The organism is Actinomadura sp. NBRC 104412, from assembly GCF_030269515.1.
Classification (GTDB): Bacteria; Actinomycetota; Actinomycetes; order Streptosporangiales; family Streptosporangiaceae; genus Spirillospora.
The window spans coordinates 56,739-100,003 of sequence record NZ_BSTM01000003.1; the positions used below are offsets into that span (position 1 = coordinate 56,739).

Consider the following 43,265-nt stretch of genomic DNA (forward strand, 5'->3'; position numbering starts at 1 on the left):
GGGCGCGGCACCGGCGGTGTGCGACCTGGAGGCCGCGACGGCCGAGGAGGTCGCCGGGCACCTCGCCGGCGCGGACGCGGTGGTGTTCGCCGCCGGGGCCGGGCCCGGCAGCGGAGCGGCGCGCAAGGACACCGTGGACCGTGCCGCCTCGGTGCTCCTGGCCGACGCCGCCGAGAGCGCCGGCGTCCGCACGTTCCTCCAGATCTCGTCGATGGGCGTGGACGAGCCGCCGAGGCCGGAGCGCGGCGAGGTCTGGGCCGCCTACATCAGGGCGAAGAAGGAGGCGGAGGACGACCTGCGCCTACGGGACGGCCTGGACTGGCTCATCCTGCGCCCCGGGCGCCTCACCGACGACCCCGGCACCGGCAGGGTGCGGCTGGCCGCGCCGTACGTCGGGCACAGCGAGGTGACCCGCGACGACGTGGCCGCGGTGCTGGTCGCGCTCCTGGACGAGCCGAGGGTGCGCCGCAGAGTGCTGGAGCTGGTCAACGGCGACACCCCGGTGGACGCGGCGGTCGCCGCCATCGCGGCGGGACCCGCCGCCGGCTCGACCCGCTAGGAGCGGGCCGCTCCTAGGCGTAGAGCCGTTCGATCTCTTCGGCGAAGTCCTTCATCACCGCGTGCCGGCGCACCTTGAGGCTCGGGGTCATGTGCCCGGCCTCCTCGGTGAAGTCCACGGCCAGGATCGCGTACTTCTTGATCGACTCGGCCCTGCTGACGCTCGTGTTGGCCTCGGCCACGGCCGCGTCGATCTCGGCGACCAGGTCGGCGTCGGTGCGCAGCTCGTCCACCGTCATCCCGGCGGGCTTGCCGTTGCGCTCCTTCCAGGGGCCCAGCGCCTCCTCGTCCAGCGTGATCAGCGCGCCGATGAACTTGCGGCCGTCGCCGACCACCATGCACTGGCTGATCAGCGGGTGGGAGCGCAGCCTGTCCTCCAGCGGGGCCGGGGCGACGTTCTTGCCGCCCGCGGTGACCAGGATCTCCTTCTTGCGGCCCGTGATCGACAGGAAGCCGTCCTCGTCCAGCGCGCCCAGGTCGCCGGTGTGGAACCAGCCGTCCTCCAGCGACTCCTTGGTGGCGGCCTCGTTGTTCCAGTAGCCGGTGAGGACGTTCACGCCGCGCACCATGACCTCGCCGTCCTCGGCGATCTTCACGGTGACCCCGGGGATGGGCCGGCCCACCGTGCCGATCCTCAGGGCGGAGGGCCGGTTGACGGAGGCGGGCGCGGTGGTCTCGGTCAGCCCGTAGCCCTCGAGGATGGTGATGCCCACGCCGCGGAAGAAGTGGCCGAGCCGCTCGCCCAGCGCCGCGCCGCCGGACACCGCGTACTCCACCTTGCCGCCGACCGCGGCGCGCAGCTTCCCGTAGACCAGCACGTCGAACAGCTTGTGCCGGAGCCTGAGGCCCAGGCCGGGCCGGCCGCCGTCCAGCGCCCGGCTGTAGGCGATCGCGGTGTCGGCCGCCGCCCGGAAGATCCTGCCCTTGCCGTCGGCCTCGGCCTTCTGCTCGGCGCCGTTGTAGACCTTCTCGAACACGCGCGGGACGGCCAGCAGGAAGGTGGGCCGGAACGTGGCCAGGTCGGGCAGCAGGCTGGGGACGTCGCTGTGCCCCAGCACGATCCCCGACTCGATCGTGGCGACCTGGATCAGCCGGGCGAACACGTGCGCCAGCGGCAGGAACAGCAGCGTCGAGCTGCCGTCCACGGTGACCTCCCGGATCGCGCCCTCGATGGCGTTGCGGGAGGTCTCGACGAAGTTGCCGTGGGTGAGCTCGCAGCCCTTCGGGCGCCCGGTGGTGCCGGAGGTGTAGATGATCGTGGCCAGGTCGGCGGACGAGCGGGAGCGGCGGCGTTCCTCGAAGGTCTCGTCGGAGATGTCCCCACCCGACGACGCCAGCGTGTCCAGGCCGCCGGACTCGATGCCCCAGACGTTCGCCAGCGCCGGCAGCGCCTCGCGGACCTCCTCGATCGCGGCGAGATGGTCGGCGGTCTCGGCGAACACGGCCTTGGCGCCCGAGTCGCCGACGATCCATTCGATCTGCTGCGGGGCCGACGTCTCGTAGACGGGCACCGTCACCGCGCCCGCGGCCCAGATCGCGTAGTCCAGGACGGTCCACTCGTAGCGGGTGCGCGACATCAGCGCCACCCGGTCGCCCGGCTCGACACCCGCGGCGATCAGGCCCTTGGCCAGGCCGGTCACCTCGGCGGCGAACTCGGCGGCGGTCACGTCACGCCAGGTCTCACCGCTCTTGCGGCGCAGCACCACCCTGCCGGGCTCCTCTGCGGCTCGGGTGAAGGGCGCGTCGGTCAGATTGGCGGAGGCCGGGACCTCCACCATCGCGGGGACGCTGAACTCGCGCACGGCCCACTCCTCGGTTCACGGGGAATCTGCGGGGACGACGGTACAGCGTTCCCGCCATCCAATGATACCCGTGAGTAGGAATTCGCTTACCTCATTGCCATTTCCCGGCTCCCTTTGGCACCGGGTATCACCGTGGCCGCCGGTTAACGGTGACGCAAAGTCGCTCCCGGCCGCCCTTGGCCGCGCCGCCGCCGTCGCTAGGCTCGGCCACGGAGCCGTGGGAAAGGGGGCCACGGCGCGGCGGGACGTCCGGGACACGTGGGGCGCCGTGCCCTCCGGGGCGTGGGCCGCCTCACCCGACACCTTGGGGGGCTCGTGTCATTGCTCGAGGTCATCGCACTGAACGCGGACGACGCGCGGGCCGCGCAGGAGGGCGGCGCCGACCGGATCGAGGCGGTCGCCGACATGGCCGCCGACGGGCTGACGCCCGATCCCGACCTCGTCGCCGAGCTGCGCGCCGCCACGTCCCTGCCGATCCGGGTGATGCTGCGGGCCAACGCCGGCTTCCGCACGTCCATCCCCGAGCTGGACCGGCTGCACCGCGCCGCCGACCTGCACCGCCAGGCGGGCGCGGACGGGTTCGTGCTGGGCTTCCTCGACCCGCTCGGCGCGGTCGACACCGGCGCGGTCGGCAAGCTCGCCGCGGTCGTGGCGCCCCTGCCGTGGACGTTCCACCGGGCGCTCGACCACGCCACCGCGCCCGAGCCGGCCTGGCGCACCGTGCGCGACCTGGGCGGCGGCCTGGACACCGTGCTCACCGCGGGCTCGCCGCGCGGCGTGGACGCCGGGGTGGACGTGCTGGTCAGGCGGGCGGCCGAGGGGCCGCGCTCGGCCGGGCTGATCATGGCGGGCGGCGGGCTGCGGCGCAAGCACGTCGCGGTGCTGGCCGCCGCCGGTGTGACCGCCTTCCACGTCGGCACGGCCGTACGTCCCGACGGGTCCTGGGACGCGCCGGTGGACGCGCGCCTCGTACGGGAATGGCGCGCCCTGGTCTCCGCCGCGGCGGGCAGGTAGACCCCGCGGCCTCCCCGCCGGCACCGAGGGGACAGGCCGGACGAACCGGGCGGCGCGGATTAGAGTTCCATCATGCGGATCCATGTGGTCAGCGACGTCCATGGCCGCGCCGAGGCCCTGAAGACCGCCGGTGACGGGGCGGACGCGCTCTTCTGCCTGGGCGACCTGATCCTGTTCCTCGACTACTCCGACCACGGCCAAGGCATTTTCGCCGAGCTGTTCGGCCAGGAGAACGCCGACCATCTCATCGACCTGCGCACGCGCAAGCGCTTCGAGGAGGCACGCGCCTTCACCCGGCGGATGTGGGACTCCCTGGATGGCGGTGCGTGGCCGCACATCGAGAGGGCCGTGCGCCGCCAGTACGCCGAGCTGTTCGCGGCCATGCCGACCCCCGCGTACCTCACCTACGGCAACGTCGACCTGCCGCAGATGTGGGGCGACTACGTGCGCGAAGGCCATCACGTCCTGGACGGCGAGGTGGTCGAGCTGGGCGGGATCACGTTCGGGTTCGTCGGCGGCGGGCTGCGCACCGAGTACCGCACGCCCTACGAGCTCGACGACGACGTGTACGCCGCCAAGGTCGCCGCGGTCGGCGCCGTGGACGTGCTGTGCTGCCACATCCCGCCCTCCGTCCCCGACCTGCTGTACGACACCGTGGCGCGCCGGTTCGAACGGGGCAGCGACGCCGTGCTGGAGGCGATCCACGAAACCCAGCCCCGGTACGTGCTGTTCGGCCACGTCCACCAGCCGCTGGCGCGTCGCGTGCGCATCGGCCGCACCGAATGTGTCAACGTGGGGCACTTCCGTGGCAGCGGAGTTCCTTACGTTCTGTCGCTGTGACGGATACTTTCCATGGGACAGCACCCGGGCCAGAAGGGCGGAGCATCGATGGCGGACCGCACCAGTTCTTCCATCACCATCGGATCCGGCAAGGCCGAGATCATGGCGGTGATCGCCGATCTCGAGGCGTATCCGAAATGGGCCAGCGGCATCCGCGACTTCACCGTCCTGGAGACCGGTCCCGACGGCCGCGCCGTCCGGGCCCGGCTGACCTTCGACGGCGGCCCGTTCAGCGACACCGTCGGCCTCGGCTACACCTGGGACGGCGACGACGGCGTGCGCTGGGAACTGACCGAGAAGGGCAACGTGGTGACCGGCCTGCACGGCACCTACACCCTCCGGGAGACCGGTGAGGGCACCACGGAGGTCACCTACGAGCTGGCCGTGGACGTCCGGGTGCCCATGATCGGGATGGTCAAGCGCAAGGGCGAGAAGCGGATCATCGACTCGGCCCTCAAGGGCCTCAAACGGCACGTCGAGGGCTGAACCGGCCGCGCGGGCGCTATCCTTCCCCGGGCCCCATGCCGGAGCGGGTTTCGTTCCGGCGACAGATGGACAATGGTGTGATGAACGAGCAGCCAGGCGACCTGCTGGATGAGGCGGTCAAGCTCATCGGGACGCTGCGCAGGCGGTGGAACGACACGGTCGGCGGCGCGGCCGCCGATCACGCCGCCGGCGACGACCGGGCCGCCGGCGGGGACGTCTGGAGCCGCGCGGTGGCCGAGGCCGGCGCCGCCGAGCGGAGCCGGGAGCGGGAGGCGCCGCCGCGGATCGCGACCGGCGCCGCCGAATGCCGCGACTGCCCGATCTGCCGGGCGATCGCGGTGTCGCGGGAGTCGGGCGCCGACGTCCAGGCGCATCTGCGAGAGGCCATGCGGTCGCTGCTGGCGGCCGCGAAAGAGGTGGCCGCGGCGTACGAACGCACCCGCGGCCCTTGGGGCCCACGGGCCGCCGGCCGGCGCGACGCCGGTGGAGGCGCGGACGGCGGGCCCGACGACGACGGGTGACATCGGGTTAGTGCAGCAGGCTCGGCTGGCGCAGCAGACTCCGCCAGGCGCCGCGAGGAGGAGGAACCGTACATGGCCCTGACCATCGGCGTTGACGTGGGGGGAACCAAGGTCGCCGCGGGTGTGGTCGACGACAGGGGCACGATCCTGGAGAAGGTCCGCCGGCCCACGCCCTCCACCAATCCCAAGGAGACCGCCGCGGTCATCGCCGAGGTCGTCGACCTGCTCAAGGGGAAGTTCGAGGACGTGTCCGCGGTGGGCCTCGGCACCGCCGGGTTCGTCGACGAGACCCGCTCCACCGTGCTGTTCGCGCCCAACCTGGCCTGGCGCGAGGAACCGATCAAGGCCAAGGTGGAGAGGCTCACCGGGCTGCCGGTGGTGGTCGAGAACGACGGCAACGCCACCGCCTGGGGCGAGGCCCGCTTCGGCGCCGGGCGCGAGCACGACTTCATCGTGCTGATCACGCTGGGCACCGGGATCGGCGGCGGCATCATCATCAACGGGGAGCTGTACCGGGGCCGGTTCGGGATCGGCGCCGAGGTCGGCCACTTCCGGGTCGTCCCCGACGGCCGGCGCTGCGGCTGCGGCAACCGCGGCTGCTGGGAGCAGTACGCCAGCGGCAACGCCCTCGTCCACGAGGCCCGCGACCTGGCCAGGGTGGCGCCGGCCATGGCCGGGCGGCTGCTGGAGCTGGGCGAGGGACGTCCCGAAGGGATCAGGGGCCCGGAGGTCACGCAGGCCGCCCGGGAGGGCGACAAGGCCGCGCTGGAATGCTTCCGCACGGTCGGGCACTGGGCCGGGCAGGGACTGGCCGACCTCACCGCCATCCTCGACCCCGGCGCGTTCATCATCGGCGGCGGGCTGTCCGACGCCGGCGACCTGCTGCTCGACCCCATCCGTGAATCGTTCCAGAACGCGCTCACCGGGCGCGGGCACCGGCCGCTGCCGGAGATCCGGATCGCCGAGCTGGGCTCCGACGCCGGCATCGTCGGAGCCGCCGACCTGGCCAGGACCTGACGGCCGCGCCGTCTCGGGGGAGGAGGGGCCGGTGACGGACGTCCGGCTGCTGACCTACAACGTCCGCGCGCTGAAGGACGATCCGCTCGCGGTGATCCGCGTGATCCGCGGCCTGAACCCGGACGTGGCGTGCCTCCAGGAGGTGCCGCGCTTCCTGCTGTGGCGGCTCAAACGGCTGCGCCTCGCCAAGGCCGTCGGGATGTCCGTCGCCGCCGGACGCCGCCCCGCCGGACTCGCCGTCCTCGTGAGCCCCCGCGCCCGCGTGGTCCACCGCGAGTTCCACCTGCTGCGCTATTACCCATTGCTGCACCGCAGGGCCCTCGCGATCGCCGTCCTGGAATTCGGAGAAGGCGCGTCACGCCTCATCACGGCCTGCACCCACCTGGACCTGCAAAGCACGGCACGCCGCGCCCACACCCGCGAAGTGCTGGACCACCTCGACCGGGCCCGGGAGACCTACCAGGCCCCGGTCGTGGTGGCCGGCGACATCAACGAACAACCCGGCGGCCCCTCCTGGGCACTCCTCGCGGCACGCCTCCAAGACGCCAACGCCGTCGCCCCCACCGGAGAACCCCTCACCTTCACCTCACGCCACCCCCGCCGCCGCATCGACGCAATCTTCGCCGACCCCGACATCGACATACTCGGCTGCGGCGTCCCCACCGACCCCGCCATCGCCGCCGACTACCCCAAAGCCACCGACCACCGCCCCGTCCTAGCACACATGCGTTGCTGAGTTCATTGCAGGCGCGAGCTGCGCTCCTCGCCTGGCGGCTCGTCGCTTGTCGCGCCTGCGGCGATCGCTGCATCGCTTCGACTCGCCCAGGGGCTCGCTTCGCGATCAGGGTCTCGCTGGCGCTCGCCCCTGCCTCCGGACGCGATCGCAACGCATGGGCGACCGTTCGGGCCTGGGGTTGGGGGCTGGTGTGGGTGCGCTGTGTTTATTGGCAAGCACGAGCTGCGCTCGTCGCTGGCGCTCCTCGCTTGTCGTGCTTGCGGCGATCGCTGCATCGCTCCGACTCGCCCAGGGGCTCGCTTCGCGATCAGGGTCTCGCTGGCGCTCGCCCCTGCCTTCGGTCGCGATCGCAGCGCTGGGGCGACCGTTCGGGGCTGGGGTTGGGGGCTGGGGTAGGTGCGAGAGGTGTCTATTGCATGCGCGGGCTGCGCTCCTCGCCTGCGGCTCGTCGCGCTGTGTTTATTGGCGGTGCCTGCGGCGTCGGGCGCTGGGCGCGCTCTTTTCTTATGGCAGGTGCGAGCTGCGCTCCTCGCCTGGCGGCTCGTCGCTTGTCGCGCCTGCGGCGATCGCTGCATCGCTCCGACTCGCCCAGGGGCTCGCTTCGCGATCAGGTTCCTCGCAAGCTCGGAACCTGCCTTCGGTCGCGATCGCAACGCTTGAGCGACCGTCCGGGGCTGGGGTGACGGGCTGAGGTCGTTGTGATGTGTTTATTGCTTCAGCGAGGTGCGCTCCTCGCCTTGGGGGCTCGCTTCGCGATCAGGGTCTCGCTGGCGCCCGCCCCTGCCTTCGGTCGCGATCGCGGTGCTTGGGCGTCGTTCGGGGTTGGGGTTGGGGGCTGGGGTGGTTGCGGCGGGGTTCAGACGACGGCGCCGTCGTCGGGGCCGCGGGGTTCGTCGCCCATTCGGAGGACGAGGGTCACGAAGCCGCCGATGAACGCGGCCACGGCCAGGAACGCGGCGTAGCCCGGCACCTCCCAGTCGAGCACCACCGTGACCAGCAGGTAGAGGGGGCCGCCCACCAGGGCGATCCACGCGCCCTTGGTGAGCGGGTCGGCGCTGGGGAGCGGGGGAGGGGGCGGCGGGACGAAGTGGCCCTCGTCATCGTCCTCCTCCTCGGCGGCGTCGTCCCCGGTGGCCGGGTGCGCCACGTCCGCCGCCTTGATCACGCGGGCGCGGGGGAGGCGGCCGGTGCGGTCGTCGCCCTCGGCGGGCGGCTCGGGCTCGTCGAGGTTCTCCTGGTCCGGCCAGGGCACCCGATCGCCCTCGTGGACGGTGTCGAACCCGGCCACGATCTCCGCCCAGACCTCGTCCTCGTCGCGCGGTGCGGGCTTGTCCAGGTCGACGCCGGGCCCCTCGGTGCCGGAGTCCTCGACCAGGTCGGAGTCCAGGAGGTCGAGGTCCCGCAGCTCCAGGTCGCGGCGCTCGGAGTCGCGCAGCCGGGTCAGGTGGATGCGCAGGACGCTCTCGGCCGTGGGTTTCATCTCGACGTCCACGTACAGGCGGTCCAGGACGTCCTCGACGCCTTCGGACGCGGGCTGCGGGACCGCGTGCGCGGCGGTCTCCTCGGCGAGCCCGGCCAGTTCCTCGGGGGTGGCGGCGTAGGCCGCCACACCCGCCTCGCGCAGCGCCGCGAGCATGACGTCGGCCAGGTGCGGGGCGAGGTCGACCAGCGGGGCGTAGCTGTCCGCTGACAGTCCATTGCCACGGCGATTCACGGGGCAGGCTCCTCGGTCATGTCGCTCCGCTCCCCATTGACGTGAGTCCCACGGTATTCGCTGCGCGGCCCGGGACAAGCCCTGGGGCACACCCGATCCCGTTTCCCACTCGAGAGCCTACGTTCATATCGCCCCCATCGGTGCCCGGCAAGAGCACATGGAGGGGAAAGGCGGACCCGGTGGTGTGGGCACGACGGCCGAGGAGTGCGAAGATGTCGCATCATCCCCGTAGGCCGGAGTGCCGGCCGGAGTGTTCGGAACGCGCCTCAGGCAGAGGGCAGAGGAAGGTTGTCGGCATGCTGTGGTTCTGGATCCTCCTCAGGATCGTTCTGTCGCCGATCCTGTACGTGGTGTGGCGTCCCCGGAACTCGGGCATGCGGAACGTCCCCAAACGCGGCCCGGCGATCCTGGTGAGCAACCACCTGTCGTTCGCGGACCATTTCTTCGGGCCGCTGCCGCTGATGCGCCCCATCTTCTTCCTCGGCAAGGCCGAGTACTTCACCGGGAAGGGGATCAAGGGGCTGATCAGCAAGGCGTTCATGACCGGTGTGGGGGTCGTGCCCGTGGACCGCACGGGCGGCAGCGCGGCGGAGGCGGCGCTGGAGACCGGGCTGCGGATCCTCAAGGAGGGCAAGCTGCTGGGCATCTACCCCGAGGGCACCCGCGCGCCCGACAACCGCCTCTACAAAGGCAAGACGGGCGTGGCCAGGCTGGCGCTGAAGTCGAGGGCGCCGGTGATCCCGATGGCGATGCTCAACACCTTCGAGCTGATGCCGTCCGGCAGGCCCCTGTTCAAGCTGGGGGTGCGGCCCGGCGTGAAGTTCGGCGAGCCGATGGACTTCTCCCGCTACTACGGCCACGAGGACGACCCGGAGACGCTGCGGAAGATCACCGACGAGATCATGCAGGCGATCAGGGAGCTGTCCGGCCAGGAGTACGTGGACCGCTACGCCGCCGAGGTCAAGGCCGAGCTGGCGGGGCGGCAGGCGCGTCCCGAAGACGACGACGGCTGATCGCCCCGGCGCCATGGGCCTTGAGGTAGCGCTGTGGCGGGCCGTCGCGTTCTACCGCGTCGCGTCGCTGCTCTACGCGGCGGTGCTCATCGCGATGAACTCCGACGGGTACGCGCACCCGCTGGGCGGCTGGGCCGTCCTCGCCGTGATGGCGCTGTGGACCCTCCACGCCACGTTCGCCTTCCGTGACCCCCGGCGGCGCGGACGACCCCTGCTGGTCGCGGACCTGGCGGTCGCGTCCGGTTGCGTGCTGGCGACCGCCTGGGTGGAGTCGGCGGCGAACATCGCCGCCGGGCGCCCCACTTTGCCGGTCGCGTGGGTGGCGGCGGCCGTGCTGTCCTGGGCGGTGGGGGGCGGCGGCAAGCGCGCCGGGGTGGCGGCCGCGCTGGTCATCGGCATCGCGAACGTCCTCGTCCACGTGATCGCCGGGATGCCGGGCTCGGTGGGGTCGCGCACCTTCAACGGGATCGTCCTGCTGTTCCTGGCCGGGCTGGTGGTGGGGCACGTGGTCAAGCTCGCCATGGACGCCGAGGCCCGGCTGGCGCGGGCGGTGGAGTTGGAGGCCGCCACCCGCGAACGGGAGCGGCTGGCCCGCCGCATCCACGACTCGGTGCTCCAGGTGCTGGCGATGGTGCGGCGGCGCGGCGCCGAGATGGGCGGTGAGGCGGCCGAGCTGGCCCGGCTCGCGGGCGAGCAGGAGGCCGCCCTGCGCGCGCTCGTCGGCGCCGGCCCGCCTGCGGCCCCGCGCCGCGCCGACGGGCCCGCGGACGAGGTGGACCTGCGGACGCTGCTCGACCGCCACGGGTCGCCGTCCGTGACCGTCTCCACCCCCGCCACGCCCGTGCCGCTCGCCGAGCCCGCGGCGCGCGAGGTCGAGGCGGCGGTCGCGGCGGCCCTCGACAACGTCCACCGGCACTGCCCGAGCGGCACCCGCGCCTGGGTCCTGCTGGAGGACGACGGCGACGGCCGGATCACGGTGAGCGTCCGCGACGACGGCCCCGGCATGCCCCGCGACCGCCTCGCCGAGGCCGCGGCGGACGGGCGCCTCGGCGTCGCCCAGTCCATCCGCGGCCGCGTCCGCGACCTCGGTGGCACCGTCACCGTCGACTCCGCGCCCGGCCGGGGCACCGAGATCGAGATGACCGTTCCCCTGACGGGCGGCCACCGCTGATCAGGACCGGCCCTCCGGCACGGGGCTCTTGGCGCTGTCGCGCCGCACCGGCTCGTCCGGAACGGCGGGCAGGGAGAGCCGGACGGGGGTACGCCCGCGATGCGCGGCCAGCGCCGCCTGGTGGTACTCCTCCAGTTCGCGGACGAACGCGGGGTCGGCGTAGACGCGCCCGTCGACCAGCGGGCCCTCGCGGCCCTCGATCACGGCGACCACGTCCTCGCCTTGGAGCGTCTTGTGGGTCTCCAGGGCGTGCGCGACCGCCAGCACCTGGGTTCGGTTCTCCTCCAGGATCCGCTCCACCCGGGCCAGCAGCGTGGCGAGCTGGTCCTCGATCCGGTCGGCGAGCTGCCGCCGCATCTCCTTCTCGGCCTCCTTGCCGCCGCCGCCGGGCGTTCCCATGCCGAGCTGGGACGACACCGCGTGCGACGAGACCGTGTGCCCCATGCCCCAGTAGCCCTCCATCAGGGACGCCACCCGGGTCGCCGACTCCAGGTCCCCGGACACGCCCGAGGAGCTGTCGCCGCCGAAGAACATCCGCTCGCCCGACAGCGAGGCCAGCGAGACCAGGATGTCCGCCTCGTACTCGCTGCGCCACTGGGTGAACTGGTCCTCCACCGGGATGCTGGCGACCATCCCCAGGTACTCCGCGCCCTTCTCGATCGTCGCGATGTCGATCTCGAGATGGCGCCGCACCCGGTAGGCCACGACCGCGTGGCATGCCTCGTGCACCGCCGTGGCGTGCCGCTCCCTGTCGTGGTACTCCACGCCCTCGGGCGGCCCCAGGCTCTTGAGCTGCTTGGCCTTCATCACGTCCGCCCAGGTGATGACCTCCCGCCCGGCCCGGATCGCGGTGATCAGCGCCTCGTTCACCAGATCCTTGATGCCGGCGCCGGTGGCGTACGGGGTGATGGTGGCGAGCTTGTCGATCTCCTCGGGCGTGAGCTCGTGCCTGACCTTGCCGAAGTACCCCTCGTAGGTGCGCACCCGGCCAGCCCTGGACGGGTAGCCCACCTTGTAGATCCGGTCGATCCGGCCGGGACGCAGCAGCGCCTCGTCCAGGGCCTCCGGCATGTTGGTGGCCATCATGACGAGGATCCGGTACTTCGGCGGCGGCTTGGGCTTCATGCCCAGGAGCCGGCGGACGTAGCGGTTGACGATCCCGCGCGGCTTCTTCAGGCCCGACAGCTCGGTCAGCAGCGCCTGGAGCGTCCCGGTGTCGCCACCGCCCGCGTTCATCCCTCCGCCCATGAAGAACCTGTCGCGCCACGCCGGCGTCCCGCCCGAGTGGAGCGCGTCCCTGGCGAGCTGCCACCGGGTGTCGGACGAGAGGTAGGAGATGCCGTGGCAGCCCGCCGCCGCGAACGCCGCGGGACGGGTGCCCACCGGACGTCCGCCCGGGCCGACCTGGGCCAGGGCGCCGCGGCGGCCGAGCGAGTCGGCCTCGTCGAAGAAGACGATCACGCCGCCGTAGCGCAGGGCCAGCTTGCGCAGCTTGCGGAACAGCGACTTGACCTTGAGCACCCCGATGCCCATGAACATCTGGATGAACGCGCCGGGGTCGACGAACACGTAGGGGTGGCCCGTCTCGCCCGCGACCGCCTCGGCCATCAGCGTCTTGCCGGTGCCCGGCGGCCCCCACAGCAGGATCCCGCCGGGCACATACCCGCCCTTGGCCTCGATCTCCTGCGGCTTCTCCAGGAAGACGATGTTCTCCTTGACCCGTTCCAGCACGTGGTCCTGCCCCCACACGTCGCTGAACCGGGTCTTGATGTCGTCGGGCATGTAGGTGTCGATGCCGCCGCGCGACAGGAACCAGAACAGCCCCACGAACTGGATGATGATGACGAAGAACAGGAAGACGATCTGCAGCAGGAACGGCAGCGCCTCCCACAGCAGCCGGGGCGCCTCGAACAGCGCCAGCGCCGGCGAGGTGTCCAGCACCTTCCCGGCGACCACGGCGAACACCGCGATCCAGAACAGCCAGACGGTGGCCCGCCACACCCGGAACCGCGTCCACGGGGAGAACCGCCGGTGCGTGTACCGCTCGAACCCGCCGAAGACGCGGTGCGTCCAGAACCGGTGGTAGTCGCTGGAACGTTCGCTGATCAGGAAGTGGCCCTGCCGGATCAGCTCCAGCCCGAGGAGGACGAACACCCAGGACGCCGCCCGGGACTGCTCGCGCATCGCGTCCACGAAGGGCAGCAGCGGATTGTCCGCCATCGCCGCCCACACCAGGACGAACCACACCACGGTGAGGAGCAGCAGGTATTTGATCCGGTCCCACATCGGCAGGCTCGGACGGGTGGCCCCGGCCGACTTGACCAGCGAGACCTTGGGCTTCTCTCCCCAGACGATCTCCGGGTAGGCGAATCCGGAGAGGAACGTCGAGGTGAGCCGGAGACCGCGCCGGTAGAGGGACTCGGCGGGAGGGGTCTGGGAGGCGCCGCCGCGCCGCCGCCGGAAGATCATCAGTCGTTCCTCACCGTGAAGGACCGGGCGATCGCGTCCAGCTCGGCGGCCCGCTGGGTGAAGCAGCGCGCCGAGCATCGCAGCACCATGACGTACAGCCGTCCGGCGTCGCTGACGTAGGCGGTGACGTCGAAGGTCTGAAGGTCCGGGCTGGTCGGCAGCCGGTAGTTGAAGGTGGTGCGCACGCCGCGCAGCCCGCCGCCGGGGGTGAGCACCTGGTCGCGGGTCAGCTCGAAGCCGGTGAGCTGCCCGCCGCGCTGCGCCAGCTCGGCCCGCCCGTTCTCGGTGACCGGGAGGAACGTGTCGCGCAGCATGTCGAGCGACACCGCGTCCTGCTCCTTCTTGGACAGCGGGCGGACGACGGCCCAGACGAACGGCTGGTCGCTGGCGACCCCGTACAGGTGGGTGGGGTGCGGTACGTCGTGCGCGTCGTAGGCGACCGACCAGACGAGCCGCGGCCTGGCGCGGGCGGCGGCGGAGTCGGGGTCGTCCGCGCTCAGGATGCCGTCGAGGGTCCGCTGGTCGATCCGGTGCCACTCGGAGGGGACCTTGAAGTAGGTCTTCTGCTCCGAGTTCTTGACGTAGTGGTAGTCGGGCGATCCGCAGCCGGACAGCGCGAGGGGCAGGACGGCGGCGAACGCGAGCGGCGTGAGGAGTCTGGACGGCGTCACCGGCGTGGACCGGCGGGGGTGAACGCGGATGGGGCCTCGTGCCATGAGGGCTCCGCGGGGGCTGGGGGACCTGGGGCTTTTGTTTGAATTATGCCCCGAAACATGTATTACACCCCTATCCCGTTTCCATTACGCGGTTATCTCGATGACCGGCACCGGTCTTAGGCTGGTCCGCGTGACCGACACCCCGGCCCCCTCGTACCGCGTCATGGTCGTGGACGACCACCCGATGTGGCGCGACGCCGTGGCCCGCGACCTGGCCGAGGCCGGGCACGAGGTGGTCGCCACGGCGGGGGAGGGGCGCGCCGCCGTCCGGATCGCCGCCGCCGCCAGGCCCGAAGTGGCGGTGGTCGACCTGCAACTGCCCGACATCAGCGGCGTCGAGGTGACCCGCCTGCTGGCCGCCGCCGATCCGCCGGTGCGGGTGCTGGTGCTGTCGGCCAGCGGCGAACGGCAGGACGTCCTGGACGCGGTCAAGGTCGGCGCCACCGGCTACCTGCTCAAGTCGGCGGGCCGGGAGGAGTTCCTGGACGCCGTGCGCCGCACCGGCGAGGGCGACGCGGTCTTCACCCCGCGCCTGGCCGGGCTCGTCCTCGGCGAGTACCGGCGGCTCGCGTCCGCTCCGAGCCGGCCCGACGACGACGCGCCGCGGCTCACCCAGCGCGAGCGCGAGGTGCTGCGGCTGGTCGCCAAGGGCCTGACCTACCGGCAGATCGCCGAACGGCTCGTCCTGTCGCATCGCACCGTGCAGAACCATGTCCAGAACACCCTGGGCAAGCTCCAGCTCCACAACCGCGTCGAGCTGGTCAGGTACGCCATCGAGAAGGGCCTGGACCGGGACGGCTGACCCCGGCGGCTGGACTCGGCCAAGGCGGGGTGAACTCTGCGTCCAGGCGCTGCGCGAACGGACCCGCGGCGGGCACGATGGTGCTGAGGCGAAGTGGCCCGGCGAAGGCCGGGTAACCACTATGGTCTAGACCAATAGTGTCTACCCGTGGGATCGAGGAGAAGCCCCGTGTCTGGTGAGGGAGAGGGCATGCGCGTCGGAGTGCTGACCGGGGGCGGTGACTGCCCCGGCCTGAACGCCGTCATCCGCGCCGTGGTGCGCAAGGGCGTGCAGGTCTTCGGCTACGAGTTCGTGGGCTTCCGGGCGGGCTGGAGGGGCCCGCTGGAGGGCGACACCATGGCCCTCGACGTCGAGACGGTGCGCGGGATCCTGCCCCGCGGCGGCACCATCCTCGGCTCGTCCAGGACCAACCCCATCAAGGTGGACGGCGGGATCGAGCGGATCAAGGACAACCTGGCCGGTCTCGGCGTGGACGCCCTGATCGCCATCGGCGGCGAGGACACCCTCGGCGTCGCCCGCGAACTGTACGACAACGGCGTCAACGTGGTCGGCGTGCCCAAGACCATCGACAACGACCTCAACGCCACCGACTACACCTTCGGCTTCGACACCGCCGTCAACATCGCGATGGAGGCCATCGACCGGCTGCACACCACCGCCGAGAGCCACCACCGCGCGCTGATCTGCGAGGTGATGGGGCGGCACGCGGGCTGGATCGCGCTGCACGCGGGAATGGCCGCGGGCGCCAACGTGATCCTCATCCCCGAGCAGCCGTTCGACATCGACAAGGTCGTCGCCTACGTGGAGAGCCGGTTCAAGACCCGCTACGCGCCGATCATCGTGGTGTCGGAGGGCGCCCACCCGGTGAACGGCCAGATGCAGCTCCAGACCGGCGAACGCGACTCCTTCGGCCACGTCCGGCTGGGCGGCATCGGCCAGCGCCTGGCCGACGAGATCGAGAAGCGCACCGGCAAGGAGGCCCGCGCCACCGTCCTCGGCCACATCCAGCGCGGCGGCACCCCCACCGCGTACGACCGCGTCCTCGCCACCCGGTTCGGCCTCCATGCCATCGACGCGGTACGCGACGGCGACTTCGGCAAGATGGTCGCCCTGCGCGGCACCGACATCGTCCGCGCCGGCCTGGACGAGGCCACCAAGGAACTCAAGACCGTCCCGATCGAACGCTACAAGGAAGCCGAGGTGTTCTTCGGCTGACCCCACCACCCAAGAGCGCCGCCCGCCCCGGGCGGCGCCCAAGCGCTGCGTCGTGTCCGATGCAGCGATCGCCGCAGGCGCGACAAGCCACCAGGCGAGGAGCGCAGCTCGTGTCTGCGACTAAACACCTCTCGCACCCACCCCAGCCCCCAACCCCAGCCCCGAACGACGCCCAGGCGTTGCGATCGCGTCCGAAGGCAGGGGCGAGCGCCAGCGAGACCCTGATCGCGCAGCGAGCCCCTGGGCGAGTCGGAGCGATGCCAGCGATCGCCGTAAGCGAGACAAGCGACGAGCCGCCAGGCGAGGAGCGCAGCTCTCGTTTGCAATAAGGAACGAGCGCAGCTCGTGCTTGCCCAAAACACCTCTCGCACCCACCCCAGCCCCCAACCCCAGCCCCGAACGGCGCCCAGGCGTTGCGATCGCGTCCGAAGGCAGGGGCGAGCGCCAGCGAGACCCTGATCGCGGAGCGAGCCCCTGGGCGAGTCGGAGCGATGCAGCGATCGCCGCAAGCGAGACAAGCGACGAGCCGCCAGGCGAGGAGCGCAGCTCTCGTTTGCAATAAACTGAGCCTATGCCGCAGGTTGAGGTTGCGACCGTCGTCGCCGGCGGGTCGGCCGTCGTCCGGCCCCCGGTGGACGGTGAGCCGTGTGTGCTGATCAAGCTGGGGGAGGTCGTCCTCAAGGGCAAGAACCGGGAGCGGTTCGAGCGGCGGCTGGCCGACAATCTGCGTGACGCGGTGCGGCCCATCGCCCGGGTGGACGTGATCCGCCGGCACGGGGTGATGATCGTCCGCACCAAGGACGCGACCGTCGAGAAGGTCGATGCCCTGGCCGAGCGGATCACCGATGTGATGGGCATCGTGTGGGCGCACCGCGCCTGGCGGGTCGACAAGGATCCCGAGAGCGTGGAGCGGGCGGCGCTGGAGCTGATGGCGGGGCGCGAGGGCACGTTCGCGGTGCGCTCGCGGCGCCGCGACAAGCGTTTCCCGCTGACGTCGACCGAGCTCGACCGGAAGGTGGGGGCCGCGATCGGCGGCCGGTACGGGTTGAAGGTCCGGTTGAAGGATCCCGACCACACCGTCTCCATCGAGATCGACCGGGACGAGGCGTTCGTGTTCTCCGGCGGGCTGCCGGGCCAGGGCGGGCTGCCGGTGGGGATGAGCGGCCGTGGCCTGGTGCTGATGTCGGGCGGTATCGATTCGCCCGTGGCCGCGTACCGGATGATGCGGCGCGGGCTGCGGGTGGACTACCTGCACTTCTCGGGGATGCCCTTCACCGGGCCCGAGTCGATCTACAAGGCGTACGCGCTGGTCCGTGAGCTGGACCGCTTCCAGGGCGGGTCGAGGCTGTTCGTGGTGCCGTTCGGCAAGGCGCAGCAGCAGATCAAGTCTTCGGGCGCGGACCGGCTCGCGGTGATCGCGCAGCGCCGGCTGATGCTGCGTACCGGCGAGGTGCTGGCCCGCAGGCTGGGCGCGGGCACCCTCATCACGGGGGACGCGCTGGGCCAGGTCAGCAGCCAGACGCTGACCAACATCACCGCCTTGGACGATGCCGTGGAGATGCCGATCCTGCGGCCGCTGATCGGCATGGACAAGAGCGAGATCATGGACCAGGCGCGCAGGGTCCGGACGCTGGCGATCTCCGAGTTGCCCGATGAGGACTGCTGCACGCTGCTGGCCCCCCGCCGCGCGGAGACCAGGGCCAGGATCGATGATCTGCGGCAGATCGAGAGGCGGCTCGACGTGGGCGAGCTGGCCGATCAGCTTGCCGGGTCCGTCCAGGAGCACCGCCCGGTCTACGGCGACGCCGCGGCCTGAGCGCGGGCGCGGACCGGCCTCAGCGCGGGTCGGCGTCGGACGGGCGGGGCGTCTCGGGTCCTTCCGGGCCCATCAGCGTGAGCCGTTCGAGCCGGACGATGCGGAACCGGCGTCCCGCCACGGCGATCCCGTTGCGGCGTGTCGAGTCCGCCATCAGCGTGGCGGCGTCGGCGTATTCGGCGAGTTCGGCTTCGCCGGGGTGTTCCACGGCGGGGACGACGTGCCGGAAGTAGGTGGCGAGCGAGTCACGTGCCCGCTGGGGCGTGTCGTGGAGCCGTCCCACCGGCCGCCAGCGCCCATCGGAACGTTCCGCCACGGTGAACGCCGGGGCCAGTTGCACCGGCGTCAGGTACGCGCATGAGGGCTCGTTGCCCGCCCGCGCCGCCGCGTCCAGTATCTGGCACAGCAGTTCGGAGGTCGCGACGTCGGGGGCGGGCATGCCGTCTCCGATCCGGTCGTACGGGCGGTGGCGCGGCATCCGGTGGTCGCCGGGACGCGGGTCGAAGTCGGTGGGGCGCGGCGGCTCGGGGCCGTCCGGGCCGGTCCGCACGAGTTGTTCGATCCGCACCAGGCGGAACCGGCGTCCCGCGACGGTGACGTCGTCCAGTGGTTCGCCGGACCGCAGCCGCCGCGTCACGGACGGCTGCGCCCCGACGGTGTCCTCCAGATGGTCGGCGAGCAGCTCCCTGGCGCCTTGGGGGAGCGGGTCGCAGGGGCAGACCACCTGCCAGCCCCCGTCGACCCGCTCCGCGGCCGTGAACAGCGCGCCGACCGCCACCAGCTCGGGGTAGGCCGCGATGGAACGGCAGGCGTCGGCGAGCGTCACCGCCGCCACCGGATCGACGCCCGCGAGATCCTGAGGGAACAGCCGCCCCCCGTCGCCCTCTGTCATGCCGGACATCATCCCCGCTGTGTTCGATTTTGCAAGCGCGGACCGCACTTCCGGCATGCCATGGGTGTCAGCGGCGGGCGGGCCGGACGAGGACCAGGAGGCTCGCGGCCAGCAGGGCCAGGCCGGCGAGGGCCGTGCCGCCCAGGCGTTCGTCCAGCACGGCCATGCCCAGGACCGCCGCGATGGCGGGCTCGGCCAGCGTCAGGGTGGTGGCCGTGGTCGCGGGTGTGGTCCGCAGCCCTCGCGCGAACAGGACGTAGGCGCACGCCGTCGTGATCACGCCGAGGTAGAGCGCGATCAGCGTTCCCCTGCCGGAGAGCGCCCAGCCGGGGTCGCCCGCCAGCAGGACGGGCAGCAGCAGTACCGCGGCCACACCGAACATCGCGCCCGCGACGGCCCGGTCCTGCTCGCCCCGGTCGATGAGGCCGGACGCCAGCGTGGCGTACACCGCGTACGACAGGCCCGACAGCAGGGCCAGGCCGATGCCGGCCGGCTCGGCCCCGGCGTCCTCACCGCCGAGGATCAGCGCCGCGCACCCCGCGACGGCGCCCGAGGTGGCGAGCGCCCATCGGACGTCGATCGCCGAGCGTCTGAGGAGCAGGCCCAGCGCTCCGGCGAACGCGGGCGCGCTGCCGATGGTGACGACCGTGCCGATCGCCACCCCGGTGCGGGCGGCGGCGGTGAAGAAGGCGGTCTGGTACGCCGTGATCGCGACGCCCCCCACGGCCACCAGCGTCAGGCCGCGGCCGGACCGCAGCAGCCGGCGCAGCCCCGCGCCGCGTTGCGCGAGCGAGGCGAAGAGCACCAGCAGCAGCCCGCCCATGACGATGCGGACCGCGGCTATCGAGACGTTCGTCGCCTCGGGGACGAACGTGCGAACCGTACCGGTCGTGCCCCACAGGGAGGCAGCCGCCAGGATCACGGCGCTCCCGCTCAGCGGCCGGGACGCCGGATGGACGGGCGCGTCCTGCGCGTCCTTGGAGGCGCGCAGGGAAGAGACAGATCGGGGAGACACTGGAGAAAGCTCCTGAACTCGAATCGGAAGGAGGATCCGTATTCGGGGCGCAGGAGCCCGGGACCGGGCGTTCCTTCGCCGGGTCCTCAGGAACTCAGAAGCTCAGCAAGAAGCCGCCGCGCCCCATCAGGCGCGGGGCGGCCCGCAGTTGGGCGTCCAGTACTCCACGAAAAGCGACAGTATCACCCCGTACACCACCCGCGCTCAGGGGCTCCGCCCGCCTGACCCGTGAGGCCGAGGCCAGGGGGCGGAGCGCCCCGCTCCATAGGTGATGGCGGCGGATGCTACGAGTGGAGGGACGCGGCCGTCGCGTCCTGAGATCCGTGGGGGGACGGCTCGCCCTGGGCCGTCGCGAGCCTCCTGTTCACAAGCGGGGGGAGGTCCCGCACGGCCTTCGCCAGTTCCCGGAGGTCGCCGTCCACGAGGGCCTGGGGGCCGTCGCAGAGCGCGGTCTCGGGGTGCGGGTGGACGTCGATGATGACGCCGTCCGCGCCCACGGCGATCGCCGCGCGGGTCAGGGGGAGGACGAGGTCGCGGCTGCCGCCCGAGTGGGACGGGTCCACGATCACCGGCAGGTGGGAGAGGCGCTGGGCGACGGGGACCGCGGAGATGTCCAGGGTGTTGCGGGTGGCCTTCTCGAAGGTGCGGATACCGCGTTCGCACAGCACGATGTCGAGGTTGCCGCGCTGGGCGATGTACTCGGCGGCCATCAGCCACTCCTCGATGGTGCCGCTCATGCCGCGCTTGAGCAGCACCGGCTTGCCCGACTCGCCCGCCGCCTGGAGCAGCGGGAAGTTCTGGGCGTTGCGGGTGCCGATCTGCAGCATGTCGGCGTACGAGGCGACCAGGTCCACGTCCGCGGCGTCCACCACCTCGGTGACGATGGGCATGCCGGTCACCTCCCGCACGTCCGCGAGGATGCGCAGGCCGGCCTCGCCCAGCCCCTGGAAGGCGTACGGGGAGGTGCGGGGCTTGAACGCGCCGCCGCGCAGCAGCGTGGCCCCCGCGGCCTGCGCCATCTGCGCGGCCTCCAGGGTCTGCTCGGGGGTCTCCACCGCGCACGGCCCGGCGATCAGCGTCATGGTGCCCGGCCCGATCGGCACGCCGCCGACCCGCACCACCGAGCGCTCGGCGTGGTTCTCCCGGCTGACCAGCTTGTAGGGCACCGAGATCCGGATGACGTCGCCGACCCCGCTCATCCCGCGCAGGTTGAGCGTGCCGAACTGCTCGATGTCGCCGACCAGCCCGACGATGGTGCGCTCCACGCCGCGGCTGACGAACGCGTCGCCGCCCGCCGTCTCGACCAGTGAGACGACGGCCGTGATATCGGCCTCGGTGGCGTCCGGGGACATGACGACGACCATGGTTCTTGCCTCTCCTCGACGTGCGGGACTCCCGTCCGGTCCCGCCGGCCAATCCTCCAGAGACGACGAAAGCCCCGGGCCGTGAGGCCCGGGGCTTCTCCGCCTGTCAGGTCTGTCAGCGCAGCGTCTGGCAGACCAGCCTCCCGGGCCGGTCGAGCCAAAAGAAATACGTCGTGCCGCGCATGGATGACACCCTAGCCGATCTCGGGCCGTGCCCCGGAGGGAGGGGCCGAATATGGCTCAGCTCACTGCGGGTGGCAGTATGGCGCCGTCATGTCCCCACCACCCGAAGAGCCCACCGAGGGCCGGAGGCTCCCACCAGGGCAGTACGTTCCCCGCGGCTGGCCGGTGCTCCACTACGGCCCCGTGCCGAAGTTCCGTCCGGCGGACTGGGACTTCCGGGTGTTCGGCGCGACCGCGTCGGGCGGCCAGCACGCCTGGACCTGGGACGAGTTCGACGCGCTGCCCCGCACCAGGGCGATCGCCGACTTCCACTGCGTCACCAAGTTCACCATTCCCGACAACGAGTGGGAGGGGGTCGCCGGCTCGGCCATCGTCGAGCTGGCCCCGCCGGACCCGGCCGCCACGCACGTGATGGTGTGGGCGGAGTACGGCTACAGCGCCAACATCCGGATGCTCGATTTCCTGGCCGAGGGCACCATGTTCGCCACCCACCGCAACGGCGAGCGGCTCACCCCCGACCACGGGTTCCCGATCCGCCTGGTCGTCCCGCACCTGTACGCGTGGAAGAGCGTCAAGTGGGTGCGCGGCATCGAGTACATGGTCAAGGACCGCAGGGGCTTCTGGGAGGAACGCGGCTACCACAACGTCGCCGATCCGTGGCGCGAGCAGAGGTACTCCTACCAGGAGGACGCCGACGAGTCCCCGCCTCCGTGAGCACGCGCCGATCGCGGTGGTTGTGCGGGCATGGGCGTCACCGGGATATTACTGTTTGTTTCCATGCCGACACTTTCCGTGCTCGATGTGGTGATGTGCGGGACGCTCATGGCGCTCGTCGCGGGATGCGCAGCGGCATGGTGCCGGCAGGCGTGGCCGCGGGCGTTGCGGCGGGCGTTGCGGCTTGGCTCGGACGCCATCACCGACGAGACCACGTTCGCGACGCTGCACACCATCTCCCGCGCCTCGCCCGCGCTGCGCGGCGGCCTGACCCGCGAGTCGGCACGCCGGGCGGCGCGTGACCTGCGGATCCTGCTCGGCGCCGAGGCGGTCGCCGTGGTCGCGGCGGACCCGTCCCCTGCGCAGGACGCGGCCCGCGAAGGACACGGGCGCGAGGCACGGCGGGGCCGCCTGCTGGCCTGGGACGGGTCGGGCGACGAGGGGCACCCCACGGACGTGCTGGGCCACGCGGCGCAGGTACTGGCCACCGGCCGGGCCCGGGTGGTCACGTCGAAGTCCGCGGGCTGCTGCGACGGGCCGTGCCGTCTCCGCGCCGCCGTGGTGGCGCCGCTCGCCGTCGAGGGGCGGGTGCAGGGCGCCCTGGTCGCGTACGGTACGAGCGCGCCCCCGGCACGCGTCCGGGCCGTCGCGGAGGTGGCCCGCTGGATGTCGAGCCAGTTGGAGCTGGCCGAGCTCGACTCGTCCCGCAACCGGCTGGCCGAGGCGGAGATGCGGGCGCTGCGGGCCCAGATCTGCCCGCATTTCCTCTACAACTCGCTGACGGCCATCGCCTCGTTCGTCCGGACGGATCCCGGGCGCGCCCGCGACCTGCTGCTGGACTTCGCCGACTTCGCCCGCTACTCCTTCCGGACCCCGCGCGACTTCACCACGCTGGCCGAGGAGCTGAACTCGATCGACCGTTACCTGCTGCTGGAGCGCGCCAGGTTCGGCGACCGGCTCCGGTGCACGGTGGACGCGACGCCCGAGGTGCTGCCGGTGACCTTGCCGTTCCTGTCGCTCCAGCCGCTGGTGGAGAACGCGATCCGGCACGGGATGAATGGCGCCCGGGGCAAGGCGCCGTTCCACGTCCGGATCGTCGCGCGCGACGCCGGGGAGGAGGCGGCGATCAGCGTCGAGGACGACGGCGCCGGCATGGACCCGGCCCGGCTGCTGGAGATCCTCGGCGGGGGAGCCGACGCCGTCCGTCCGCGCGCCGCCGCCCACGGGTCGGACGGCGGCGAGGGGCGGGCGCTCGGCATGGCCGTCCGGTGCGAGCGGGACCACGGCGGCAGCGGAGCGGGCATCGGCCTGGCCAATGTGGACGAGCGGATGCGGCAGTTGTACGGGGACGCCTTCGGCCTGACGGTCGAGACCGGAATCGGAGCGGGCACGAAGGTCAGCCTGAGGGTTCCCAAGAACCGGGCGGGCCTCGTCCCCGAGTGACCGGGTCCCCCTCGCCGATTCCGGCCACGCCCTCTCCAGACTCACCTCATGGAATCGATTGCGGACGGACAGTAATCGCGGCAGGGTCCTAGGTATGTTGCGCGTGCTGGCCGTTGACGACGAAGTCCCCGCCCTGGAAGAGCTCGCCTACCTGCTCCAGGCGGATCCACGTGTCGACCGCGTGCTGTGCGCCGGTGAGGCGGCGGCGGCGCTGCGCGACATGAGCCGGATCATGGTGGCGGGGGATCGGCTCGACGCCGTCTTCCTCGACATCCGTATGCCGGGCCTGGACGGCCTCGACTTCACCCGGCTGCTCACCGGCTTCGCCGAACCCCCGCAGGTCGTGTTCGTGACCGCACACGACGACAGCGCGGTCACCGCCTACGAGCTGGGCGCCCTCGACTACCTGCTCAAGCCGGTGCGCGCCGAGCGGCTCGCCGAGGCGATACGACGCGTCGAGGAGGCGGTGCGGAGAGACGGCCTGCACGGCGCCGGCGCCGGCGAGGAGGAGGACGAGATGGTCCCCGTGGAGCTGGCCGGGCGCACCCGCCTCGTCTCGCGCCGCGCGGTGACCCACGTCGAGGCGCAGGGCGACTACGTCCGGCTGCACACCGGCGACGGGAGCTTCCTGGTAAGGATGCCGCTCGCCGCCTTGGCCAAACGCTGGGAGCAGGCCGGGTTCATCCGGATCCACCGCAGCACGCTGGTCTCGTCCTCCCACGTCAGCGAGCTGCGCTTCGACGGAGGCAGGGCCGCCGTACAGGTGGCCGGCGAACTGCTCCCGGTCAGCCGCCGCCACACCCGGCAGGTCCGCGACCTCCTCGTCCGCCGGTTCCGCCAGGTGGACACCGAGGACCCGCCACGGTACGGGGAGGAACCGCGGCGAAACGGTGACGAGCCAGACCGCGCCGAGCGACACCCCTCCTGACCTCACCCACGGCCCTGAAGGGGTCTCGCGTCCGCCGCCCCGCCGGTGTGGGGTTTGTCCTGAGGCTGTGGCATGTGAGCCGCAGATCAGCGGCGAATACCGCACGGCCGCCACTGGCCTGAGGAGCCGACATACAGCGATGCCAATGGGGCGCCTGCGGGTCTGCGTGCCGCCGCAGTTCCGCGGCGCCGGGATCACGCTGCGGGTGCTGACCGGCACGCCCTTGGACGGCTGGGCCGTCGTGGTCGTTTGCGTCCTTGTGCTGTGGCGCCGCGTGCGTAAGCATCATCGGCGTTCATGTGTCACGTTTCGGGGTGGGGTGCCACGCCATCCAGGTCGGTTCCCCGGCGACGCCCCGGGGCGGCAGCGTCCGCCTGCTGCAGAGGTTTTGCGGCGCCGCAATCACGCTGCGGGTGCTGCACGTCCCTGGACGGCTGGGCCGTGGTGGTTGTCTGCGTCCTCGTGCTGTGGTGCCGCGTGCGCAGGTATCACCGGTGTCCATGTGTCACGCTTCGGGGTGGGGTGCCACGCCATCCAGGGTGGCTCCCCGGCGACGCCCCGGGGCGGTAACGTCCGCCTGCTGCCGGGGTTGTGTGGCGTCGGGATCACGCTGCGGGTGCTGACCGGCACGCCCTTGGACGGCTGGGCCGTGGTGGTCGTTTGCGTCCTCGTGCTGTGGCGCCGCGTGCGTAAGCATCATCGGCGTTCATGCGACGCCTCCGGGGCGGAACGTCCGCCGCCGTTGTTCGCCTTTCCCGGCCGTGTACGGGACGCTGGGGCGCCTCTGCACGCCCGACCCGCGTGGATGACAGGGGGACGCCGATGCCGCCGCCCTCACGGCTTCTGCCGGGCACGGGCGGGGTGCTGTTCACCCGTGAGCGGGCTTCTGGGCGCGCCGACCGGGCGATGGCCCGGATGAACGTCCCCGAGAACGACCGGCGGCCCTGACCCGGCGGACCACACGGAGACGAAACCGTATCCGAACCACTTCACCGCAGGTCCCGGGCCTGCGGCCGGGGCCGGCCGGGGCGCGCGGCGCCCCTTTCACATCCTCGCCGTAAATTTTCCACGCCACTCGTCCGAGCGCGCCGACCGTTCACATGACCACTCGTCCCACCCATCCGACCGCTCACCGTCGCACTACGTTACGTACACCGATCACTACAGACCGTTCAACGAGCGCGGCGCGTCCCCGGGTCCCGCGCGGTATCCCAGAGCCCTAGTGTTCTCAGTGGCACCACGCAGCACCGCACCGCGGAACCGCCGCAACCGGAACGCCTCGTCCGGAACACGGCAATCGGGCGGCCAGGCGGCAGGCGGTACTGCGGCAGGAGCCCCGGGCGCCACACGGCGCTCACTGACATAACTGGAGATCCGGCGAGTCGCCAGACGACCGCCGGATCAGGAGCCGTCCGATCCCGTACCGGGGGGGTGGGATCAGGCGGCGATAGGTTCGGGCGTCGCTGAGCAGTCGGGGGGTTGCTCAGCGACGCCCGGGCTCTTTCTTGTCATTGTGGGGGGGCGACCCCCCACACCCCCCGATGCGGGGCGGGATGCCGCGTCCCTGCGCTCGTAGAACTCGCTCCGGGCCACGGCCTCCCACCCCGGTAGGGGCTCCGCCCCTACGACCCCGGCAGGGGGCTCCGCCCCCTGCACCCCCGTTGGGGCTTCGCCCCTTGCCCCCGTTGGGGGTTTGCGCATTGCCTCGTTAAGGGCGGTCAGGTTGTTCTTAGGCGTTTCAGGGTTTTTATGTCCTGGCCGTGGGGGGTTGGGTTGCGGCCTGGGGTTTCGATGATGAAGGGGACGCCGGCCACGGCGGGGTGGTGGAAGAGTTCGGCGAAGGGCTTCTCGCCTATGTGGCCGGTGCCGATGTTCTCGTGGCGGTCCCGGCCGGAGCCGCAGGGGTCCTTGGAGTCGTTGGCGTGGATCAGGCGCAGGCGGCCCTCGCCCACGGTTTCCACTAGGGCGTCGATTGTCTCCGTGACGCCGCCGGGGGTGGAGAGGTCGTGGCCTGCGGCGAACGCGTGGCAGGTGTCGAAGCAGACGCCCAGCTTGGGATGGTTCTCCAGGCGCTCGAAGAAGGGGCCCAGCTCCTGGACCTTGGCGCAGAGCATGTTGTTCTGGCCCGCCATGGGTTCGAGAAGGAGGTCGGGGCCGTCCTCGGGGATCTCGTCCAGCAGGGGCAGGACGTGCTCGCGCACCTGGTCCAGGGCCGCCTCGTAGGTCTGGGTGACCGAGCTGCCGGTGTGGACCACCACGCCCTTGGCGCCGATGGCGTGGCCGCGCTGGAGGGAGTGGCGGATGGACGCGATGGACTTGGTCAGGGTCTCAGGGGTGGGAGAGCCCACGTTCACCAGGTACGAGGTGTGGACGTAGACGGGGATCTCCTGGTCGCGCATCAGGGCGTCTTCGGCGGGCTTGCCCTCGGGCAGGGCCCAGCCGCGCGGGTTGGACACGAAGACCTGGACGGCTTCCGCGCCGATCTCGGCGGCGTACTTGAGGCCGCCCGTGGCCAGGCCGCCGGCCACGGGCACGTGGCCCCCGATGGGGCTCTTCGGTGAGGTCATAGCGGGCTTAGCCTATGCCCAGATGGTGACCTCCGAGCCCCGGGGCGCGTTGCCGCCCGAGGGGGTCTGCGCGACCACCGTGTCGCGGACGCGGCTGCCGATCCGGACCTTGAAACCGGACGCGCGGAGAGCCCTGCGGGCGTCCTCGACCCGCTGGCCCCGGACGTCGGGCACGGGGATCTGCTCGCCGTCCGCGCGGTCGCCGTCGTCGCAGAAGAACCTGCCGATGAAGCAGTCGCGTTCGTTGACCACGATCCGGACCCGGTCGCCGCGGGAGACGCCGGTGCCGGGGCTGGGACTCTGCTCGATGACCGTACCCGGCGGGCTGGAGCCCCTTCGGCGGCGGTCGACGTCGACGTCCAGGCCCATGGAACGAAGCTGGTTCGCGGCCTCCTCGCCGTTGCGGCCCACGAGCGAGGGCATCTCCATGCCTCGGCTGACGACGATGTCCACCGGCTCGTCGGGGGACTGCTTCTGCCCGGCGGGCGGCTTCGTGCGGATGACGTGGTCGCGGTCGTAGCTCTGGGACGTGGTCGTGGTCACCTTGCCCGGCGTGAAGCCCCGGTCCCGGAGGATCTTCCTGGCCTCGTCCACGGGCTTGCCGGACACGTCCGGCACCTCCCTGGGGACGCGGCCCTTGGACGGGAAGAGGGTGACCAGGGAGCCGTCGGTGAGGCGGGTGCCGGGACCCGGCTCCGAACGCGCGACCTCGCCCTTCTTGACCTTGTCGCTGTAGACGGCGTCGCCGATCCGGACGGTCATGCCGCCGTCCTCCAGCTTCGCCCGTGCGTCCGCCACGGGCATCCCGATGATGGTGTCGGGGACGTGGTCGTACTGGCCCGAGGTCTGGTACCAGACCGCCCAGCCCAGGATGACCGCCGCCACCGCGCCGATCGCGATCAGCACGTAGCGGCCGGTCAGGACGCCCAGGGCACGGTCACCCGCGGAACGGGGCGGCGGCACCGACGCGGGCGCGGTACGGGCGTCGAAGATCCTGGTGGAGCCGTCGGCCGCCGGGCGGGGCTGCGCGGCGGGCATGCCCACCCGCTGGTCGATGTCGCGGGGGAGGCCCGCGTGCACCTGGGCCACCTCGCCCAGGAAGACGTTCGCGTCCTGCGGCCGCTCCTGGGGCTGGCGTGCAGTGGCGCGCAGCACCAGGGCGTCCAAGGGGTGCGGCAGCCCGGGCACCCGGGTGGACGGGGCGGGGATCGGGTCGTTGACATGCTTGTACGCGACCGCGAGCGGGGTGTCGCCCTGATGCGGGAGCGTGCCGGTGAGCAGCTCGAACAGCATGACGCCCGCGGCGTAGACGTCGGAGCGCACGTCCGCGTGGCCGGACAGGACCTGCTCGGGGGCGAGATAGCCGACCGTGCCGATGATCACGCCGGTCTTGGTCATCCCGGACGCGGTCTCGGCCCGCGCGAGCCCGAAGTCGGCGACCTTGGCCTGGCCGTCCTCGGTGAGCAGCACGTTCTCCGGCTTGACGTCGCGGTGCACGAGGCCGGCGCGGTGCGCGGCGCCCAGCGCGGCCAGCACCGGCTGCATGATCTCCAGGGCGGCGCGCGGGCCCAGCCGGCCGCGTTCGGTGAGCAGGTCCCGCAGCGTACGGCCGCGGACGTACTCCATCACCAGGTAGACGTGCTCGCCGTCGGTGCCCTGGTCGTAGACGGCGACCACGTTGGGGTTGGACAGCGCGGCGGCGGCCTTGGCCTCGCCGATGAACCGGCGGACGAAGTCCTCGTCGGTGGCCAGCGCGGCGTGCATCACCTTGATCGCCACCGTGCGGTCGAGGCGCATGTCGCGGCCCATGTAGACGGTGGCCATCCCGCCACGGGCGACGCGGGATTCGATGCGGTACCGCCCGTCGAGCACCTGCCCGACGAGGGGGTCAGCGACCGTAGCGTCCATCAGAGCGAGTGTAAGGGCCTTCCCGAACGGAACCCATCAGCCCGCAGGACTACTGACGGGCCGATCCTCGGCGGCGGGGCCGGGCCTTCACAGGCCGCCGGCGCCTAGCCTACCGCCTTGCCGTCCGCAGGGACGGGCGCGGGAGCGGGCTCCGCCACCCCGTGGGGGTGCGGGCTCCGGCGCGCCACAGCCACGCCGCCCAGGCACAGAAGGCCGCCGGCGAGCGTCAGCCATTCCGGCACCTCGCCGAGCGTCGCCCACGACATCACCACGACCAGGGCAGGGACGGCGTAGGTGGTGGCGCCCATCCTGCCCGCCGAGGTGCGGGCCAGCGCGTACGCCCAGGTGGTGAACGCCAGCGCGGTCGGGAAGACACCCAGGTAGATCATGTTGAGGGTCGCGGAGGCCGAGGCGTCGCCGACCTGGCCTGCCAACCGGCCCGCGAACGGCAGGCACGCCACCGCGCCGATCAGGCAGCCGTACGTGGTGACCTGAAGCGCCGACGCCTGCCGCAGCGCGGGCTTCTGGCTGACGACGCCCGCCGCGTACGTCACGGCCGCGACCAGGCAGAGCAGCACGCCCAGCAGCGAGGCGTGGCCCTCGTCCGACATCGAGTACCCGACCACCACGGCACCGGCGAACGACACCGCCATCCCCGCCATCAGCCGGGGTGGGAAGCCCTCCTTGAGCAGCCAGCCGCCCAGCAGCGCGATGAGCAGCGGGCCGATGTTCACCACCATCGCGGCGGTGCCCGCGTCGACCTGCTGCTCGCCCCAGTTCAGCGCGACGTTGTAGAGGCCGAACCACAGCACTCCGGACGCGGCGATCCCCGGCCAGGCCGCGCGGGGAGGCAGGCCCTCACGGCGGATCAGGCAGATCACGCCGAGGGTGACGGCCCCGGCCAGCAGCCGCCCCAGCGCCAGCGCCCCCGGTGAGTAGTCCGCGCCCGCGCTGCGGATGGACACGAAGGCGGATGCCCACAGCACGACCGTGACGGTCGCGGCGGCCAGCGCTCGACGGTCCACCCTCGGCGCAGTTCCGCCGCTTTCGTCGTGAAGCATGTGCCGTACCCTGAATCGGAGGTTTGAGAGGCGGCGACCAGTCTCGCCCCACCGATCTTTCAGGTCCAGCGATTATTGCTGTAAGGGACGTTTCAGCGTTCCTTCACTGTGGTGTGGCGAGGCCCTCCCAAGGCGACGACGCCTGGGCGTACCGGCGCATGGGGATCCGCCCGGCCAGGCGGGCCAGCCGGCCCGCCTCCACCGCGTGGCGCATCGCCGCGGCCATCCGCTCGGGCGACTGCGCCCGGGTGACCGCCGTGGCGAGCAGGACGGCGTCGCAGCCCAGCTCCATCGCCAGCGCGGCATCGCTGGCGGTCCCCAAACCCGCGTCCAGGATCACCGGGACGCCCGCATCCTCCACGATCAGCTCGATGTTGTGCGGGTTGCGGATGCCCAGGCCCGACCCGATCGGGGAGCCCAGCGGCATCACCGCCGCGCAGCCCGCCTGCTCGAGGCGGCGCGCCAGCACCGGATCGTCGTTGGTGTAGGGGAGCACCACGAACCCGTCGGCCACCAGTTGCTCGGCCGCCTCCACCAGCTCGATCGGATCCGGCAGCAGCGTGCGCTCGTCCGCGATGACCTCCAGCTTCACCCAGTTGGTGCCCAGCGCCTCACGGGCCAGCTTGGCGGTGAGCACCGCCTCGCCCGCCGTGAAACACCCGGCGGTGTTGGGCAGCACCCGGATCCCGCACTCCTTCAGCACGTCCAGGACCGAACCGCGGGCGGACGGATCGACCCGCCGCATCGCGACGGTGGTGAGGGCGGTGCCGGACGCGACCAGGGCCGAGCGCAGCACGCTCATGCTCGGCGCGCCCCCCGTCCCCATGATCAACCGCGAGGGGATCTCCTCGCCCGCGATGACCAGCGGCTCGACATCATGGCCTGTGTCCTGCTTCACGGGGGTTCAGCCTCCCTGTACGGCGGTCAGCACCTCAAGCCGATCCGCCTCCTGCAACGTCGTGGCGGACCAGTCCGCACGACGCACGACCTCGCCGTTCAACGCCGCCGCCACCCCGGCCGTCTCCGGGCCCGACCGGCCGGTCGCGCCGCTGACCGCGTCCGCCACGCTGGTGCCCTCGGGGAGCTCGCGCCGCTCCCCGTTCACGATCACGCTGATCACGCTGTCTCATCCTTGGGTCGCTCGGGGACGAAGGGACGGCCCACCTCGGGCACCGTGCCGTCCAGCAGAACCTCCGTGAGGATGTCGGCGCTGACCGGGGTGAGCAGGATTCCGTTGCGGTAATGGCCCGTTCCCACGACGAGACCGGGCAGGGCCGTGGGCCCCATCAGCGGGGCGTTGTCGGGGGAACCGGGACGCAACCCTGCCGACACCTCGGCGAACTCCAGCTCCGTGATGCCGGGGACCAACTCGCGCGCGTCCCGCAGCAGCTCCCACAGGCCGCCCGCGGTCACCCGGGTGTCGAAACCCATCTCCTCCTGGGTGGCACCGACCACGACCTCCCCGTCCGCCCTGGGCACCAGATAGATCGAGGACCCCTTCACCAGCCCGCGCGTAGAGCGCCGCAAGAACGGAACGGCCGTGCGGAGCCGGATCACCTGCCCCTTCACCGGACGCACCGGAGGCAGCACCTCCGCAGGCACGCCCTCAAGGCCACCCGACCAGGCACCGGCGGCCAGCAGCACCCGCTCCGCCCGGACCTCGCCGCCGCCCTCCAGCCGCACCCCCACCGCGACGTCCTTCTCGACGATCACACCGGTGGCGCGCCGCCGCACCATCCGCACACCACGCTTCTCCGCCGCGGCCAGCAGCGCCGGAGCCAGCCGCCGAGGATCGATCGAACCGTCCTCGGAAGCCAGCAGGCCACCGCGCACACCAGGCGCCAGCATCGGCTCCAGCCTGCGGCACTCGCGCCCCGTCAGCGCCTCGGTGGGAATCCCCCACCTCTCCTGAAGCCGCCGCACCTCATCCAGATAACGCAGATCGTCCGTGTCGAACGCGACCTCAAGGATGCCGTCGGCGCGGTAACCCGTACCGAGCCCCGTCTCCTCCTCAAGCTCCGCGACGAACGCCCCATACCGGTCACGGGACGCCAGCCCTAAGGCGAGCAGCCGCTCCTCCCCGTACGCGACCTCGCTCACCGGAGTCAACATCCCCGCCGCCACGGCCGACGCGCCACTACCCGGCTCCGGATCCACCAGCGTCACCACGGCCCCCCGCGCCGCCGCACGCCACGCGGTCGCCAGGCCGATCACACCCGCCCCGATGATCGCGATCTCCATATCGCCACGCTCCCTTCGCCGGCATGATCCGGATCAGGTTCTGCGGTCGGCGGCCCATCCCAGCCACCCTCTCAGCCCGGTCGAACCGGACTCCCGCGCTGTTTTAGTCTATTGCAAGCGAGAGCTGCGCTCGTCGCTGGCGCTCCTCGCTTGTCTCGCTTGCGGTGATCGCTGCATCGCTTCGACTCGCCCTGGGGGCTCGCTGCGCGATCAGGTTCCTCGCAGGCTCGGAACCTGCCTTCGGTCGCGATCGCGGCGCTTGGGCGACCGTTCGGGGCTGGGGTGACGGGCTGGGGTGGGTGCTGTGTTTATTGGCAAGCACGAGCTGCGCTTCTCGCCTGGCGGCTCGTCGCTTGTCGTGCTTGACGGTGATCGCTGCATCGCTTCGACTCGCCCTGGGGGCTCGCTTCGCGATCAGGTTCCTCGCAGGCTCGGAACCTGCCTTCGGTCGCGATCGCGGCGCTTGGGCGACCGTTCGGGGCTGGGGTGACGGGCTGGGGTGGGTGTGAGAGGTGTTATTGCGGGTGTGAGCTGCGCTTCTCGTCTTGGCGGCTCGTTGCTTGTCTTGCTTGCGGTGATCGCTGTATCGCTTCGACTTGTCCTGGGCGCGCTGCGAGTTTGGGGTCTCGCCCCCTGTCTTTGGTTGCGGTTGCGATGTTGAGTGACCGTTTGGGGGTGGGGGCGACTGATGCATCGGGTTCGTTCGGGGGTGGGGGGTCGGGGCAGGGCAGAATGAGCGCTGTGAGGATCATCGTGGTGGGTGGCGGTCTGGCGGGGGTGCGGGCCGTTGAGAGCCTGCGGGGCAAGGGATTCCAGGGTGAGCTGACGTTGGTGTCGGCCGAGGGGCATCGGCCTTACGATCGGCCGCCGCTGTCCAAGGCCGTTCTGATGGGGGAGACCGACGACACCACGGTGGACGCCGATTGGGACTCGCTTGGGGTGCGGCTGCTTCTCGGGGAGAGCGCGACCGGTCTGCGGCCTGGGACGGGACGTGGCGGGACGCTCGCCACTACGGCGGGTGAGATGGCGTTCGATGGCCTGGTCATCGCCACCGGGGCGGAGCCGATCAGGCTGCCGGGGGACGGCGGGCAGCATGTTCTGCGGACCATCGAGGACGCCCGCGTGATCCGTGACCGGCTGACGGAGGGGGCGCGGGTCGTCATCGTCGGGGCCGGGTGGATCGGGGCGGAGGTCGCCACGGCCGCGGCCAAGAGGGGTTGCGCCGTGACGGTGGTGGAGGCGGCGGACACTCCACTGGCCAACGCGATCGGTCCGGAGGTCGGCGCGCTCACCGTTCCCTGGTACGCCGAGGCGGGGGTGGAGCTGCGTACGGGGGTCAAGGTGGCCGAGGTGGAGGACGGCGGGCTCGCTCTGGCCGGTGGCGGCCGGATCGAGGCCGACCTGGTGCTGGTGGGCGTGGGCGTGCGGCCTCACCTGGAGTGGCTGGACGGTTCGGGGCTGCTGGTCGAACGCGGGATCGTCACCGACGAGGCGTTCAGGACGAGCGTGGGGACCGATGTGCGTTCCGACATCGTGGCGGTGGGCGACTGCGCCGAATGGTGGTCGCGGCGGTATGGGCGCCGCCTGCTCGTCGAGCACTGGGACACCGCGCTCAACGCCCCGTCCGTCGCCGCGGCGACGCTGCTTGGCGAGGACGCGTCGTATGATGCCGTCCCGTACTTCTGGTCGGAGCAGTTCGGGCGGATGGTGCAGTACTCCGGGCACCACCCCGGGTCCGAGCGGCTCGTTCATCGGGGGGACCCGTCCGAGGGCAAGTGGGCCGTGTGCTGGCTGACCGGTGACCGGCTGGACGCCGTCCTGACCGTTGACAGGCCCCGCGATCTCGCCCAGGCCCGGCGCATCATCGCCGCAGGTACGCCCGTGGATCCCGACGCGGTGGCCGATCCGGGCGTGCAGCTCAGGCAGGCCGTGCGCTGACCGGTCCACAAGGCCGGATCCGGCGGGTTTGAGCGGAGCGGGCGCGTGGTAGCAAGGGGGCGTGACGCAACTGCACGCAACCGTGGAAAGCGCTCTCGACCCCCAGACCGACGCCCTCGCCGGCGAGTGGATCACCCTCTCCGAGGCGACCGAGCGGCTCGGTATCAAGCCCGGCCGGATCAAGCAACTGCTCAGCGAGCGCAAGCTGCTGGCGGTCCGGCGCGGAGGAAAGCCGATGGTGCCCGCCGCCTTCATCAAGGACGGCCAGGTCATCAAGGGGCTCTCCGGCACGCTGACGCTGCTGTCGGACGCGGGCTACGACGATGTGGAGACGCTGCGGTGGCTGTTCACCGCGGACGACACCCTCCCCGGAACCCCCGTCCAGGCGCTCAGCGAGAACCGGGGCACCGAGGTCCGCCGGCGCGCCCAGGCGCTCGCCTTCTGAGGGGCGCGGCGAGAGCACCCGGCGTACGAGGAGGAACACGCACGTGACAGGATCGCGGGGTCACGCGCGACGGTACTCGCGCGCGGCCCCGCGACCATCGTGAAACCCGCACGGAAGGAACCGGCCCTCACCGTGTCCAGGCACCTCCCCTCCGACCGCGCCGTCGCCCTGCGCGCACGGCTCGCCCAGGCCCGTCTCTACCTCTGCACGGACGCCCGGGAGCGGCAAGGGGACCTGCCCGAGTTCCTCGACGCCGCCCTCGCCGGCGGCGTCGACATCGTCCAGCTCCGCCAGAAGGGGCTGGAGGCGCGGCAGGAGATCGAGTACCTCCAGGTGTTCCGCGCCGCCTGCGAACGCCACGGGGCGCTGCTCGCGGTCAACGACCGGGCCGACATCGCGCACGCCGTGCACGCCGACGTCCTGCACCTGGGGCAGGACGACCTGCCGGTCCCGGCCGCCCGCGCGATCGTGGGCGAGGACATCCTGATCGGACGGTCCACGCACTCCGACGAGCAGGCGTCCGCCGCCGCCGCCGAACCCGGGGTGGACTACTTCTGCGCGGGCCCGGTCTGGCCGACGCCGACCAAACCGGGGCGTGCCGCCCCCGGCCTCAAGCTGGTGCGGTACGTGGCGTCGCAGCGGGAGGTGCGGCCGTGGTTCGCGATCGGCGGGATCGACGAGGGCAACCTGGACGAGGTCCTGGAGGCGGGCGCCCGCCGCATCGTGGTCGTCCGCGCGATCACCGAGGCGGCCGACCCGCGCCGGGCCGCCGCCGAGCTGGCCGGGCGCCTGCGCGGCTGACCGCGGCGGCCGGTGCCGGTCCGCGGGATCGATCATGGGCGGGGATGCCCGACAATGGGGCCATGAGCGTGGGACCTGGACCCGACGACGAGCGCCCGGTGGATCTGTCCGACGACGATCTGGTGATCCTGCCGGACCAGACCTCCGACGACACCGACACCGGCTGGGGGGAGTGGCGTGGAGGCGACGACGACGATCGGCTGATCGAGGACCGTCCGCCGCACTGGTGAGGCTTCAGACCAGCACGCCCATCACGAAGCCCATCGCGATGACGGCGGCCAACGCGACCATCATCCGCCAGCGGTAGCGGGGGATGCGCTTGGGGCGCGGCTTCGGCGTGGGCGTCCGGCCGTCCCGGAGCGCCCGGACGACCTGCCGGGACGTCGGGCGGGCGGCGGGGTTCTTGTCCAGGCAGCGCGCGACCAGTTCCCGCAGGGGGCCCTCCAGGTCGCCGAGGTCGGGACGCCGCGAGGTGACCCTACGCAGGACCGCCGCGTCCGGGCCGGTGCCGAAGGGCGGGCGCCCCGTCGCCGCGTACACGAGCGTGGCGCCCCAGGCGAAGACGTCGGCGGGCGGGCCGACCGGCTCGTCCTCGACCTGCTCGGGCGCCAGGTAGGACGGGGGCACCTCCCGCGCGGCGGTGCTCACCTTGGCGCCCTCAGGGGCGAGGATGACGTTGCCGGGGTGGAGGCTGCCGTGCATGGTGCCTTCCTTGTGCCGCCTGGCCAGTGCCTTGGCGGTACGCAACGCCAGCTTGTGCAGGTCCGCTTCGGACAGCGGCCCGTCCTTCTCGACCGCCTGGCTCAGGGGTGTGCTGACGGCGGCGGCCTCGCCCGCTCGGGCGCCGGGACGCTCGGGGACGGCGGCCGAGTCGAGCGTGCGCCGGCCGGAGCCCCTCGCGCCGGTGGGCACCGGCGTGAGATGCGGGGGACGGGGCGACGCCCTCCCACGGGAGGAATCGTGCGGCACTGGAGACTCCGACTCGGCGGGGACGGACGGAACGAGCCCCCCATTTCTACCGCGTGGCCACGACACGGAGCAGCGGAACGGGCGATCTTCGCCGTCCGGCCCGGCGGCTACGCCTGGCGGGTGGTGGCGGCGACCGCCAGGTCCTCCAAGGCGATCCGGGCCTCGCCGGTGATCGGCGCGGTGCGCAGCGCCTCCGCGGCCTCCTCGGCGTAACGGCCGATCATGGCCTCGCAGGCGGCGAGCCCGCCGGTGTCCACGATGATCCCGCGCAGCTCGGCGACCCCCGCCGCGTCCAGCCCGGGATCGCCCAGCAGCCGGTCGATCACCTCGGCCTGCGCCGCGCTGGCACGGGCCACCGTCTGCGCCACCAGCACCGTCCGCTTGCCCTCGCGCAGGTCGTCGCCCGCGGGCTTGCCGGTCTCCGCCGGGTCGCCGAAGACGCCCAGCACGTCGTCCCGGAGCTGGAAGGCGATGCCCAGCGGCCGTCCGTAGGCGCGGAGGGCGCCGGTCACCTCGGGGGAGCCCCCCGCCAGCGCCGATCCCAGGTGGAGGGGCCGCTCGATCGTGTACTTCGCGCTCTTGAACTCGACCACCCGCAGCGCCGCGTCCACGGTGCCGGTGCCGCGCACGCCCTCCAGCAGGTCGAGGTACTGGCCGGACATCACCTCGGTGCGCATCAGGTTGTAGACCGCGCGCCCGTCGGCGATCCGCGCGGCGTCCAGGCCGCTGGCCTCGTACATCTCGCTGGACCAGGCCAGGCACAGGTCGCCCAGCAGGATCGCGGCGCCCTCGCCGAACGGCGCGGCGGCGCCCGGCCGGCCTTCCTGGACGGCCAGCGACTCGAAGCGCCGGTGCGCCGACGGCTGCCCGCGGCGGGTATCGGAGGAGTCCATGACGTCGTCGTGGACGAGGGCGCTGGCCTGGAGCAGCTCAAGGGACGCCGCCGCGGTGACGATCCCCTCCCTGGGCTCCTGGCCTCCCGCGGCCTGCCAGCCCCAGTAGCAGAACGCCGGCCGGAGCCGTTTGCCACCGGCCAGCAACGCGTCCAGCGCGGCCAGCATGGGCGCCAGGTCGGGGCTGATGGAGAGCAGCGCGGGACGCTGGCCGTCGACGAAAGCCCGCAGTGCCGCGTCGACCTCCTTGCGGATGCGGCTTATGGACATGCCGTGATCGTATCTACCCCGTTGTGGTCTCTTCTCCACCTGTACTGGAGTATTTTGTCGGATCCGCTGGAAATTCCGTTCATTTCTGGTGGACCGGGCATGCCGCGGGCGTGTTGCCGGTGGTCTTGCGATCCTTTGGGCGTTCCGGGGCGAGAAGGGGCGCCGCGCGGCACTAGGCTTGGAAGATGCCCAGCCAACGCCCTGACCGAGCCCCCACCATCCGTGAGCTGCTCGCCGCCGGTGGCAGGTCCTTCTCGTTCGAGTTCTTCCCGCCGAAGACGGACAAGGGCGTACGCAACCTCTGGCGCGCGATCCGCGAGCTGGAGACGCTGCGGCCGACGTTCGTGTCGGTGACCTACGGCGCGGGCGGCGGGACCCGCGACACGACCGTGGACATCGTGGAGCGGATCGCCACCGAGACCACGCTCATCCCGGTCGCGCACTTCACCGCGGTCAACCACTCCAAGGCCGAGCTGCGCAACCTGATCGGCCGGTTCGCCGCCGCCGGCGTCCGGAACATGCTCGCGCTGCGCGGCGACCCGCCCGGCGACCCGATGGGGGAGTGGATCAAGCATCCGGAGGGCGTGGAGTACGCGGCCGACCTGGTCAGGATGATCCGCTCGTACGGCGACTTCTGCGTGGGCGTGGCCGCCTTCCCGTACAAGCACCCCCGCTCACCGGACGTGGAGAGCGACACCCGCCACTTCGTGGCCAAGTGCCGGGCGGGCGCCGACTACGCCATCACCCAGATGTTCTTCCGCGCCGAGGACTACTTCCGGCTGCGCGACCGGGTCGAGGCGGCCGGCTGCGACACCCCGATCATCCCGGGGATCATGCCGGTCACCCAGATGAGCACCATCGAGCGGTCCGAGCAACTGTCGGGCGCGCCGTTCCCGCCCGAGGTGCGGGAGCGGTTCGAGGCCGTCGCCGACGACCCGGAGGCGGTCCGGCGGCTCGGCATCGAGCACGCCGCCGAGCTGTGCCGGGACCTGCTGGAGCAGGACGCGCCGGGCATCCACTTCATCACCTTCAACAAGTCCACCGCGACCCGCGAGGTCTACTCGCTGCTGGACGCCCCGTCCTACACCGGTCCCTACGCGGGTCCTCCGGCGGGCTGGGACGCGGGCGCCCCGTCCCGCTCGTACGGGGCCAGCGGCAGGGTCGCGCCCATCACCGCATAGGGCGGCCCTCCACCGGGGAACACGAACCCGGTCAGCAGGTCCACCATGCCCACGGACCGGTACAGCCTGCGGGCCGGGGTGTCCTCGTGCCCGGGGTCCAGGGTGGACAGCACCACGGTCCGTTCCGGGCGGCCCTCGCACAGGGTGTTGAGCAGCCTCCGCCCGATGCCGTGCCGCTGGTGATCGGGATGGACGTGCAGCTCGGCGACCTCGAACACGTCGTCCAGCCAGCGTGCCGCGTGCGCGCCGCCGCCCGTCCGGGTCAGCGCGTCCCGGACCACGTCGTGCCACCACTGGCCGGTCTCGCCGCGGAACCCGTAGCCGAACCCCTGGAGCGTCCCGCCCGCGCGTGACAGCAGCGACCCGCCCCGGCGTTCGGCCACGACCGCCCTGAACGCGGGGTACGTGGCGTGCCGCTCCATGATGGTGTGGCGGCCGGGGAGCTGTTCGGGTGGCGGTCGCATCGCCGCCGCGTACACCGCCAGGATCGGCCCGAGCCGTCTCAGGAAGGCCCGGTGGTCGATGTCACGCAGCTTCGCATCCTTCACTTGGTAGAGGGTAGACCCGCCTGCCTTGCCGGTGTGGTGTGTGGGCGATCCCCGGCTCGCGGGGTTCAGGTGCGCGGGATCGTCCGGTGGGTGGCGGACAGGCGGTCGTAGATGTCCCACAGGATCCTGTCGGCGGCCTTCCGCAGCGAGCCGCGGTTGGCGTCGAGCTGCCCGCCCCACTGGCGGGCCTCCGGTCCTAACCATGCGTCCGTCTCGTTGAGGGTCCTGACGGCGGGGTCGAGGGCGTCCCTGAGCCTCGTGATGCCTCCGTAGGCGTCCGCGTACGCCTGGTAGAGCTCCCGGTACGCGGGGTTGGGGCGCTCGGTCGGCGGCAACTGGGACGCGGCGGCCGAGTCCAGGGGCGGCGGGACCGCGGAAGGGGGAGGTGGCGGAGCCATGGCTAACCGGCCTTGCGTTCTGGGACGGGCGTCTCGGCGGCAGGCGGGAGGTCGAGCCTGCCGATGGCCTCGCGCGTCCGATGGCTCATCTCGGTCCCGGTGAGGACCTGGACGGCCACCGGGTGAACGCCCGCCCGGTCCGCCTCTGCCAGGAACGCTTGCAGCCACCGCACGTCCATCACCACGTGATGGCTGGCCGTGCCGAGCGACTCGCGCACCACGGCAAGCCGCGACGGGTCGCCGTCCGCCGCCTTGACCAGATCGGCGGCCATCGCGGGCCCGAGCCGCTCGTAAAGCCTCTCGGTGTAGTCGGGATCGCCGGCGTTCGCCTTCAGATGCGCCCAGACCTCCTCGGGGACGGGCCTGCGGTCCTGGACGGCCGCGGCCACCGCCAGCGCGTCGGACCTGGCGGCCTTCGCCGCGTCCTGGCGGGTGGCGAAGTTGCCGAGATCGCCGCCCGCCCCGTTCGGCGTGAGCGAGGGCCAGCGCGGCGGGGCCGTCGCGGGGCCGTCGCTTCGCGGACCGCCGGCGGGTGGCCTCGGAGGGGGCGGTGCCTGGACGCCGCGTCCCCGGTCCGGATGCGTGATGGCGTAGTGGTAGCGGCGGGTCAGCATGCCGAGCTGGTCGGCCGTCCACTGCGCCACCTGCTCGGCCTGCCGGTAGCCCGCCGCGGACACCCCGGGCGGCGGGCGGTGCCCGTTCAGCCAGCCCCTGATCGCCGCCTGCGCGTCCTGCATCTGCTTGATCAGGTGGTCGAGCGCCGGTGGATCGATGCCCCGGAAGTCGGCGTCGCACGCCGCCGGGCCGGTGCGCATCTGCCCGGTCATGCCGCACCCCCTCGACGTGCCTCGCCCCGGCCATCCAGGATCACATCGGCGTCACGCGCTGTCGAGGGCCTTGCGCACCGACGCCTCGTCCCGCGCCACGACCGCGCCGCCGTCGTCCGTCAGGACGATCGGCCGCTGGATCAGCACCGGGTTCGCGACCATGACCTCGATCCAGCGGGCCCGGTCCCGTTCCATGTCCTTCAGCCCGAGCTCCTTGGCGACCGGCTCGTTCAGCCTCGCCACGTCCCACGGCTCGGCCCCGATCCGCTTCAGCACCGCGTCCAGTTCCTCCGCGGTCGGCGGGTCGTCCAGGTAGCGGCGCTCGGTGTAGGCGACGCCCGCCTCGTCCAGGGCCGCCTTGGCCGTACGGCTCTTCGAGCAGCGCGGGTTGTGCCAGATCTCCGTCATGTCGTCTCCACCCCCACGTCGGCGGCCTCACCGCCGGTGATCCGCAACAGTTCCTCGTACGAGGTCGGGAACACGGTGTGGGCGATGCCGCCCGCGGCCCACACCTGGTCGTACTTGTCCAGCCACACGTCCACCAGCGTCCGGACCGGCGCGGGGTGCCCGACCGGCGCGACGCCGCCGATCGCCTGTCCGGTGGCCTCCCGGACGAACTCCGGGGTCGCCCGCTTGACCTTGGCCGCGCCCACCAGCGCGGCCACCTTCGCCGTGTCCACCCGGTGCGCGCCGCTGGTCAGCACCAGCAGCGGCTCCCCGTCCGCGTCGAAGACGAGGCTGTTGGCGATCGCGCCGACCGGGCAGCCGATCTGCTCCGCCGCGGCCCGGGCGGTCGGCGCCGGCTCCGGCAACTCGATGATCTCTCCCGCCGCGCCCTGCTCGCGCAGGACGGCGGCGACGCGTTCGACGTTCGGATGCATGCCCTCACCTTAGGGCCCGGCGTCCTGAGCAGGACATTGGTATATCCGTGGTCGTGCTTTGGCGTGTGATGTCGGGACCCCGGTGACGGAATCCTTCTAAAGTGTCCGGATCCCCCTCTTGAAGGGCGACCGCGCCCGACGCGGGGGAGCCGGACGCGCGAGGGAGCCAGATGAGCGTTCTGAGGGACACACTGCTGATCGCGGGCGGTGCGGTGCTGGTGGCGGGGTGTGCAGGAGGCTCGACGACCGCGGGCAAGGCGGGGGAGACCCACGCGCCCGCCGCGTCCCCCTCCACAGCCCGGCCGACGGCCACGCCGACGCCGACACCGCAACGGCGGACGCTCAAACCCGGGGCCAAGGGCGACGACGTCAAGCGACTTCAGCGGCGCCTCAAGGACCTCAAGTACGGCCCAGGGCGCGTCGACGGCAAGTACGGACTGTCCACCCAGATGGCCGTGTGGGCGTTCCAGAAGGTCAACCGCATCAAGGTGAGCAGCAAGGTCGGCGAGAAGACCTGGGCGGCCCTCGACGCGCCCAAACAGCCCAAGCCGATAGCCAAGAAGCGCGAGGACGACCGCGTCGACGTCGACCTGCGGCGGCAGTACCTCGTTGTCTACAAGGACGGCAAGCCCGACCTCATCACCCACATCTCGTCCGGTTCCGGCGAGCTGTACTGCGCCAAGGACCGCGGCGCCACGGTCGCCCGCTGCCGCTACGCGACCACCAGCACGGGCGACTTCCGTACGGGACGCCGCGCCTCCGGGTGGGAGACCTCACCGCTCGGACGGCTGTACAACCCGATCTACTTCAACGGCGGCATCGCCTTCCACGGCGCCCTCGACGTGCCCCGCTACCCGGCCTCACACGGGTGCGTCCGGCTCCCCATGCACATCGCCGAGTACTTCCCCGAGCGGGTGGGGACCAACGTGCCCGTCCACGTCCGCAGGCCCCGCTGACCCCCTGGAACGGTGACCTCGCGAGATCACTGTGGGTCACACCACTCGTTCGAACGCATTGACGAATCGGCGTCAGAGCGCTTTACTGTGAATGCGTCGAACTTATGTTCGACGTGGTACGGGACTCGCGGACCGTGCCAGGGCGACGTCCGCGCCGAGACACGCGTCTCGCGGGACGGACGGCCGGGCGGAGCGAGGGGAAGCGCTCCGCCCGGCCGGCCCGAGCCGGAAGGAGGCAGTCATGTCCGGAACGATGACCGCGCGCACGCCTGGGCGGCACACCACCGCCCTGCACTCCTCAGCCGAACGCATGCCGAGCCCCCGCCGCCGCCCCCTCCAGCCGCCCCGTCCCGCGCAGACCGCGGTGGGGCAGTTGCACGCCGCCCGGATGGGCCTCGCCGAGGCCGCCGAGGCCACCACGCCCGCCGTCCGGTACGTCTGCGCGCACCTGGCGGCCCTCCGCGCCGCCGCGGCGGTGCTCGCGTCCAAGGAACCCGTCGACACCCACCGCCGCGGACGTCCCCGCAGCGTCTGGGTGCTCCTCCCCGAAGCCGAACCCGCCCTGCGCGAATGGGCCGCCTTCTTCGCCGCCGGCGCCGACAAACGCGCCGCCGCCGAAGCCGGCCTCCCCCGCGCCGTCACCGCCCGCGAAGCCGACGAACTGCTCCACGACGCCGGCATCTTCGTCTCCCTGGTCGAAGACACCCTGGGCGTCCCCGGCCAGCCCACCCTCCCCATCCCCGAAGCCAGCTAACGGGAGAACATCAAGCCCGCCCGAAGGGCCCCACCGCAGCCCACTGACCGGCCGCCCACACACGGCGGCCAACACCAGGAGCCGGGGCGTCGCACACCTCTTCCCCAACCACGACGCCCCGGTTTCTGCTGGGTTTATTGCAGGCGCAAGCTGCGCTCGTCGCTGGCGCTCTGTGTTTGTTGGCGGTGCCTGCGGCGG

The 43,265-nt window shown here is 72.0% G+C and carries 43 protein-coding genes and 1 riboswitch (1 of these 44 only partly in view); of the genes, 23 read left to right on the plus strand and 20 right to left on the minus strand.

Annotated elements, in window-relative coordinates; genetic code table 11:
* Nucleotides 1–559 carry the 3' portion of an SDR family oxidoreductase gene (locus tag QSK21_RS04705; RefSeq protein WP_285693959.1) on the plus strand. Its footprint begins 128 nt before the window's first position, so only the last 559 of its 687 coding nucleotides appear in the window; its start codon lies beyond the left edge, outside the window; its stop codon occupies nucleotides 557–559.
* 13 nt (nucleotides 560–572) lie between these two features.
* Here the strand turns inward: QSK21_RS04705 and QSK21_RS04710 are convergent, their stop codons facing one another.
* Entirely contained in the window at nucleotides 573–2,360 is a 1,788-nt protein-coding gene (locus QSK21_RS04710; protein ID WP_285693960.1) for an AMP-dependent synthetase/ligase, read from the minus strand.
* Between the two features lie 315 nt (nucleotides 2,361–2,675).
* Between QSK21_RS04710 and QSK21_RS04715 the strand changes: the two genes are divergently transcribed.
* The 6 genes from QSK21_RS04715 (at nucleotide 2,676) to QSK21_RS04740 (ending at nucleotide 6,974) form a co-directional block, all read left to right on the plus strand.
* On the plus strand, nucleotides 2,676–3,374 hold the full coding sequence (locus tag QSK21_RS04715) for a copper homeostasis protein CutC (protein WP_285693961.1): 699 nt from the start codon (nucleotides 2,676–2,678) through the stop codon (nucleotides 3,372–3,374).
* Nucleotides 3,375–3,446: 72 nt separating this feature from the next.
* Nucleotides 3,447–4,214 (plus strand): metallophosphoesterase family protein, encoded by a 768-nt coding sequence (locus tag QSK21_RS04720; protein ID WP_285693962.1) that lies wholly within the window; start codon nucleotides 3,447–3,449, stop codon nucleotides 4,212–4,214.
* Between the two features lie 48 nt (nucleotides 4,215–4,262).
* Nucleotides 4,263–4,700 carry an SRPBCC family protein gene (locus tag QSK21_RS04725; RefSeq protein ID WP_285693964.1) on the plus strand — a complete coding sequence of 146 codons (438 nt, stop codon included), beginning with the start codon at nucleotides 4,263–4,265 and terminating at the stop codon, nucleotides 4,698–4,700.
* 80 nt (nucleotides 4,701–4,780) lie between these two features.
* Nucleotides 4,781–5,221, plus strand: a complete 441-nt coding sequence (locus QSK21_RS04730) for a hypothetical protein (RefSeq protein WP_285693965.1) — start codon at nucleotides 4,781–4,783, stop codon at nucleotides 5,219–5,221.
* A gap of 72 nt (nucleotides 5,222–5,293) precedes the next feature.
* On the plus strand, nucleotides 5,294–6,238 hold the full coding sequence (locus tag QSK21_RS04735) for an ROK family glucokinase (protein WP_285693966.1): 945 nt from the start codon (nucleotides 5,294–5,296) through the stop codon (nucleotides 6,236–6,238).
* A 31-nt stretch (nucleotides 6,239–6,269) separates the two neighbouring features.
* Nucleotides 6,270–6,974, plus strand: coding sequence for an endonuclease/exonuclease/phosphatase family protein (locus QSK21_RS04740; RefSeq protein WP_285693967.1), 705 nt, complete (start codon nucleotides 6,270–6,272; stop codon nucleotides 6,972–6,974).
* 856 nt (nucleotides 6,975–7,830) lie between these two features.
* Here the strand turns inward: QSK21_RS04740 and QSK21_RS04745 are convergent.
* Nucleotides 7,831–8,688: a hypothetical protein gene (locus QSK21_RS04745; RefSeq protein WP_285693968.1), complete on the minus strand. Its 858-nt coding sequence runs from the start codon at nucleotides 8,686–8,688 to the stop codon at nucleotides 7,831–7,833.
* 296 nt (nucleotides 8,689–8,984) lie between these two features.
* On the opposite strand from QSK21_RS04745, the gene QSK21_RS04750 reads away from it, so the two are divergent.
* Complete coding sequence (locus QSK21_RS04750; RefSeq protein WP_285693970.1) at nucleotides 8,985–9,701, plus strand: lysophospholipid acyltransferase family protein; 717 nt, start codon at nucleotides 8,985–8,987, stop codon at nucleotides 9,699–9,701.
* 13 nt (nucleotides 9,702–9,714) lie between these two features.
* Nucleotides 9,715–10,872 carry a MacS family sensor histidine kinase gene (gene macS / locus QSK21_RS04755; RefSeq protein WP_285693972.1) on the plus strand — a complete coding sequence of 386 codons (1,158 nt, stop codon included), beginning with the start codon at nucleotides 9,715–9,717 and terminating at the stop codon, nucleotides 10,870–10,872.
* Here macS and QSK21_RS04760 read toward each other — a convergent pair whose 3' ends face one another.
* On the minus strand, nucleotides 10,873–13,341 hold the full coding sequence (locus QSK21_RS04760; RefSeq protein WP_285693973.1) for an AAA family ATPase: 2,469 nt from the start codon (nucleotides 13,339–13,341) through the stop codon (nucleotides 10,873–10,875).
* Entirely contained in the window at nucleotides 13,341–14,057 is a 717-nt protein-coding gene (locus QSK21_RS04765; protein WP_285693975.1) for a hypothetical protein, read from the minus strand. The genes QSK21_RS04760 and QSK21_RS04765 overlap by 1 nt, the downstream gene beginning before the upstream one ends.
* 163 nt (nucleotides 14,058–14,220) lie before the next feature.
* Here QSK21_RS04765 and QSK21_RS04770 point away from each other — a divergent pair, with 163 nt between their 5' ends.
* From QSK21_RS04770 to thiI, 3 genes are all read left to right on the plus strand, one after another.
* Entirely contained in the window at nucleotides 14,221–14,859 is a 639-nt protein-coding gene (locus tag QSK21_RS04770; protein ID WP_285694277.1) for a response regulator, read from the plus strand.
* A 189-nt stretch (nucleotides 14,860–15,048) separates the two neighbouring features.
* Nucleotides 15,049–16,074: a 6-phosphofructokinase gene (locus tag QSK21_RS04775; protein WP_285694278.1), complete on the plus strand. Its 1,026-nt coding sequence runs from the start codon at nucleotides 15,049–15,051 to the stop codon at nucleotides 16,072–16,074.
* A 571-nt stretch (nucleotides 16,075–16,645) separates the two neighbouring features.
* Nucleotides 16,646–17,890: a tRNA uracil 4-sulfurtransferase ThiI gene (gene thiI / locus QSK21_RS04780; protein ID WP_285693976.1), complete on the plus strand. Its 1,245-nt coding sequence runs from the start codon at nucleotides 16,646–16,648 to the stop codon at nucleotides 17,888–17,890.
* 19 nt (nucleotides 17,891–17,909) lie between these two features.
* Here the strand turns inward: thiI and QSK21_RS04785 are convergent, their stop codons facing one another.
* The 3 genes from QSK21_RS04785 to aroF form a co-directional block, all read right to left on the minus strand.
* Entirely contained in the window at nucleotides 17,910–18,782 is an 873-nt protein-coding gene (locus QSK21_RS04785; RefSeq protein ID WP_285693977.1) for a DUF5954 family protein, read from the minus strand.
* Between the two features lie 67 nt (nucleotides 18,783–18,849).
* Complete coding sequence (locus QSK21_RS04790) at nucleotides 18,850–19,797, minus strand: EamA family transporter (protein WP_285693979.1); 948 nt, start codon at nucleotides 19,795–19,797, stop codon at nucleotides 18,850–18,852.
* Nucleotides 19,798–20,081: 284 nt separating this feature from the next.
* Nucleotides 20,082–21,161, minus strand: coding sequence for a 3-deoxy-7-phosphoheptulonate synthase (aroF, locus tag QSK21_RS04795; RefSeq protein WP_285693982.1), 1,080 nt, complete (start codon nucleotides 21,159–21,161; stop codon nucleotides 20,082–20,084).
* A 273-nt stretch (nucleotides 21,162–21,434) separates the two neighbouring features.
* On the opposite strand from aroF, the gene QSK21_RS04800 reads away from it, so the two are divergent.
* From QSK21_RS04800 to QSK21_RS04815, 4 genes are all read left to right on the plus strand, one after another.
* Nucleotides 21,435–22,058, plus strand: coding sequence for a sulfite oxidase-like oxidoreductase (locus QSK21_RS04800; RefSeq protein ID WP_285693983.1), 624 nt, complete (start codon nucleotides 21,435–21,437; stop codon nucleotides 22,056–22,058).
* A gap of 63 nt (nucleotides 22,059–22,121) precedes the next feature.
* Entirely contained in the window at nucleotides 22,122–23,501 is a 1,380-nt protein-coding gene (locus tag QSK21_RS04805) for a sensor histidine kinase (RefSeq protein WP_285693984.1), read from the plus strand.
* A gap of 94 nt (nucleotides 23,502–23,595) precedes the next feature.
* Entirely contained in the window at nucleotides 23,596–24,429 is an 834-nt protein-coding gene (locus QSK21_RS04810) for a LytR/AlgR family response regulator transcription factor (protein WP_285693985.1), read from the plus strand.
* A gap of 822 nt (nucleotides 24,430–25,251) precedes the next feature.
* The gene (locus tag QSK21_RS04815; protein ID WP_285693986.1) at nucleotides 25,252–25,377 is read left to right on the plus strand and encodes a hypothetical protein; all 126 of its coding nucleotides are present in this window, start codon (nucleotides 25,252–25,254) and stop codon (nucleotides 25,375–25,377) included.
* A gap of 770 nt (nucleotides 25,378–26,147) precedes the next feature.
* Here QSK21_RS04815 and QSK21_RS04820 read toward each other — a convergent pair.
* The 6 genes from QSK21_RS04820 to thiO all read right to left on the minus strand — a co-directional run bounded on the left by QSK21_RS04820 (nucleotide 26,148) and on the right by thiO (nucleotide 32,206).
* A complete protein-coding gene (locus tag QSK21_RS04820) occupies nucleotides 26,148–26,996 on the minus strand; it encodes a deoxyribonuclease IV (protein ID WP_285693987.1) in 849 nt (282 codons plus the stop codon).
* Between the two features lie 12 nt (nucleotides 26,997–27,008).
* On the minus strand, nucleotides 27,009–28,904 hold the full coding sequence (pknB, locus tag QSK21_RS04825; RefSeq protein ID WP_285693988.1) for a Stk1 family PASTA domain-containing Ser/Thr kinase: 1,896 nt from the start codon (nucleotides 28,902–28,904) through the stop codon (nucleotides 27,009–27,011).
* A gap of 104 nt (nucleotides 28,905–29,008) precedes the next feature.
* On the minus strand, nucleotides 29,009–29,929 hold the full coding sequence (locus QSK21_RS04830; RefSeq protein WP_285693989.1) for a DMT family transporter: 921 nt from the start codon (nucleotides 29,927–29,929) through the stop codon (nucleotides 29,009–29,011).
* Between the two features lie 139 nt (nucleotides 29,930–30,068).
* Nucleotides 30,069–30,863 carry a thiazole synthase gene (locus tag QSK21_RS04835; protein ID WP_285693990.1) on the minus strand — a complete coding sequence of 265 codons (795 nt, stop codon included), beginning with the start codon at nucleotides 30,861–30,863 and terminating at the stop codon, nucleotides 30,069–30,071.
* Between the two features lie 6 nt (nucleotides 30,864–30,869).
* On the minus strand, nucleotides 30,870–31,085 hold the full coding sequence (gene thiS, locus QSK21_RS04840) for a sulfur carrier protein ThiS (protein WP_502871502.1): 216 nt from the start codon (nucleotides 31,083–31,085) through the stop codon (nucleotides 30,870–30,872).
* Nucleotides 31,082–32,206 carry a glycine oxidase ThiO gene (gene thiO, locus QSK21_RS04845; RefSeq protein WP_285693991.1) on the minus strand — a complete coding sequence of 375 codons (1,125 nt, stop codon included), beginning with the start codon at nucleotides 32,204–32,206 and terminating at the stop codon, nucleotides 31,082–31,084. The genes thiS and thiO overlap by 4 nt, the downstream gene beginning before the upstream one ends.
* A riboswitch (TPP riboswitch) is annotated at nucleotides 32,199–32,312 on the minus strand. (Overlaps the previous gene by 8 nt.)
* Before the next feature lie 626 nt (nucleotides 32,313–32,938).
* Here thiO and QSK21_RS04850 point away from each other — a divergent pair.
* The 4 genes from QSK21_RS04850 (at nucleotide 32,939) to QSK21_RS04865 (ending at nucleotide 35,620) form a co-directional block, all read left to right on the plus strand.
* Nucleotides 32,939–34,144, plus strand: a complete 1,206-nt coding sequence (locus tag QSK21_RS04850) for an NAD(P)/FAD-dependent oxidoreductase (RefSeq protein WP_502871503.1) — start codon at nucleotides 32,939–32,941, stop codon at nucleotides 34,142–34,144.
* A 61-nt stretch (nucleotides 34,145–34,205) separates the two neighbouring features.
* Nucleotides 34,206–34,589, plus strand: coding sequence for an Rv2175c family DNA-binding protein (locus tag QSK21_RS04855; RefSeq protein WP_285693992.1), 384 nt, complete (start codon nucleotides 34,206–34,208; stop codon nucleotides 34,587–34,589).
* A 132-nt stretch (nucleotides 34,590–34,721) separates the two neighbouring features.
* Nucleotides 34,722–35,390, plus strand: a complete 669-nt coding sequence (thiE, locus tag QSK21_RS04860) for a thiamine phosphate synthase (RefSeq protein WP_285693993.1) — start codon at nucleotides 34,722–34,724, stop codon at nucleotides 35,388–35,390.
* Nucleotides 35,391–35,452: 62 nt separating this feature from the next.
* On the plus strand, nucleotides 35,453–35,620 hold the full coding sequence (locus QSK21_RS04865) for a hypothetical protein (protein ID WP_285693994.1): 168 nt from the start codon (nucleotides 35,453–35,455) through the stop codon (nucleotides 35,618–35,620).
* A 4-nt stretch (nucleotides 35,621–35,624) separates the two neighbouring features.
* Here the strand turns inward: QSK21_RS04865 and QSK21_RS04870 are convergent, their stop codons facing one another.
* Complete coding sequence (locus tag QSK21_RS04870; RefSeq protein WP_285693995.1) at nucleotides 35,625–36,302, minus strand: protein kinase domain-containing protein; 678 nt, start codon at nucleotides 36,300–36,302, stop codon at nucleotides 35,625–35,627.
* A 164-nt stretch (nucleotides 36,303–36,466) separates the two neighbouring features.
* Nucleotides 36,467–37,522, minus strand: a complete 1,056-nt coding sequence (locus QSK21_RS04875) for a polyprenyl synthetase family protein (RefSeq protein ID WP_285693996.1) — start codon at nucleotides 37,520–37,522, stop codon at nucleotides 36,467–36,469.
* Between the two features lie 185 nt (nucleotides 37,523–37,707).
* Here QSK21_RS04875 and metF point away from each other — a divergent pair, with 185 nt between their 5' ends.
* Nucleotides 37,708–38,703 carry a methylenetetrahydrofolate reductase [NAD(P)H] gene (gene metF / locus QSK21_RS04880; protein ID WP_285693997.1) on the plus strand — a complete coding sequence of 332 codons (996 nt, stop codon included), beginning with the start codon at nucleotides 37,708–37,710 and terminating at the stop codon, nucleotides 38,701–38,703.
* On the opposite strand, the gene QSK21_RS04885 is transcribed toward metF, so the two are convergent.
* From QSK21_RS04885 to QSK21_RS04905, 5 genes are all read right to left on the minus strand, one after another.
* The gene (locus tag QSK21_RS04885) at nucleotides 38,616–39,251 is read right to left on the minus strand and encodes a GNAT family N-acetyltransferase (protein WP_285693998.1); all 636 of its coding nucleotides are present in this window, start codon (nucleotides 39,249–39,251) and stop codon (nucleotides 38,616–38,618) included. The genes metF and QSK21_RS04885 overlap by 88 nt on opposite strands.
* A gap of 65 nt (nucleotides 39,252–39,316) precedes the next feature.
* On the minus strand, nucleotides 39,317–39,649 hold the full coding sequence (locus tag QSK21_RS04890) for a hypothetical protein (protein WP_285693999.1): 333 nt from the start codon (nucleotides 39,647–39,649) through the stop codon (nucleotides 39,317–39,319).
* Between the two features lie 2 nt (nucleotides 39,650–39,651).
* Nucleotides 39,652–40,476, minus strand: a complete 825-nt coding sequence (locus QSK21_RS04895) for a hypothetical protein (protein ID WP_285694000.1) — start codon at nucleotides 40,474–40,476, stop codon at nucleotides 39,652–39,654.
* A gap of 51 nt (nucleotides 40,477–40,527) precedes the next feature.
* Entirely contained in the window at nucleotides 40,528–40,884 is a 357-nt protein-coding gene (locus QSK21_RS04900) for an arsenate reductase family protein (RefSeq protein ID WP_285694001.1), read from the minus strand.
* The gene (locus QSK21_RS04905) at nucleotides 40,881–41,357 is read right to left on the minus strand and encodes a YbaK/EbsC family protein (protein ID WP_285694002.1); all 477 of its coding nucleotides are present in this window, start codon (nucleotides 41,355–41,357) and stop codon (nucleotides 40,881–40,883) included. Before QSK21_RS04905 ends, QSK21_RS04900 begins: the two co-directional genes overlap by 4 nt.
* 170 nt (nucleotides 41,358–41,527) lie before the next feature.
* Between QSK21_RS04905 and QSK21_RS04910 the strand changes: the two genes are divergently transcribed.
* Both QSK21_RS04910 and QSK21_RS04915 read left to right on the plus strand, forming a co-directional pair.
* On the plus strand, nucleotides 41,528–42,313 hold the full coding sequence (locus tag QSK21_RS04910) for a L,D-transpeptidase family protein (RefSeq protein WP_285694003.1): 786 nt from the start codon (nucleotides 41,528–41,530) through the stop codon (nucleotides 42,311–42,313).
* A gap of 241 nt (nucleotides 42,314–42,554) precedes the next feature.
* Complete coding sequence (locus QSK21_RS04915; protein ID WP_285694004.1) at nucleotides 42,555–43,067, plus strand: SAV_6107 family HEPN domain-containing protein; 513 nt, start codon at nucleotides 42,555–42,557, stop codon at nucleotides 43,065–43,067.
* Nucleotides 43,068–43,265 lie beyond the last annotated feature (198 nt).

Coding starts and splice junctions, on each gene's coding strand:
- QSK21_RS04720 (WP_285693962.1), top strand. CDS start 3,447: ATGCGGATCCATGTGGTCAGCGACGTCCATGGCCGCGCCGAGGCCCTG.
- QSK21_RS04725 (WP_285693964.1), top strand. CDS start 4,263: ATGGCGGACCGCACCAGTTCTTCCATCACCATCGGATCCGGCAAGGCC.
- QSK21_RS04730 (WP_285693965.1), top strand. CDS start 4,781: ATGAACGAGCAGCCAGGCGACCTGCTGGATGAGGCGGTCAAGCTCATC.
- QSK21_RS04735 (WP_285693966.1), top strand. CDS start 5,294: ATGGCCCTGACCATCGGCGTTGACGTGGGGGGAACCAAGGTCGCCGCG.
- QSK21_RS04750 (WP_285693970.1), top strand. CDS start 8,985: ATGCTGTGGTTCTGGATCCTCCTCAGGATCGTTCTGTCGCCGATCCTG.
- macS (WP_285693972.1), top strand. CDS start 9,715: ATGGGCCTTGAGGTAGCGCTGTGGCGGGCCGTCGCGTTCTACCGCGTC.
- QSK21_RS04760 (WP_285693973.1), bottom strand. CDS start 13,341: ATGATCTTCCGGCGGCGGCGCGGCGGCGCCTCCCAGACCCCTCCCGCC.
- QSK21_RS04765 (WP_285693975.1), bottom strand. CDS start 14,057: ATGGCACGAGGCCCCATCCGCGTTCACCCCCGCCGGTCCACGCCGGTG.
- QSK21_RS04770 (WP_285694277.1), top strand. CDS start 14,221: ATGGTCGTGGACGACCACCCGATGTGGCGCGACGCCGTGGCCCGCGAC.
- QSK21_RS04775 (WP_285694278.1), top strand. CDS start 15,049: ATGCGCGTCGGAGTGCTGACCGGGGGCGGTGACTGCCCCGGCCTGAAC.
- thiI (WP_285693976.1), top strand. CDS start 16,646: ATGCCGCAGGTTGAGGTTGCGACCGTCGTCGCCGGCGGGTCGGCCGTC.
- QSK21_RS04785 (WP_285693977.1), bottom strand. CDS start 18,782: ATGACAGAGGGCGACGGGGGGCGGCTGTTCCCTCAGGATCTCGCGGGC.
- aroF (WP_285693982.1), bottom strand. CDS start 21,161: ATGGTCGTCGTCATGTCCCCGGACGCCACCGAGGCCGATATCACGGCC.
- QSK21_RS04800 (WP_285693983.1), top strand. CDS start 21,435: ATGTCCCCACCACCCGAAGAGCCCACCGAGGGCCGGAGGCTCCCACCA.
- QSK21_RS04805 (WP_285693984.1), top strand. CDS start 22,122: ATGCCGACACTTTCCGTGCTCGATGTGGTGATGTGCGGGACGCTCATG.
- QSK21_RS04810 (WP_285693985.1), top strand. CDS start 23,596: ATGTTGCGCGTGCTGGCCGTTGACGACGAAGTCCCCGCCCTGGAAGAG.
- QSK21_RS04815 (WP_285693986.1), top strand. CDS start 25,252: ATGCCGCCGCCCTCACGGCTTCTGCCGGGCACGGGCGGGGTGCTGTTC.
- QSK21_RS04820 (WP_285693987.1), bottom strand. CDS start 26,996: ATGACCTCACCGAAGAGCCCCATCGGGGGCCACGTGCCCGTGGCCGGC.
- pknB (WP_285693988.1), bottom strand. CDS start 28,904: ATGGACGCTACGGTCGCTGACCCCCTCGTCGGGCAGGTGCTCGACGGG.
- thiO (WP_285693991.1), bottom strand. CDS start 32,206: ATGGAGATCGCGATCATCGGGGCGGGTGTGATCGGCCTGGCGACCGCG.
- QSK21_RS04850 (WP_502871503.1), top strand. CDS start 32,939: ATGAGCGCTGTGAGGATCATCGTGGTGGGTGGCGGTCTGGCGGGGGTG.
- QSK21_RS04865 (WP_285693994.1), top strand. CDS start 35,453: ATGAGCGTGGGACCTGGACCCGACGACGAGCGCCCGGTGGATCTGTCC.
- QSK21_RS04875 (WP_285693996.1), bottom strand. CDS start 37,522: ATGTCCATAAGCCGCATCCGCAAGGAGGTCGACGCGGCACTGCGGGCT.
- metF (WP_285693997.1), top strand. CDS start 37,708: ATGCCCAGCCAACGCCCTGACCGAGCCCCCACCATCCGTGAGCTGCTC.
- QSK21_RS04890 (WP_285693999.1), bottom strand. CDS start 39,649: ATGGCTCCGCCACCTCCCCCTTCCGCGGTCCCGCCGCCCCTGGACTCG.
- QSK21_RS04895 (WP_285694000.1), bottom strand. CDS start 40,476: ATGACCGGGCAGATGCGCACCGGCCCGGCGGCGTGCGACGCCGACTTC.
- QSK21_RS04900 (WP_285694001.1), bottom strand. CDS start 40,884: ATGACGGAGATCTGGCACAACCCGCGCTGCTCGAAGAGCCGTACGGCC.
- QSK21_RS04905 (WP_285694002.1), bottom strand. CDS start 41,357: ATGCATCCGAACGTCGAACGCGTCGCCGCCGTCCTGCGCGAGCAGGGC.
- QSK21_RS04910 (WP_285694003.1), top strand. CDS start 41,528: ATGAGCGTTCTGAGGGACACACTGCTGATCGCGGGCGGTGCGGTGCTG.
- QSK21_RS04915 (WP_285694004.1), top strand. CDS start 42,555: ATGTCCGGAACGATGACCGCGCGCACGCCTGGGCGGCACACCACCGCC.